Origin of the sequence: Streptomyces sp. SS1-1 (assembly GCF_008973465.1) — a bacterium.
Lineage (GTDB): Bacteria > Actinomycetota > Actinomycetes > Streptomycetales > Streptomycetaceae > Streptomyces.
The window spans coordinates 4,075,547-4,132,203 of sequence record NZ_WBXN01000004.1 but is presented as its reverse complement, the minus strand read 5'-3'; the positions used below and the strand labels follow the sequence as shown (position 1 = coordinate 4,132,203).

Sequence of the window (56,657 nt, the reverse complement as noted above, 5' to 3'; positions counted from 1 at the left end):
GGCCAGGTAGGGCCAGACGGCGGCCATCGGGCGGGGCAGACGCACCAGGAAGTGCAGGATGTGCGTGTTCCCGTGGGTCTGGCTGGTGCCCTGTTCGATCGAACCGGTCATGACACCAGCCTGACCCCGCGGGACCCGGCGCGCACCCGTGGGCGGCGCCGGCCCGCGGCGGCGGCTCAGACGCCGGCGTAGGAGTGCTTGCCGGAGACGAAGATGTTGACGCCGTAGTAGTTGAACAGCCAGCAGCCGAAGGCGACCAGCGCCAGGTAGGCGGCCTTGCGGCCCTTCCAGCCGGCCGTGGCACGGGCGTGCAGGTAGCAGGCGTAGGCGACCCAGGTGATGAAGGACCAGGTCTCCTTGGGGTCCCAGCCCCAGTAGCGGCCCCACGCGTCGCCCGCCCAGATGGCGCCCGCGATGATCGTGAACGTCCACAGCGGGAAGACGGCGGCGTTGACGCGGTACGAGAACTTGTCGAGGGACGCCGAGGACGGCAGCCGGTCCAGGACGGAGTTCGCGAAGCGGCCGGGCGTGCCGCCGTTCGCGAGCTTGGTCTCGTAGGTGTCCTTGAACAGGTACAGCAGCGTGGAGACCGCGCCGACGTAGAACACCGCGCCGCAGAAGATCGCCGTGGAGACGTGGATGTACAGCCAGTACGAGTGAAGGGCGGGAACCAACTGGTCACTGGCGGTGTACAAGACAGTGACGGCGAGTCCGAGGTCGAGGAGGACCGTGGTGATCAGGAAGAGCCCGAGCCAGCGCACGTTCTTCTTCAGCGCGAGCAGCCCGAGGTACACGCCGACGGCGACCGTGGAGAAGGTGATGTTGAACTCGTACATGTTGCCCCACGGCGCCCGCTCCACCGAGAGGGCCCGCGTGAGCACCCCGCCGAACTCGACGAGGAAGGCGAGGACGGTGAGAGAGATGGCGATACGCCCGTAGAGGTCGCCCTGCTCGTCCCCGCCGTGCGCGCCAGGCCCGTCCGGCACGTCCCGCTGTCCGGCGGCGGCCCGCACGACGACCTTCGGCCGCTCCAGTACGGCCGTGGAGCCGCCCTTGGTGACGGTCACGGCGGGCGCGGCGGCCTTGGCGGACGTGGCCGGGGTGAGCGCGGCGGCGGTGCGGCCGACCTTGCTGCGGCTGCCGAGGAGCCACTCGGCGATGTACGCGAAGAAGGCCAGGGTGTAGACGGCCATCGACGAGTAGATCAGCGTGTTGCTGATACTGGCCAGGTTCTCGTTGGTGGCGGCGGCCAGATCGGTTGCGGCGGCGAGAGTCACTTCTCAGCCCCTTCGGCAGGTACGGCTTGGGGGTCGGGGGTATCGGAGGGGTCGTCGGCGTCCTCGGGGGCGGCTGCCCCGGGTGCCTGGTCGTAGAGGATCCCGGCGAGGTCGCCCAGTTCCTCGGGCACCTTCGCGGACTCGCTGCGGCCGAGGCCGGCCATCTCGACGACGGTGAGGCCGTCGTCACCGGTGGTGGCCCGCACCCAGACCCGGCGGCGCTGGATGAACAGGGAGGCGGCGAGACCGAAGATCGCCGCGAGGGCGCCGGCGAGCGCCCAGCCGCTGCCGGGCTGGCGGGCGATCTGGAAGCCGGCCCACTCCTTGATCTCCTTCTCGAAGGTGATCGAGCCGGCGCCGTTCGGGAGGGTCAGGGTGTCGCCGGGCCGCAGGTTCTTCCTGAGCTGCGCGCCCTTGTCGTCCTTGAACCCCGTCAGGTTCTTCTTGTTCAGCTGGTACACGCTCTGCGGGAGGCCCGAGTTGACACCGAGATCACCGTGGTAGGCCTCGACGTTCATGACCGGGCTGAGCAGCGCGGGGAACTGGGAGGCGAGCTCGTTGCCCGGGACGTAGGTCGGCAGGAGGAACGCCTGGAAGCCGAGCTGGTCCCACTTGCCCTTGGCGTCGCGGTAGCCGTCCATGACCTTGATCGCGCCCGTGGAGGTGACGTTGCCGTCGAGCGGCAGAAGGGGCACCGCGTCGTGGAAGACCTCGTTGCCCTTGCCGTCGCGCACGGTGATGACGGGGGCGTAGCCGTGGCTGACGAGGTAGACCTTGGAGCCGCCGATCTCCAGCGGCTCGTTGACCTTGACGGTGGTCCTCTTCTCCTTGCCGTCGGCGCCCTCGCTGTAGACGAGGTCGGCCTCGTAGGTGCGGGGGGTGCCGCGGTTGGGGCCGGTCGCCTCGTAGGTGCCCGTGAACTCCTTCAGGGAGAAGCTGAACGGGTCCAGGTCGTCCTGGCCGAAGAGGCTGCCGGACTTGAAGTCGTCGTACTGGGTGAGCGTGTTGGAGAAGCCGTCGCCCTCGACGATCAGCTTGTTGCCCTCGGACTTGAACAGCTGGCCCCAGGCGAACGCGACCAGCATCACGATGAGCGCGATGTGGAAGGCGAGGTTGCCGACCTCACGCAGATAGCCCTTCTCGGCGGCGACGGCGTCACCGGCGAGGTGCGCGCGGAAGCGGCGCTTCCTCAGCAGGGCGAGCGCGGCCTCGCGGACCTGCTCGGGCTCGGCCTCGGTGCGCCAGGTGGTGTAGGCGGGCAGCCGGGTGAGCCGCTTGGGCGCGCCCGGCGGCCGGCCGCGCAGCTGCCCGACGAACTGCCAGGTGCGCGGCACGATGCAGCCGATGAGGGAGACGAACAGCAGGATGTAGATCGCCGAGAACCACACCGAGCTGTAGACGTGGAAGAGGCCCAGCTTGTCGTAGACGGGGGCGAGCGTCTTGTGCGCCTGCCGGAAGGCGGCGACCTTCGTCTCGTCGATGCCGGTCTGCGGGATGAGCGAGCCGGGGATCGCGCCGAGCGACAGCAGCAGGAGCAGCAGCAGCGCCACCCGCATCGAGGTGAGCTGCCGCCAGAACCAGCGGACCCAGCCGACCACGCCGAGCGACGGCAGGTTCGGGGCGTCCTCGGCGGGGGCGGTGGAGAGCTGGGAGCCGGCGGCGCCCAGGTCCTGGTCCTGGCCCTCGGGGGCGGCCGGGGCGGCCTTGTCGGTCGTGTCGCTCATGGATCAGATCCCCACAGTGAAGCCGTTGGACCAGACCTGCATCTCCTGCACGATGCGGTCCCAGGCGCCGGTCAGCAGCAGCACACCGGTCACGATCATCATCGTGCCGCCGACCCGCATGACCCAGACGTAGTGCCGCTTCACCCAGGCGAAGGCACCGAGCGCCTTGCGGAAGGCTACGGCAGCGAGGACGAAGGGGAGGCCGAGGCCGAGGCAGTAGGCGACGGTGAGCAGGGCGCCGCGGCCCGCGCTCGCCTCGTTGTACGACAGCGCGATCACGGACGTGAGGGTGGGGCCGATGCAGGGCGTCCAGCCGATGCCGAACAGGGCGCCGAGGAGGGGCGCGCCGATCAGCCCGGTCACGGGCCGCCGGTGGAAGCGGAACTCACGCTGGGTCATCCAGGGCATCAGGCCCATGAAGAAGACACCCATGGCGATCATGAGGACGCCGAGGACCTTCGACAGGACGTCCTTGTGCGCCTGGAGGTTCTCGCCGAAGTACCCGAAGAGCGCCCCGCTGGAGACGAACACGGCGGTGAAGCCGAGCACGAAGAGGGAGGCGCCGGCGACCATCCGGCCGCGCCGCGCCTCGGCGAGGTCGGTGCCGGTGACGCCGGTGACGTAGGAGAGGTAGCCGGGGACCAGCGGCAGGACGCAGGGCGAGAAGAAGGAGACGAGGCCGCCGAGCAGGGCGACGGGCAGCGCGATCAGCAGGGCGCCGCTCATCACCGTCTGGTTCGGGTCGGCGGCGAGTGGGGTGAGGGTGCTCACGTCACTTCTCCGCGAGGACGGGCTTGATCATGTCCCGCAGGGTGTCCTCGCCGAGGGGCATCAGCGCCCGGGCGGCGATCCTGCCGTCCCTGTCGATGACGAGCGTCGAGGGGATCGCCTGCGGGTTGAGCGTGCCCTTCCCGAAGCGGAGCATCTGCTTCCCGGTGGGGTCGTACAGGCTCGGGTACGTGACCCCGAACTCCTTCTCGAAGGCCTTCGCCGGGGTGGTGCTGGTGTCCCGGGTGTTGATGCCGACGAACTGGACGCCCCGGTCCTTGAGGTCGGAGTACACGGTCTGGAAGTTCTTCGCCTCGGCCCGGCAGGGCGGGCACCAGGACCCCCAGACGTTGACCACGAGGACCTTGCCCTTGTAGTCGGCCGTGGTGAGCTGCTTGCCGTCGATGGTGGCGCCGGACAGCTCGGGGGCGGCGGCGCGTTCGCCCCGCTTCACGGTGTCGACGCCGTTGCCGCCGGCGACGAAGTGCGTGTCCCCGCCACCGCCCGAGGTGCCGCCCGAGCTGCACGCGGACAGGACCAGCGCGGCAGCGGCGGCGCTGGTGACGGCGAGCGAAGCGGTACGGCTACGGGAGCGGCGGACGGCACTCATGTGAAAAGTTTCGCATGCCCGTACGGGGGATCTTGCGCACCCCCCTCTCGGGCGTAAAACCGCATATCAGGCAGCGTCCGCCGACCCCGCCGAAGAGGTGCCGGGCGACGTCCCGGTGCCGCTCGCGGAGCCACCCTTGGTGAAGGCGCTCCAGCCTCCTGCGGGCTTCTGCCCGACCTCCAGCGTGCGCAACTTGTCGAGAATGTCCGGCTTCTGGACGTCCAGCCAGTCCACGAACTGCCGGAACGAGACGAGCCGGATGTCGCCGCCCTTCTCCTTCTCCCGCGCCATGTGCTTCAGCGCCTCCTCGACGGCGTCCATGTAGATGCCGCCGTTCCACTGCTCGAAGTGGTTGCCTATGAAGAAGGGTGCACGGTTTGTCTCGTATGCCCGCTTGAATCCCTGGATGTACGCCTGCGTCGCCTGCTTGCGCCAGGCGGGGTGGTGGTAGCTGGGAGCGTTCGTCGAGTTCACCGACTGGTTGGCGAGCATGTTGTAGTCCATCGACAGGACCTCGAACGAACGGCCGGGGAAAGGTATCTGCTGGAGCGGCAGATCCCAGAGCCCCTTCCTCTTCACCGGCCACACCTGACGGCCGCCGGGCGAGGAGGCGTCGTAGCGCCAGCCCAGCTCACGGGCGGTGGGCAGCAGGTTGTCCTGGCCGAGCAGACAGGGCGTACGGCCGCCGACCAGCTCCTTGTCGTAGTCGAACGGCAGGGAGGGCAGATCGGTCCAGCCGGAGTTGGTGCGCCACTCCTTGACGAAGGACTTGGCCTGGTCGATCTCGCTGCGCCACTGCTGCGGGGTCCAGTTGCCGACGGTGCCGCTGCCGCCGCAGAAGTGCCCGTTGAAGTGGGTGCCTATCTCGTGCCCGTCGAGCCAGGCGCGCCGCACGTTCTTCAGCGTCTGCTTGATGTGGTCGTCGGTGAGGTAGCCGATGTCGGAGGCGCCGCGCGGGTTGTTCGGCGGTTCGTAGAGCCGCTTCTTCGACTCGGGGAGCAGATAGAGCCCCGAGAGGAAGAACGTCATGTGCGCGTCGTGCTCCTTGGCGAGGTCCAGGAAGCGCGGGAAGAGGCCGTTGCCGACCTCGCCGGCCCCGTCCCAGGAGAAGACGACGAACTGGGGCGGCTCCTGACCCGGCTCCAGCGGCACCGGCGCGTCCGGCTGGTGGGGCTGCTTGCCGGTGTAGGAGGTGGAGCCGTCGCCTATCGGGCGGTCGCGGTCGGCCTGCGAGCCGTGCCGGTTGTCCTTGGGAGTGCCGGAACCGCCGGAGCCCGGGCTGTCCTTCGACCCGCCGGACGAGGTGGACGCGCCGCATCCCGCGAGTGTGAGGGCCGCGGCGGCTCCCGCGCCGAGTCCGATGACTCCCCGTCGGCTGATGTCGCGCATGGCTGCCCCGTCCGTCGTGCTCTGAGCTGGTCACCCAGTCAGAGGGCACGACGAACGGGACGGTTCCCGTCCGGCCTGTGGAGGTATCGCGACCAATGTCACCCCTCTGTCACGGGGGTGGGGGACATCGGCCGCGGGTCAGGCGCCGAAGCCCTTGCTCTGCCCCTGCGCCGGCCTGGCCCCGGCCCGCAGGTGCTCGGGGACGAGGTCGATCGCCGGCTCGGAGTAGCCGACGGAGACGATCCGGTCGCCCTGGTAGGTGAAGGACGTCAGCGACGCGAGCGTGCACTGCCGCTTGCGCGGGTCGTGCCACAGCCGCCGCTTCTCGACATGGCTGCGCACGATCCAGATCGGCAGCTGGTGGCTCACCAGCACGGCCTCGTGCCCGCGCGCGGCGTCCTTGGCGGCGTCGAGGGCGCCCGTCATCCGCGCGACCTGCTCGGCGTACGGTTCGCCCCAGGACGGCTTGAACGGGTTGACCAGGTACTTCCAGTTCGCCGGCCGCTTCAGCGCCCCGTCGCCGACGCCGAACGTCTTGCCCTGGAAGACATTCTCGGCCTCGATGAGCCGGGCGTCGGTCGCGAGGTCGAGCCCGTGCGCCTTGGCGATCGGGGTGGCGGTCTCCTGGGCGCGCTCCAGCGGGGAGGCGCAGACGTACGTCACGTCCCGGTCGGCGAGGTGCTCGGCGACCCGGTCGGCCATCCGCCGGCCGAGCTCGGACAGGTGGTAGCCCGCCAGGCGCCCGTAGAGGACGCCGTCCGGGTTGTCCACCTCGCCGTGCCGCATGAGGTGGACGACGGTGATGTCGCTGTCGCTGCTGCTGTCGGTCATCGGTGTCCCGGAGTGCTCGGGGGTGGGCGTGTCGTCGCGGGGGGTGTCGTGGCGGGGGGTGTCGCTCATTCCGCCGTGGCCTCCGCCGCCGCTCGGGCCGCCGCCGGGAGGGCGTCGGCGATCCGCTGCACCGCCCGCTCGTCGTGGGCCGTGGACACGAACCAGGACTCGAACGACGAGGGCGGGAGGTAGACGCCCTGCGCCAGCATGGAGTGGAAGAACGCGGTGAAGCGGAACGACTCCTGGCGCTTGGCGTCCTCGTAGGTGCGGACCTCGCGGTCCGTGAAGAACACGGAGAACATGTTGGAGGCGTTCTGCAGCCGGTGCGCCACGCCCTCCTTGGTCAGGGCCTCGGTGACGAGCCCCTGGATGGTCGCCGACACCTGGTCGATCGTGTCGTACGCGGCCTCGTCGAGGAGCCGGAGCTGGGCGAGGCCGGCGGCCGTGGCGACCGGGTTCCCGGACAGCGTGCCGGCCTGGTAGACGGGCCCGGCGGGGGCCAGGTGCTCCATGACGTCGGCGCGGCCGCCGAACGCGGCGGCCGGGAAACCGCCGCCCATGACCTTGCCGAAGGTCATCAGGTCGGGCTTGACGCCGTCCACGCCGTACCAGCCGGCGCGGCTGGTACGGAAGCCGGTCATGACCTCGTCGGAGATGTACAGGGCGCCGTTCTTGCCGCAGGCGTCCTTCAGCCCCTGGTTGAAGCCGGGCTGCGGCGGGACGACGCCCATGTTGCCGGGGGACGCCTCGGTGATGACGCAGGCGATCTCGCCGGGGTAGCGGTGGAACGCCTCGTGCACCGACTCCAGGTCGTTGTACGGCAGGACGATCGTGTCGCCGGCCTGGGCGCCCGTGACGCCGGGGGTGTCCGGCAGGGCGAACGTGGCGACGCCCGATCCGGCGGCGGCGAGCAGCGAGTCGACGTGCCCGTGGTAGCAGCCGGCGAACTTGATGACCTTGGTGCGCCGGGTGAACCCGCGGGCGAGACGGATCGCCGACATGGTGGCCTCGGTGCCGCTGGAGACCAGCCGTACCTGCTCCAGCGGCTCGATCCGGGCGACCATCTCCTCGGCGAGCGCGACCTCGCCCTCACCGGGCGTGCCGAAGGAGGTGCCGCGGCCGACGGCCTCCTGCACGGCGGCGATCACCTCGGGGTGGGAGTGCCCGAGGATCATCGGCCCCCAGGAGCAGACGAGGTCGACGTACTCGCGTCCGTCGGCGTCGGTCAGGTACGGGCCGCTGCCGGACACCATGAACCGGGGCGTACCGCCCACCGCGCGGAAGGCGCGCACCGGGGAGTTCACACCGCCGGGCGTCACGGCGGCCGCACGGTCGAACAGCGCCTGCGAGGCGGGCGCATCGTATGGATAGGGCGTTCCTGAAGAGGGCGCTTCGCTCATGACCTGCGACTACTCCGACCTTTTCCGACTGTCTGAGAGGGTCCGGGACTCCGGTTGCCTGTGACCTCCTCAGGGTAGGCCAGGGCCCACCGGCGGCCGCGAGCCGCCACCGGCGCGCGGACGGCCCTCCCCGACCCCCGCGTCCCTCCGTACCCCCTCGTCACCGACGGACGATCTGCGAGACTGGGCGTGATACACACAGCTCATGCGGGCCGTGGTGATCGGGGACCGGGGACATCTCGCCGAGAGGTGTTTCGCCGCACGTTTCGGCGGGCGGCCGTGGGGGAGGTCACTGACACGATGATCGGGTTGCGCGGCGGGCGCCACGCGTCCTAGAACAGCAGTCGGGTGGAGATATGCATCGCGGTGGCGGACTGGGCGAGGGGACCGACGACCTGGGTCCTCGACGTGCCCGGCGGGGAAGGCACCGACGCGACGCGGAGGATTCGAACGAAGTACGCCAGGGACACGTTGTACCAGGTATGCCAGATGCGACGGGTGTACCGAGTGAGCACGAGCCGTTCGACCGGCGGATCGACAGCCGGGTCGACCGTCTGAGGGCGGGGAGCAGGAATGGTGGTCGGGTGGGGGTGACGTACAAGTACTTCGGCGCTCCGGACGGCGCGACCGCGGCCCGCGTCCCGATCTCGATGCGCCCCGAGGAACTCGGCGGCGACGAGCTGGGCATGAACGGCATGTTCACCAAGATCAAGCCGGAGACGATGGCGGCCATGGTGCTGACGGGCATCGAAGGCGTGCCCCTGCACAAGGTGCCGCCCCTGGAGCTGGTCGTCCTCCACCCCGACTACGCCGTGGTCAAGCTGCCGATGACGGTCGTCGACCCGCTGCGCGGGATAGGCGAGGAGGCGGTGGGAGCGGCGGCCTTCATCTGGTCCACGGTCCCGGACCGCGGCGGCCCCCGCGACGCGTTCAACGTCTACCAGCTGCTGCACGAGTGGCAGGACTTCAGCCACCGCCTCCACGAGGCGGGCCACCAGCCGTACTGCCTGGTCTGGCCCTGACCGGACACGCTCGACCAGCGGGCGGGGTTCCCGGACCCCGCCCTACGCGTACGGGTGCCTGACCAGCCGGTGCCCCCTCACGTCCCCTCCCGTCCCACCCCCGTCCGCCCCTCCCCCGCACGCCCCGCCGTGAAGCCGATCGCTGTGCCGCCGCCTTCCCGGTGGAAGGCGAAGGGGGCGCCGCCGTGGGCGAGGGCGACCTCGCGGACGATCGACAGGCCGAGGCCCGAGCCCGGCAGGGAGCGCGCGTCCGGGGCGCGGTAGAAGCGGTCGAAGACGCGGAGCAGGTCGTCGTCGGCGATGCCGGGGCCGCGGTCGAGGACCTCGACGCGGACCGTGCCGGGGCGGGCCGGGCCGGCGACGCCGATCTCGATGGGCGCGGTGCCGTCGCGGTCGAACTTCGCGGCGTTCTCGACGAGGTTGGTCAGGGCGCGCTGGAGCATGCCCGGCCGGCCGGTGAGGGTGGTGTCGCCGCAGGCCCGGACCTCGACCCGGCGTCCGGTGCGCCGCCGCGCGAGCACGGCGACGTCCTCGGCGATCTCCGCGAGGTCCACGCGCTGGGCCGGTTCGGTGTCGGACTGGCCGGCGGCCAGGTCGACCAGTTCGTTGACCAGGTCGGTGAGTTCGCGGGCCTCCTGGCCCAGGTCGGTCACCAGTTCCTCGCGGGCGCCGGGCGGCAGTTCGTCGATGCGGCGCAGCAGGGAGATGTTGGTGCGCAGCGAGGTGAGCGGGGTCCGCAGTTCGTGTCCGGCGTCCTGCACGAGGCGCCGCTGGTCCTCCTCCGACTGCGCGAGCCGGCCCAGCATGCGGTCGAAGGCGCGGCCCAGCCGGCCGACCTCGTCGTACCCGGTGACGGGGACCTGGATGCCGAGGCGGCGGGTGCGGGCGACGTCCTCGGCGGCGTCGGTGAGGACGGTGAGCCGGCGGGTGATGCGCCGGGCCAGCCACCAGCCGAACAGCCCGGCGAGGACGACGATGGCCGACATCAGCAGCAGGGTCCGCTGCTGGAGGGCCCGCAGCAGGTCCTCGGTGTCGCTGAACTCCTGCGCGATCTGCACGGCGCCCCGGCCGCCGCCGAGCGCGACGGTGGCGACGCGGTAGACGTCGCTGCCGACGTCGACGTCCCGGTGCTGGATCATCCGCCCGGCGGTCCGGGCGGCCGCGACGCGCCGGTCCGCGGCCTCGACCGGCAGGCCGGGGTTGCCGGGGTCGACGACGGCCCCGTCCGGCCCCAGCACCTGCACGTCGGTGCGGGCGGGCCGGACCAGGTCGTGGCCGGGCGCGGAGGAGGAGAAGTCGTCCGGTGTCATCGCCCGCTGCCGCACCTCGCCCCGCAGGTCCTGCACGACCTCGTCGAAGACGCTCTCCTGGTCCACCCGCACCAGGCGGGCGGCGGCCGTGTAGGAGAGCAGGCCGACCAGCAGGGTGACGACGGCGGTGACGGCGGCGAAGGACACCGCGAAGGTGCCGCGCAGCGAGAGCAGTCCGGTGCGCCGGCGTCCGGTCAGCAGCCGTGCGAGCCGGCGGCGGGCCCGTCCGCGCACTCAGTCCTCCCGCAGCACGTAGCCGACGCCGCGCACCGTGTGGATGAGCTGCGGGGCGCCGGGCTCGTCGAGCTTGCGGCGCAGATAGCCGACGTAGACGGCGAGGTTCTTGGAGCCGGGGCCGAAGTCGTAGCCCCAGATCTTGTCGTAGATGGTGGCGTGGTCCAGGACGATGCCGGCGTTGCGGACGAGCAGTTCCAGCAGCTCGAACTCGGTGCGGGTGAGTTCCAGCTCGCGCTCGCCCCGCCAGGCGCGCCGCGCCTGCGGGTCCATCCGCAGGCCGGCGGCCTCGATGAGCCGCCCGGTGGTGTCGGCGGGGGGCTGCCGGGGCGCGTCGGCGGGGGCCGCGGCGCCGTTGGTCTCGCCGCTGCGGCGCAGCAGGGCGCGCAGCCGGGCGAAGACCTCTTCGACATCGAAGGGCTTGACGACGTAGTCGTCGGCGCCCGCGTCGAGACCGGCGATGCGGTCCTGGGTCTCCACGAGCGCGGTGAGCATGAGGATCGGCGTGTTGTCGCCCTCGGCGCGCAGCACCCGGCAGACCTGAAGGCCGTCGATGCCGGGCATCATCACGTCGAGGACGAGGACGTCCGGCGGGGTGCGGTGGGCCTGGGCCAGTGCCTCGACGCCGTCGGCGACCGCGGTGACCCGGTATCCCTCCAGGGTCAGGGCGCGCTCCAGCGCGTTGCGGATGGCGCGGTCGTCTTCGGCGAGGAGCACAGTGTGGGCCACGCCTTCATAGTGCCAAGGCTTCGGGCCCCGGCGCGGTGAGGGGGCGCCTCCGGTCACCCTTCTTACTGGGATCTCACGGTACGGCGCCCCGTCCTCAGCTGCCGGACCCCTCGGCCACGGCCGCCAGCTGCTCGGCGAACGGCACGACCGTGAAGGTGTCCGGGGCCGCCCGCCGCGTCCCGGCCAGGCCCCGCATCAGCGCGGCCAGCTCGCCCGCCGCCCGCTCGATCCGTCCGTCCAGGCCCTCGGCGCCCCAGTCCTCGGAGGCGGCGTACACGCCGGTCGGGACGACGACGGCCTTGAGGTGGGCGAAGAGGGGGCGCAGCGCGTGGTCGAGGACGAGCGAGTGCCGGGCGGTGCCGCCGGTCGCGGCGATCAGCACCGGCATCCCGGTGAGCGCGTCCTTGTCGATGACGTCGAAGAACGACTTGAACAGGCCGCTGTACGACGCGGAGAACACCGGGGTGACGACGATCAGGCCGTCCGCCGAGGTCACCGCGTCGATCGCGGCGGCCAGCCGGCGGCCCGGGAAGCCGTTGGTGAAGTTCTGCGCGATCTCGACGGCGAGTTCGCGCAGCTCGACGACCTCGACGTCCGCCTCGGCCTGCCGGCCGGCCGCGGCGGCCAGCCGGTCGGCGAGGAGCCGGGTGGAGGAGGGGACGCTCAGTCCCGCGGACACGACGACGAGCCTCATGCGACGGTCACCTCCTCCGCCTCCGACGTCCGGCGGGCCAGCAGGGACGCGTGGGTGGGCGCGTCCGGCACCCCGGCCGGGCGCCGGGCGGCGAACTCCTTGCGCAGCACCGGCACGACCTCCTCGCCGAGCAGGTCGAGCTGCTCCAGGACGGTCTTCAGCGGCAGCCCGGCGTGGTCCATCAGGAACAGCTGGCGCTGGTAGTCGCCGGCGTAGTCGCGGAAGGCGAGCGTCTTCTCGATCACCTGCTGCGGGGAGCCGACGGTCAGCGGCGTCTGCTCGGTGAAGTCCTCCAGCGAGGGCCCGTGGCCGTACACCGGCGCGTTGTCGAAGTACGGGCGGAACTCGCGGACCGCGTCCTGGGAGTTCTTCCGCATGAACACCTGGCCGCCGAGGCCGACGATCGCCTGCTCGGGGGTGCCGTGCCCGTAGTGGGCGTACCGGGTCCGGTACAGCTCGACCATCCGCTTGGTGTGGTCGGCGGGCCAGAAGATGTTGTTGTGGAAGAAGCCGTCACCGTAGTAGGCGGCCTGCTCGGCGATCTCCGGGGAGCGGATGGAGCCGTGCCAGACGAACGGCGGCACGCCGTCCAGCGGGCGGGGCGTGGACGTGAAGCCCTGGAGCGGGGTACGGAACTTGCCCTCCCAGTTCACGACGTCCTCGCGCCACAGCCGGTGCAGCAGGGCGTAGTTCTCGATCGCGAGGTTGATGCCCTGGCGGATGTCCTGGCCGAACCAGGGGTAGACCGGGCCGGTGTTGCCGCGGCCCATCATGAGGTCCATCCGGCCGTCGGCCAGGTGCTGGAGCATCGCGAAGTCCTCGGCGATCTTCACCGGGTCGTTGGTGGTGATCAGCGTGGTGGACGTCGACAGCACCAGCCGCTCGGTGCGGGCCGCGATGTAGCCGAGCATCGTGGTCGGCGAGGACGGCACGAACGGCGGGTTGTGGTGCTCGCCGGTCGCGAAGACGTCGAGGCCGACCTCCTCCGCCTTCAGGGCGATGGCGACCATGGCCTTGATGCGGTCACGCTCGGTCGGCGTACGGCCGGTCGTGGGGTCCGGCGTGACATCGCCGACGCTGAAGATCCCGAACTGCATGGTCGCTCACCCTCCAGGTTGTTTATGGTTCAACTATACCCGGAGAACGGCGACCCTCCTCGGGCTATTCCCAGCGCGGATCCCGGCCCGTACGCGCCAGCAGCCGCTCGAACGCGGTGGCCCCCTCGGGCGCCGGCACCGGCTCCCCGAACACCCCCCGCGCCCGCGCGGTCGGCTCCAGCGTCGCCACCGCCCCGTCCAGCTCCGCCAGGACCGCCTCGTCGCAGTCCGGGAAGTCCTGGCCCGTCGCCCGCGCCAGATCCCAGGCGTGCACGGTGAGGTCCAGCAGCGCCATCGCACCGACCAGCCGGGCGGGGAACCCCATCCCGCCCGTCGTCCCCTCCTCCGCGCCCGGCGCCGACCAGACCGCCGCCGTCCGGCGGGCCTCCTCCGCCAGCCGCTCCCGCCACGCGGGCTCGGAGCCCACCAGATCGGGCGTCTCCCCGAAGTCGGCCGCCTCCCGCACGGCCAGCCGCTGGAACTGCACCACCACCTGGAAGAGATGGTTGACCAGCGCCTTCACGTCGTACTCGGCACACGGCGTGCGCGCGGCGAGCGCCCCGTCGGGCACGCCCCGCACCACCGGCACCGCCCGCTCGCATGCCCGGTCCAGCAGCTCACCGATGCCGTACGTCTCCACCGTGTCTTCCACCCTGTTCACGTCCATGCCCCGAACGTAGGGACAACGAGGGCCGCCCTTCTTGAACAAACGCGACGTACGATCCGCCCATGGAGGCACCCCGCCACGACACCCGGGGGATCGTCGACCCGTCCGGGCTGCTCAGCCGCGTGCGGTTCCGGCGCCACACGCCCGCCGAGCCGCTGCGCCGGTACGTCGAGTGGTACTGGCTGATCGACTGGGACCTGCCCGGCCCGTACGCCTCCCACGTCGTCCCGCACCCGGCCGTGAACCTCACCTTCCAGTGGGACGAGGACGAGGGCGCCCCCTACGCGGAGCTCACCGGCGTCGCGCTCGGCCTCTACACCCGCAAGCTGACCGGCCGGGGCCGGGTCTGCGGCGTGAAGTTCCGGCCCGGCGGCTTCCGGCCCCACGCCCCCGCGGCGCCGGTGTCCGCCTGGACGGGCCGGGTCCTCCCCGCCGCCGAGGTCTTCCCCGGCGCCACCGGCGACACCGCCCGCGCCATCGTCGGCGCCGCACGCGACGAGGACCGGGTGACCGCCCTCGACACCTTCCTCCTCGCCCTCCCCCGGGTCCCGGACCCCCGGGCCGACCTCGCCGTCGACCTGGTCGCCCGCATCCGCGCCGACCGCTCCATCCGCCGGGTCACCGATCTCGCGCGCGCCCACGGGCTGTCGGTGCGCGCCCTGCAACGGCTGTTCTCCACGTACGTCGGCGTCAGCCCCAAGTGGTGCATCCTGCGCTACCGCATCCACGACGCCCTCGACCACGCCGGCACCCGCCCCGGCGTCGACTGGGCCACGCTCGCCCACGAACTCGGCTACGCCGACCAGGCCCACCTGGTACGGGACTTCACGGCGACGGTGGGCGTCCCGCCGACGGCGTACGCCCACGCCGAACGCGGCGAGGACCAGGGCACCTGAGCCGCCCGAGCAGAGCCGAGCAGAGCTAGAAGGCGTAGGCGTCCCCGGTCTCCAGCACCAGCACCCGCTGCCCGGCACCCGCCCGGTCGCCGTCCGCCACGGTGGCGAACTCCAGCCGCACCTCGGGCGACGCCTGCCGCAGCCGTACCCGCAGCACGACCGGCTCCCCCACACCGTCCGCCTCCAGCGGCCCGACCCGGCACACGACCGCCCGCTCCTCGGACCGCGCACACGACGGCGGCAGGACCTGGCCGTCGGCCAGCGGCTCCGACCAGCGCACGCGCACCACCGACTCCGGTACGGCCGCCGGACCGTGGTTGTGCGGGGTGAACCGCACGCCGACCAGACCGCCGGAGAGCACGGCCGAGCCGTGATAGGCGACCTCCGCGCCGGCACCCCGCGGCGCGGCCGGCGCCGGAGCCGTCCCGCCGGCCGCCGCCAGGACCGCCGTCGCACCCACCACGACACCACGCGTCCACCACGTCATGTCCGCTCCTTCCACCGAGGTCGAAGCGATGTATCCCCCGCGGCACGGCGGACAGGCGCCGTCCAACAGGTGACATGAGGGGCCGCGCGGCGGCGTGCGAAGCTGGCGGCCATGCTGATCCTCCGCTCCGTCGCCCTGTTCGTGCTCGCCGCGCTGTTCGAGATCGGCGGCGCCTGGCTGGTGTGGCAGGGCGTCCGGGGACACCGGGGCTGGCTCTGGATCGGCGCGGGCGTCCTCGCCCTCGGCGCCTACGGCTTCGTCGCCACGCTCCAGCCCGACGCCCACTTCGGCCGCATCCTCGCCGCGTACGGCGGGATCTTCGTCGCCGGCTCGCTGGCCTGGGGCATGGTCGCGGACGGCTACCGCCCGGACCGCTGGGACGTCACGGGCGCCCTGATCTGCCTGGCCGGCATGGCCGTGATCATGTGGGCCCCGCGAAACCAGTAGGTGCCTGCGGTTCCGGCCCGCCTATCCTGGCCGGACAGTCGTCCGACGCCGGCACCCGTCCGCGTACGCCCGAGGAGCAGTCCATGGCCACCGCCGCACCGTCCGCCGCCTCCCGCATCGCCGTCGTCACCGGTGCGAGCAGCGGGATCGGAGCCGCCACGGCACGGCAGCTGGCCGCCGCCGGATACCGCGTGGTGCTCACCGCCCGCCGCAAGGACCGGATCGAGGCGCTGGCCGAGGAGATCACCGCGGCCGGCCACTCCGCCACCGCCTACCAGCTCGACGTCACGGACCGCGCGGCCGTCGACGAGTTCGCGTCCGCCTTCCGGACCGTCGGCGTCCTCGTCAACAACGCGGGCGGTGCCCTCGGCGCCGACCCGGTGGCCACCGGCGACCCGGACGACTGGCGCACGATGTACGAGACGAACGTCATCGGCACCCTGAACCTCACCCAGGCCCTGCTCCCCAAGCTGGAGGCGAGCGGCGACGGCACCGTGGTGGTCGTCTCCTCCACCGCCGGTCACGCCACCTACGAGGGCGGCGCCGGATACGTCGCGGCCAAGCACGGCGCGCACGTCCTGGCGGAGACCCTGCGCCTGGAGATCGTGGGCAGGCCGGTGCGGGTGATCGAGGTGGCCCCCGGCATGGTGCGGACCGAGGAGTTCGCGCTGACCCGCTTCGGCGGCGACACCGAGAAGGCCGCGAAGGTCTACGAGGGCGTCGCCGAGCCCCTGACCGCCGACGACGTCGCCGACACGATCACCTGGGCGGTCACCCGCCCCAGCCACGTGAACATCGACCTGCTGGTGGTCCGCCCCCGCGCCCAGGCCTCCAACACCAAGGTCCACCGGGAGACCCGGTGACCGGCAAGGACCCGCACAACGAACGCCAGATGTGGTGGTGGCTCGGCTACTTCCTCTTCGGCATCCACATCGTGGCCTTCGTCATGATCTACGCGGTGACCCACGCGCCGAAGTAGGCGGTGGGTCCCCGCGTCCGGTCAGCCCTTGACGCAGACGACCTGCTTGAGCTTCGCGACGACCTCCACGAGGTCCCGCTGCTGGTCGATGACCTGCTCGATGGGCTTGTAGGCGCCCGGGATCTCGTCCACGACACCTGAGTCCTTGCGGCACTCCACGCCCCGTGTCTGCTCCTCCAGGTCCTTCGTCGAGAACCGCTTCTTCGCGGCGGTACGGCTCATGCGCCGACCGGCCCCGTGCGAGGCGGAGTTGAAGGACAGCGGGTTCCCGAGGCCCTTCACGATGTACGAGCCCGTCCCCATGGAACCGGGGATGATGCCGTAGTCGCCGGAGCCGGCCCGGATCGCGCCCTTGCGGGTCACGAGCAGGTCCATGCCGTCGTAGCGCTCCTCGGCCACGTAGTTGTGGTGGGCGCTGATCTCGGGCTCGAAGGAAGGCTTGGCCTTCTTGAACTCCTTGCGGACGACGTCCTTGAACAGGGCCATCATGATCGTGCGGTTGTACTTGGCGTACTCCTGCGCCCAGAACAGGTCGTTGCGGTACGCCGCCATCTGCGGGGTGTCCGCGACGAAGACGGCGAGGTCGCGGTCGACCAGGCCCTGGTTGTGCGGGAGCCTCTGCGCGACGCCGATGTGGAACTCGGCGAGTTCCTTGCCGATGTTCCGCGAACCGGAGTGCAGCATCAGCCACACGGCTCCCTCGGTGTCGGTGCACACCTCGATGAAGTGGTTGCCCGATCCGAGCGTCCCCATCTGCTTCGTCGCCCGCTCCTCGCGGAACTTCACCGCGTCCGCGATGCCGCCGAAACGCCCCCAGAAGGCGTCCCACCCGGCCGTGCCGAAGCCGTGCAGCCGCGCCGGGTCGACGGGGCTGTCGTGCATGCCCCGGCCCACCGGGATCGCCTGCTCGATCTTCGAGCGCAGCCGCGACAGGTCGCCCGGCAGGTCGTTCACCGTCAGGGACGTCTTCACCGCCGACATCCCGCAGCCGATGTCCACGCCGACCGCCGCCGGGCACACGGCCCCGTGCATGGCGATGACGGAGCCGACCGTCGCGCCCTTGCCGTAGTGCACGTCCGGCATCACGGCGAGGCCCTTGATCCACGGCAGCGTCGCGACGTTCCGCAACTGCTGGAGCGCGGACTCCTCGACCGTCGCCGGGTCGGTCCACATACGGATGGGCACCTTCGCGCCCGGCATCTCCACGTACGACATAGCGTCCTCAATCCCCCGGAAAACACATACAAGTCTGAAATAGCAAAACTGGCGCCAAGGTCGACGAAATGGGACAGCGGACCGGCGTTCACAGCAGTGCGTGCGATACACATTGTCTGCAGGGGGCGCCCCCGCGCGGCAAGCGATTAACCAGCGGGGACACTGAGGGACCGGCGAACACACCGGCCACACCGCACCGTCGAGAGGAGCCTCACCGTGCAGCGGAAGGCGTACGTATCCGGCGTCGCCGCGCTCCTCGCGGTGCTGCTGGCCGGCTGCACCGGCGGCTCCGGCGAGGGCGGCACCACCGACGACTCCAACCCCGGCGACTCCGGCACCGCGAGCGCGGTGGCCGAGCCCGGCCGGTACCGCAATCTGCCCGAGCCCTGCGGCACGGTCGGCGAGGACACCCTCGACGAGCTGCTGCCCGGCATACGGGAGATGACCGACGAGAAGCGCCGCGAGAAGGCGTACGAGGGCACCCCGGCCCTCACCTTCGACACGGACCGCAAGGTCGGCTGCCGCTGGAAGGTCGAGTCGGCGCAGGCCACCGACCACCTCGTCGTCAACTTCGAGCGGGTCGTGGCGTACGACTCCGCGACCAGCGACGACAGCGAGGCGGAGCGGCTGTTCGCGCGGCAGCGGGACGCCGCCGACCTGCCCGAGCCGGTGAGCACCGTCACGCCGGGCGCCGAGGTGACCGGCTCCTCCACGCCGTCGCCGTCCGGTTCGCCCTCGGGCTCGTCCTCGGCGCCCTCCTCGCCGTCCTCCTCCACCTCCGCGTCCGGCGGCACCCCGCCCGAACTCCAGCCGCGCGTGCTGGAGGACCTCGGGGACGAGGCGTTCCTCGACGACGCGCTCGACACGTCCGGTTCGACGGCCCAGCAGCGCAAGGTGACTGTGGCGTTCCGCACGTCCAACGTGATCGTCACGATCGAGTACGAGGAGCAGCCGATGACCGTCGGCGCCGTGCCCGACAGCGAGGAAATGCAGGACAGGGCCCAGAAACTGGCCGCGCGACTGGCCGACGCACTGGGCGACTAGCGCCGCCCGCACACCACTTCACCCCCTTCCGCGACGTAACCGAAACGAGACCGCACACCTTCTTCACCGCGTACCGTGGCCCCTCGGACCCGATCCGACCGCAGGAACCACGAGTGGCAGTCATGAGTGAAGGAACCATGCAGCGAGCAGCGATGCGAGATCAGCTTGACCGGCGTGACCAGCGTGAGCAGCGGGCGAAGGGTCTGCGCCGTGCCCTTGTCTGCGCCGCGGCCGTCCCGGTGATGCTGGTGGCCGCGGGCTGCTCCTCGGACTCCGGTTCCGGTGACAAGGCGGCCGAGGGCGGGGACGGCGGGGCGAAGTCCTCGGCGTCGTCGCCGGCGGCGAGCGCGTCGCCGACCGTGCAGGCCGCCGCGTACAAGGCGCTGCCGGAGGCGTGCAAGGTGCTGTCCGGGAAGACGCTGGACGACCTGGTGCCGAAGGCCAAGTCCGGTAAGAAGGGCTCCTCCGACGACACGTCGACGCGGGGCTCCTGCTCCTGGAGCAGCCTCGACAACAACGGGGTGAAGGGCTCGCAGTTCCGCTGGCTCAACGTCTCCCTGCTGCGCTTCGAGTCGGACGCCTCGCGGGGCGCGGGCGACAAGCTGGCGCAGGAGTACTACCGGGCGCAGGCGCAGGACGCCCGGTCGGTGACCGGCGCGAAGAACACGAAGTCGGAGCCTGTGCAGGGCGTCGGCGACGAGGCGACGGCGGTGCGCTACGACCTGAAGAAGAAGGAAGGCTCCTTCAAGCAGGAGACGGTCGTCGCCCGTACCGAGAACGTCGTGGTCACCGTCGACTACAACGGCGCCGGTCTGGCCGGTGAGAAGACCCCGGACGGCGACAAGCTGAACAAGCTGGCGCAGAAGGCGCTGAAGGAGGCCGTGGCGGCGGTCGCGAAGGCCAACGGCGCAGGCGGTGACGCGGGCACGCCGAGCAGCGCGCCTTCGAAGCCGGCGTCGAAGTCTCCCTCGGCCGGCGCGTCGAAGGACGCGTCGGGCTCCCCTTCCCCGTCAGCGTCGAAGAAGAGCTGACTGTCACACCCCGCCCACCGCTGCGTCACAACACGCAGCTCAGCGGGGGAGGTTGACCGGGCCCGGTTCCCCTCGGGGACCGGGCTCGTGCCGGTCCGGGGGCACGGGCACCGTCCGGATGTGCCACTCTGTTGCGCGCAACAACACGCATGGGGAGGGGAGTACGAGTGGCCGGGCCACCGCAGCTGACTCGGATGCACCGCGTTCTCATCGGCGTGGTCGTCTTCGGCGCCCTGATCATCGCCGGTATCGGCTTCGCCGGTTCGTACGCGGCCGTCCGCGAGCTGGCCATCGAGAAGGGCTTCGGGAACTTCAGCTATGTGTTCCCGATCGGCATCGACGCGGGCATCTGCGTGCTGCTGGCCCTGGATCTGCTGCTGACGTGGATCCGCATCCCCTTCCCGCTGCTGCGTCAGACGGCCTGGCTGCTGACGGCCGCGACGATCGCCTTCAACGGCGCGGCGGCCTGGCCGGACCCGCTGGGCGTCGGCATGCACGGCGTCATCCCGATCCTGTTCGTGGTCTCGGTGGAGGCGGCGCGGCACGCGATCGGCCGGATAGCCGACATCACGGCCGACAAGCACATGGAGGGCGTCCGCCTCACCCGGTGGCTGCTGTCGCCGGTGCCGACGTTCCTGCTGTGGCGCCGTATGAAGCTGTGGGAGCTGCGCTCCTACGAGCAGGTGATCAAGCTGGAGCAGGAGCGGCTGGTCTACCAGGCGCGGCTGCGTTCGCGCTTCGGCCGTGCCTGGCGCCGCAAGGCCCCGGTGGAGTCCCTGATGCCGCTGCGGCTGGCGCGGTACGGCGTCCCGCTGGCGGAGACGGCCCCGGCGGGCCTGGCGGCGGCGGGCATCGAGCCGGCGCTGCTGCCCCCGGCGCCTCCGCGGGAGGCGGTGCACTCGGCGGCCGGCCCGGTGGCCCTGGGCGGCGCGGAACGTCCGGCGGTGGCCGCCTCGATCCCCCGGCAGGCGGGCCCGGCGGGGCCGCCGGAGCCGGAGCCCGAGCCGGAGTACGTGCAGGACTGGTTCAACACGCCCCGGCAGGTGGAGTACCACGGCGGTTATGACGCCCAGTACGACCCGCAGGGGCACCTGGAGGACTGGTACGCGGAGCAGCAGCAGGCCGAGCAGTACCGGGACCAGTACGAGGAGGAGCCCCCGCTTCAGGAGCCCTCCCCGGAGGACACCGGCACGTTCCCGATCCCGGTGACGTCGGCCCGTACCCGGCAGCTCGGCGAGGGCGGCGGCACGCCGGCCCCGGAGCCGTCGGAGGAGGACTACTACCAGGTCTTCCGTCAGTCGATAGACGGCAGCTACCCGACGCCGCGGGTGCTCGGCGACAACATCGAGGCGACGTACGGGACGTCGCTGAGCCCCAGCGACCTGAAGACCCTGGCCGAACGGTTCCAGCAGCGCCACTCGGCGGAGCTGGAGGAGGACCACATCGCCTAGACCGTTCCGCACACGCTGATGGGGGCGCCCGGTGTTCACCGGGCGCCCCCATCGCGTAGGTGCCGGCGTCAGTCCCCGAGCAGGGTCCTCACCCGCTCCTGACCGACCGCCAGCAGCAGCGTGGGCAGGCGCGGCCCGGTGTCCCGGCCCACCAGCAGGTGGTAGAGCAGGGCGAAGAACGACCGCTGGGCGGTCTTGATCTCCGGCGGCAGCTCCTTGGGCGTGGCGTCCGCGGAGAAGCCGGCCTGCACCTTGGGCACGCCGTACACGAGGTGGGTCAGGCCGTCGAGCGACCAGTGCTCGGCGAGCCCGTCGAGCAGGAGCCGCAGCGACTGCCGGGACGCGTCGTCGAGGGACTTCAGCAGCTCGGTGTCGGGTTCGTCGCGCACGATGGTCCGCTGGTCGGCGGGGACGTGCGTGTTGATCCAGGCCTCGGCCTTGTCGTAGCGCGGGCGGGCCTCGTCCAGGTCGGACAGCGGGTTCTCCGGGTCGAGCTCGGAGAGGATGCGCAGCGCCTGGTCCTGGTGCCCGGCGGTGATGTCCGCGACCGACGCGAGGGTGCGGTACGGCAGCGGGCGGGGCGTGCGGGGCAGCTCACCGGCGGCGGTGCCGACGGCGCGGGAGTGCGCCGCGACGTCGGCGGGCAGCGCGGTGCCGTCGGCGACCTTGGCGTCGAGCTTGTCCCACTCGTCGTAGAGCCGCTGGATCTCCTGGTCGAAGGCGATCTTGAACGACTGGTTGGGGCGGCGGCGGGCGTACAGCCAGCGCAGCAGCTGCGGCTCCATGATCTTCAGCGCGTCGGCCGGGGTGGGCACGCCGCCCTTGGACGACGACATCTTCGCCATGCCGCTGATGCCGACGAAGGCGTACATCGGGCCGATGGGCTGCTCGCCGCCGAAGATGCCGACGATCTGCCCGCCGACCTGGAACGACGAGCCCGGCGATGAGTGGTCGACGCCGCTCGGCTCGAAGATCACGCCCTCGTAGGCCCAGCGCATCGGCCAGTCGACCTTCCAGACCAGCTTGCCGCGGTTGAACTCCTCGAGCCGCACGGTCTCCGCGAAGCCGCACGCGTCGCACGTGTACGACAGCTCGGTGGTGTCGTCGTCGTACGAGGTGACGGTGGTGAGGTCCTTCTCGCAGTTGCCGCAGTACGGCTTGTACGGGAAGTAGCCGGCGGAGCCGGAGCTGCCGTCGTCCTCGGCGGCGGCGCCGGAGCCCTCGGCGGCCTCCAGCTCGGCCTCGTCGAGGGGCTTCTGCTGCTTCTTCGCCGGGGCCTTCTTGGTGCGGTACTGGGCGAGGATCGCGTCGATGTCGCCGCGGTGCTTCATGGCGTGCAGGATCTGCTCGCGGTAGACGCCCGAGGTGTACTGCTCCGTCTGGCTGATGCCGTCGAACTCCACGCCCAGCTCGGCCAGCGACTCGACCATCGCGGCCTTGAAGTGCTCGGCCCAGTTCGGGTACGGGGAGCCCTTCGGGGCGGGGACCGAGGTCAGCGGCTTGCCGATGTGCTCGGCCCACGACTCGTCCGTGCCGGGGACGCCGGCCGGGACCTTGCGGTAGCGGTCGTAGTCGTCCCAGGAGATCAGGTGCCGGACCTCGCGGCCCCGGCGGCGGATCTCGTCGGCGACCAGGTGCGGGGTCATGACCTCGCGCAGGTTGCCCAGGTGGATGGGGCCGGACGGGGAGAGACCGGACGCGACGACGACCGGTTTGCCCGGGGCCCGACGCTCCGACTCCTCGATGACCTCATCCGCGAAACGGGAGACCCAGTCAGTGGTCTCGGTGCTCTGAGCCACGATCGGCACGTCCTTCTTTCTCCACAGGGCAGCCGCACGTCCGCGGCCGACACGTCATTCTCCCAGACGGTCTCGCGCTCGAGAAAACGGCTTTACCACCCATGGGATACTGGCTGGGTCTATCCGTCCCACGAGGAGAACGGCATCCCATCCCATGGCCTCGGTCACGCCCCTCAGCGCTTCTGTCGAGCAGCAGCTCACGTCCGCCCTCTCGGCCACCCTGCCGGAGGCGACCGACGTCGACCCGCTGCTGCGACGCAGCGACCGGGCGGACTACCAGGCGAACGGCATCCTCGCCCTCGCCAAGAAGGCCAGGTCGAACCCTCGGGAGCTGGCCGGCCAGGTCGTCGCGGGCATCACCACCGGTGACGTGATCCAGGACGTCGAGGTCTCCGGGCCCGGCTTCCTCAACATCACGCTCGCGGACCGCGCCATCGTGGAGAACCTGGCCGCGCGGTACGCCGACGGCGACCGGCTCGGCGTGGCACCCAAGGCCGAGCCCGGTGTCACGGTCATCGACTACGCCCAGCCGAACGTGGCCAAGGAGATGCACGTCGGCCACCTGCGTTCCGCGGTGATCGGCGACGCCCTGCGGGGCATGCTCGACTTCACCGGCGAGAGGACGATCGGCCGGCACCACATCGGCGACTGGGGCACGCAGTTCGGCATGCTCATCCAGTACCTGATGGAGCACCCGGGCGAGCTGGCGCCGCCGTCGGAGGTCGACGGCCAGGAGGCCATGTCGAACCTGAACCGCGTCTACAAGGCCTCGCGGGCGCTCTTCGACGCCGACGACGACTTCAAGGAGCGGGCCCGCAAGCGGGTCGTCGCCCTGCAGTCCGGCGACAAGGAGACCCTGGAGCTGTGGCAGCAGTTCGTGGACGAGTCGAAGGTCTACTTCTACTCGGTCTTCGAGAAGCTCGACATGGAGATCCGCGACGACGAGATCGTCGGCGAGTCCGCGTACAACGACGGCATGCCGGAGACGGCCCGCCTCCTGGAGGAGATGGGTGTCGCGGTGCGCTCCGAGGGCGCGCTCGTCGTGTTCTTCGACGACATCCGGGGCAAGGACGACCAGCCGGTCCCGCTGATCGTGCAGAAGGCGGACGGCGGCTTCGGCTACGCGGCCTCCGACCTGACCGCGATCCGCAACCGGGTCCAGGACCTGCACGCGACGACGCTGCTGTACGTGGTGGACGTGCGTCAGTCGCTGCACTTCAAGATGGTCTTCGAGACCGCCCGCCGGGCCGGCTGGCTGGGCGACGACGTCACCGCGCACAACATGGGCTACGGCACCGTGCTCGGCGCGGACGGCAAGCCGTTCAAGACGCGTGAGGGCGAGACCGTACGGCTGGAGGACCTGCTGGACGAGGCGGTGCAGCGGGCCGCCGAGGTCGTCCGGGAGAAGGCGCAGGACCTCACCGAGGACGAGATCCAGGAGCGGGCCGCGCAGGTGGGCATCGGCGCGGTGAAGTACGCCGACCTGTCCACGTCCCCCAGCCGGGACTACAAGTTCGACCTGGACCAGATGGTCTCGCTGAACGGCGACACGTCCGTCTACCTCCAGTACGCCTACGCCCGGATCCAGTCGATCCTGCGCAAGGCCGGCGAGGTCCGGCCCGCCGCGCACCCCGAGCTGGAGCTCCACGCGGCGGAGCGGGCGCTGGGCCTGCACCTGGACGCGTTCGGGGACACGGTCTTCGAGGCGGCGGCGGAGTACGCCCCGCACAAGGTGGCCGCGTACCTGTACCAGCTGGCGTCGCTGTACACCACGTTCTACGACAAGTGCCCGGTGCTGAAGGCCGAGACGTCCGCGCAGGTGGAGAACCGCCTGTTCCTGTGCGACCTGACGGCCCGCACACTGACCAAGGGCATGTCCCTGCTGGGCATCCGGACGCCCGAGCGCCTCTGACCTCGCCCGAACACGCGGGCACGCGGCCCGTCCTCTCCGATACGGAAGAGGACGGGCCGCGTCCGTGAAAGGCCGGCGCGTGCTCAGGCGTTGGCGAAGCGCTTGAACGCCGCCTTGGTGCCGGACCCGGCGACCCCGTCGATGGCGCCGGTGTAGCCGTAGTTCCTGAGCAGCCGCTGGAGCGCCTTGATGGTGTTCGGCCCGACGACACCGTCGATCGAGTCGTTGTAGCCCCAGTACTGCTTGAGGCAGCGCTGGAACGCCTTCCAGCTGTTGGTGCCGAGCTGTCCGTCGATCGCCCCGGTGTAGCCCCAGTACTCCTTGAGCCAGCTCTGGACCTTCTTCGCCTCGGCCGTGCTCAGTCCGAGGTTGTTCACCGCGAGGACGCTGACGTCGGAGCTCACCGCCGGCTGCCTGTCCGGCGCCGCGAAGCTCGTCCCGGCGGTCGCGAGGCTGCCGGCGGCGAGGCCGGCGACGGCGGTGACGCCGACGAGGGTCCTGGTCCAGACATTCGGTCGCATACGTGTCCCTCTCGATCTCGGTCAGATGGCGGCCGGTGCCGCCTGGCTGGCGATACGAGCCTGGGGCCTGCCGCCGGCCGGGTGCCACGACCGCCGCGGAAGTGACGTCGTCGCGGGACGTCCCACGCCGCGACCTGCGGGAACGCGGCGCGCCGGGACGTCACGGCGGGACGCCCGCGGCCGGGCGGTGGCCGAATCGCCGTCACTGCCGGAACCGGCCTCCGGTGCGGGTCGTGGTTGCTGATGCAGAATGCGGCGGGGGGCGCGGGGGCCACTGACCACGGACCGCGGGCCCGCACCGTGAACGCGAATGGGGGGAACATGTCGCGTTGGGCAGCGCTGCCCGCGGAACTGGATCCGCGTGTACGCCGGTTCGTGGTGTGCACACGCCGTGTGAAGGACCACAGCGGGCTGAGTCTGCGGCAGCTCGCGGCACGCACCGGGTACAGCCAGAAGTCCTGGGAGCGGTATCTGGGCGGCCGTTCGCTGCCGCCCGGGGAGGCCGTCGAGGCGCTGGCGCGGGCCGTCGGGGAGGATCCGACGCGGCTGCTCGCGCTGCGCGAGGTGGCGGCGGAGGCGTGGCACACCGGACGCGCCGGACCCGACGGACCGCCTGCCCCAAAGCCGAACTCGGACCCGGAGCCGGAAGCGGGCCCGGACGTGGACCCGGACGTGGACCCGCTCGTGGCGCCGGACGGCCCCGACGAGCCGCGCCCACCCGGCCGTTCGCCGCGGATCGCCCTGGCCGCCGGGGCCGTGGCGCTGGTGCTGGCGCTCTCCACGGCCGTGCTCCTCGTCGTCCGGCTGAGCGGCGGTGAGCAGGGCCGGCCGCCCGCCGCACTCGTGGCCACCGACGTACCGTCTCCGGCGCCCGCCTCGGCCACGGCACCGCTCTACACCTGCCGCCTGGAACGGGTCGACGGCCACTGGTACGCGGGCCTCAGCCGCACCCGGGACGCCATCCTCGCCCAGGGCCAGGCCGGACCGGACGTCGCCGAGGCGCAGTGCCTGCTGCGCCGGGCCGGTCTCGCGCCGGGCGCGGTCGATGGGATCTTCGGTCCGGTGACGCGGCGCGCGGTGAGGGAACTCCAGCGGCGGGACGGTCTCGTGGTGGATGGCATCGTCGGGCCGCACACCTGGAAGGCGCTGCGGGGATGACGTCACCGACGCCGCCGCCGTCGCCGGAGCGGGCCCGGCTCGCGGGCGCCCTGCGGGAGTTGAAGGACCGCACCGGGCTGAGCCTGGCCGGTCTCGCCGCCAAGACCACGTTCAGCAAGTCCTCCTGGGACCGCTACCTCAACGGCCGTACGCTCGCCCCGCGCGAGGCGGTGCGGGAGCTGTGCCGTCTCGCCGGGGAACCGGAGGGGCGCTGCCTGGCGCTGTGGGAGATCGCCGAGTCGGAGGGCAGCGGCCGGGCGGCGGAGCGCGTGGAACCGGTGTCGCGGCCGGCACCGCCCGCTCCGGAACAGCCCGCGCCCGCCGGAGCACGGCACCCGGTGCGGGACGGCTCCGCGTACCGCCGGGCGACGCTCGCCGCCGTGCTGGCCTCGGTGTCCGCCGTGGTCGTGGGCGCCCTGGCTGCGGTGGCCCTGCTCCTGCCGGGCCGGGGCGGCGGACCGGGAGCCGCGCTGTCACCGCCCCCGTCCGCGACGGGGCCGCGCTGCCGGGGCGCGGTCTGCGAGGGCAAGAGCCCGATGCGGATGAAGTGCGCGGGCGCGCCGCGGACCCTCGCCGCCTACCGGACGGCGACCGGCGCCTGGCTGGAGCTGCGCTACAGCCAGGAGTGCGGCACGAGTTGGGCCCGGATGTGGGGGACGCGGATCGGTGACCGGCTGGAGATGTCGGCGGCCCCGGGCGCCGGGACGGCGGAGGACCGGGTGCGCGGCGTGCGCATCGAGGACGGCGTCGACGCGGACTCGTACGTCTACACGCCGATGACGGCGGCCACGCCGGGCAGCGTCGTCCGGGCCTGCTTCGACCCGGCCGCCGGGGGCGGCGAGGAGTGCTTCGACAGCCGGATCGCGCGGTGAGTGTCAGTGCCGCCCCCTACAGTCACCGGCATGGCGACTCTTCCCAACCCGCTGCCGAAGCTCATGAGCGACCCCACCGGGGCCGCCCTCGGCCTCCGACTCCCGCCCGGGCGGCTCGTCGACACCACCCACCAGGGCGTCTGGCCCGAGCCGCTGCTGTGGCTCGCGGACGCGCCGGCCGCGCCCGGCGACTGGGCGGAGCTGGCCCCGGCCCGGCGGTCCGCCGGACTGCTGCCGGTCGTCGTCGACGCGGGCGGCGGGCAGGGCGGCCCGCAGGAGTGGGAGCTGGCGCCCGACGCGATGTCGTACCCGGGGGACCATGACGCCGACGAGGTCCTGGCCGACCTGTGGGAGGAGTACGCCGCCGGGGAGACCGGCCAGGACTGGCCCGGCCTGACCGAGGCCGGCGCCGCCGACCCCGGTCCCGACTCGCCGCAGGACCCGGACGCGGTGGCGATGACGCTCGTGGACGAACTGGTGGAGAGCGGCGGCCTGCTGGAGGACCCCCGGCTGGCCCTCGTCCCGGCCCGCCGCAGCGCGGACATCCCGGCGGCGATCGGCTGGTCGGGCCCGGTGAACCACGAGGGCGACACCGCGCGCCTGTGCGCGGTGCTCCGCTCCTGGGAGGACCGCTTCGGGATACGCGTGGTGGCGCTGGGCTTCGACCACCTGCTGGTCTCCGTCGCCGCGCCGCCGCTCACCCCGGCCGAGGCGGAGGCCGTCGCCGCCGAGCACTTCGCGTTCTGCCCGGACAACATCCTGCAGAGCGGCGACCCGAGCGTGCGCGCCTACGCCGGGACCCGGGTGCTCGGTCAGCCCGCCTGGTCCTTCTGGTGGGACTGAGCCCCGCCCGCCGGACTCAGGAGCGCAGCCCCTCCCCCAGCCGCCGCAGCCCCTCCGCGATCTCCTCGGGCGTCTGCGTCACGAAGCACAGCCGCAGCGTGGACCGGTCCGGCTCCCCGGCGTAGAAGGGCGCCCCGGGGACGTAGGCGACGTCGTGCCGCACCACCTGGGGCAGCAGCGCGGTGGTGTCGTACGAGGCGGGCAGCCGGACCCAGACGAACATGCCGCCCTCGGGCCGCTGCCAGACCGAGCCCTGCGGGAGCGTGTCCGGCAGCCCGGCCAGCAGGGCGTCGCGGCGGACGCGGTAGACCTCGCGGACCCCGGCGACATGGGGGTCGAGGCCGGGCAGGCAGCGCGCGGCGACGAGCTGGTTGACGGTCGGGGTGTGCAGGTCGGCGGCCTGCTTGGCGACCGCGCACGCCCTGCGCAGCGCGGCCGGGGCACGCAGCCAGCCCAGCCGCAGCCCCGGCGCCATCACCTTGGAGAAGGAGCCGAGCAGCGCGGTGCGGTCCTCGGCGCCCGGGTGGGAGGCGATCCAGGGCACGCGCTCGCCCTCGTACCGCAGTTCGCCGTACGGGTCGTCCTCGACGATCCACAGCCCGCGCTTCGCGGCGACCCGGGCGACGGCGGCCCGGCGGTCGGCGGGCAGGGTCCGGCCGGTCGGGTTCTGGAAGGTGGGAACGGTGTAGAAGAGCTTGGGCCGTTCCCGGGCGACGAGTTCGTCCAGCGCGTCGGGGTCCACGCCGTCCGCGTCACCGGGCACGGCCACGATCCGCGCCCCGGCGAGCCCGAACGCCTGAAGTGCCGCCAGATAGCAGGGCTCTTCGACGAGCACGGTGTCGCCGGGTTCCAGCAGCGCGGTCGCGAGGAGGGACAGGCCCTGCTGGGAGCCGGTCGTCACGAGGAGGTCGTCGGCGTCCGTGGCCAGGCCCTGGGCGGTCGTCCGGGCGGCGAGCCCGGCGCGCAGGGCGGGTTCGCCCTCGGTCGTGGAGTATTGGAGCGCCCGCTCGGGCACCTCGGTCAGCACGGACTGGAAGGCGGCGGCGACGGCCTGACGGTCGAACAGCTCGGGCGCGGGCAGGCCGCCCGCGAAGTTGATGACCTCGGGCCGGGCGGTGACGGCGAGGATGTCCCGGACGGGCGATCCGCCGACGGCGGTGGTCCGCGCCGCGAGCGGCGGTACGGCCGCCGGAGCCGCCGGAGTGCGGGGGGTTGCGGGCGCGGGCTCGGCGACGGTCATCGGACGGCTCCTTCGGCTGAGGCGACGGGTGCGCTTCCCTGCCCGGCAGCCTAGAGATCCATATGCCCTGTACAACGACCTTTCCGCGATACGGACGGAGCGGCCCGGGCGTCCCACGATCACGTCCCGGCCCCTCACATCCCCGCAGGTCAGAGACGTGCGGTCGCCTCAGGCGTCCCAGGTTTCCCGTACGGGGTAGCGAGCGCCCTCGCCGATCGAGCAGTGTGGGCACGATCCCAGCCCCTAGTCACGGAGGGCCTCGATGTCCGCACACCCCCCACGCTTCCGCGCCCGGCTCACCGCCGCCACGCTGGTGGCGGCCGCCACCCTCGCGCTCACCGCGTGCGAGGACGGCAAGGGCCTGCGCGACGAGGGCCCGTCGAAGGCGGCGGCCGACAACGGCCCGTCGCTCGGCGCCGCTACTGACGGCCGAGCTTCTGCGCGACCTCCGTCGCCCAGTAGGTGAGGATGTTCCGCGCGCCCGCGCGCCGGATGCCGGTCAGCGACTCCATGATGGCCCGGTCGCGGTCGATCCAGCCCTTCTCGGCGGCGGCCTCGATCATCGAGTACTCGCCGGAGATCTGGTAGGCGGCCACCGGCACGTCCACCGCGTCGGCGACCCGCGCCAGGATGTCGAGGTAGGGCCCGGCCGGCTTGACCATCACCATGTCGGCGCCCTCCTCCAGGTCGAGCGCCAGCTCGCGCAGGGACTCCCGGGCGTTCGCCGGGTCCTGCTGGTAGGTCTTGCGGTCGCCTTTGAGGGACGAGCCGACGGCCTCCCGGAAGGGGCCGTAGAACGCGGACGCGTACTTGGCGGTGTAGGCGAGGATGGCGACGTCCTCGCGCCCGATCTGGTCGAGCGCGTCCCGGATGACGCCGATCTGCCCGTCCATCATGCCGCTGGGCCCGACGACATGGGCGCCCGCGTCGGCCTGCACCTGGGCCATCTCGGCGTACCGCTCCAGGGTGGCGTCGTTGTCGACGCGCCCGTGCTCGTCGAGGACCCCGCAGTGCCCGTGGTCGGTGGTCTCGTCCAGGCACAGGTCGGACATGACGAGCAGGTCGTCGCCGACCTCGGCCCGCACGTCCCGCAGGGCGACCTGGAGGATGCCGTCCGGATCGGTGCCCGCCGTGCCGACGGCGTCCTTCTTGCTCTCCTCCGGCACCCCGAACAGCATGATCCCGGAGACACCGGCCGCGACGGCCTCCGCGGCGGCCTTCTTCAGGCTGTCCCGCGTGTGCTGGACGACGCCGGGCATCGCCTCGATCGGCACCGGCTCACTGACACCCTCCCGCACGAAGGCCGGGAGGATGAGGTCGGCGGGGTGCAGCCGGGTCTCGGCGACCATGCGCCGCATGGCGGGGGTGGTCCGCAGACGCCGCGGCCGAGTACCGGGGAAGGATCCGTACGTCGTCATACCTCTACGCTACGCCCGCCCCACCCGTGCCTTTGCCGACGCACAGTCGGCCCGGCGGACCCCGTTGTCAGTCCCGCCCCCTACCGTGCATGCGTGGACCGGACGACGACAGAAGACGACCGCACCCTCCCCGCGCCCCTCGCGGAACTGGCGTGCACGGAGATCGACTACGCCGACGGCGAGGGCATCGACTTCGAGCCCTACGACGCCTTCGAACCGGCCGAGGAGACCACCGGCTGGCTGCGCCAGTGGACGGGGAACGGTGAACTCGACGGCACCGCCTACCGCGTGTTCGGGCAGGACGGGACGGGCGGCCTCGCGGCCCTGTGGCTCGTGCGCCCGGGCCGCCCCCTCGTCGAGCAGCCCGTGGTGTTCATGGGCTCGGAGGGCGAGGTCGGCGTGGTCGCGGGGAACCTCTCGGACTTCCTGTGGATGCTGGCCGACGGCTGCGGCCCCATGGAGGCCGTGCAGTTCGGGGTCGGGGAGCCCCGCCCGGATGCGGCCCTCACCGCCCTCGCGGAGCGCCACGCCACGACGCCCCGCCGCCCGGCCCAGGTCGTCGTGGACGAGGCCCGCGCCGAGTTCCCGACCTTCGCCGAGGACATCGAGGCCCTCTGCCGCTGACCCCGCTCACGCCACCTGCGGTGGTGCGGGCACGGCGACGGAACGGCAGTCCCGGCACCGACCAGGCTGGGCGGCACGGAAGGCCCGTTCGCAGCCGTCGCAGGTCTGGAGGGGCAGGGGGCGCTCCCTCCTGCCGTCCGCGAGCGGCGGCGACGGCGCGGGACGGGGTGGCAGCGCCACCGGCAGCAGGGCGTCGAGCCGGTAACCGATCAGCCGCGCCGGGTTCCTCAACTCGATCGGCAGGTTGTCGGTCAGCGCGTGCTGGATCATGACGGCCGAGACCCCGTTGTCGAGCCACGCGGTGACGGCCGGCGTCAGCCGGTCGACATCCCGGCGCGAGAGGATCAGGCGGTCGTCCGCGCGGCGCAGGCCCGCCAGCAGGGCGGCAGCCCTGTCGTGCCGGGGGTCACGGGGTGCCGTCGGCTGCGCGGGGGGCGCTTCAGCCGGGGGCGTCGGAGGGGGAGGCGCTTGGTCGCCCTCCTCGGGAGCGGCCCGCACGTCCCCGCGTGCCACCGGCTGCCGCTCGACGGCCCGGCGCCGGGCCGGGGGACGCTCCGCCACGCGCAGCGGCGTGACGGCCGCCGCCGTCACCGGGGCGTGGTGGGCGTACGTGCGGGTGACCAGGCGACCGGACTCGGTGTGCTCGCGGACCCGGCGCAGATAGCCGTGCGCCTCCAACTCGCGCAGGGCGGAAGCGATCCGGTCCCGGCCCTCGGGGAAGCGGTCGGTGAGGCTGCGGATGTCGACCGGCGTGCCCTCGGGCACCGAGAAGATGTGGGTCGCGAGCCCGATGGCGGTCAGCGAGAGCTGACGGTGCTGGGCGAGGTGATTGCCGACGACGACGTACTGCCCGGACTGGTACGTGCGTACGTGGGTGACCCCGGAGGGGGTGGTGGTGCGCCGAAGCTCCTGCTTCGGGGGCACGGCAGCGATAGGCTTGTGCTCAGCCATGGGGAAGCCTCATTCTTCCTCGATGGTCAGGCCCTCGCATCGGGATTGCAGTCCCGGCGGGGGCCGTTGCATGTGTGCGGTTGTCGAGTGCGGCCGTCCGGCGCATATGCCGCGACCACCTCGGGCTGAGCCTGCACGCTCGACGGGCCGTTACGCCAGCCGGACCGACCACATTCACCCAGCCGAGTGACGGATGCCGGGTTTGGTTTGGTTGGTTGGTTTTTTCCCTGGGTTCTTTGGTCTTTTTACCGCCCGCAGCCCCGCTCCGCGCACCGCCGCACGACGTGTTTCCAGGCTCCGGCACGAGCGGATCTGTCCGGCCTCTGTCCGGGCCGTCCGGGGTGACCCCGCGCACCGGCACCGAGTTGGTCCGGGGAAGGGGTGATGGCATGAGCGGCTGGGAGACGGAACTGGACGACGAGGAGGCGGGGGCCGTGATGCGCACGGTCGCCCGGCAGTTGAAGGTGTGGCGGGAGACGTCCGGGCTCACCCAGGCGGAGCTGGCGGCGGCCATGGGGTACGGCGAGGAACTGGTCTCCGCGGTGGAGCGGGGCCGGCGCATTCCCCGTCCGGAGTACCTGGACGCGGCGGACCGGGCGCTGCGCGCGGGCGGGAAGATCGCCGCGATGAAGCGGGACGTGGCGGAGGTCCGGTACCCGAAGAAGGTACGGGACCTGAAGCGGCTGGAGGCGGAGGCGGTGGAGCTGGGCGCCTACAACAACTCCGTCATCCATGGGCTGTTGCAGACGGAGGCGTACGCACGGGCGGTGCTCGGTGCCCGGCGACCGCCCTTCACCGCCGACCAGTTGGAGCAGCAGGTCGCGGCGCGCGTGGCACGGCAGGAGATCGTCGACGACCGGGCGGGCCGGGCCGCCTTCAGTTTCGTCCAGTGCGAGTCGACGCTTCGTCGGCCCATCGGAGGCAGGATGGTGATGCGTGGACAACTCGAACGGCTGCTGGAAGTCGCCGCGTTCCGCAACGTCGACCTCCAGGTACTGCCCCTGGGCCGCGAGGAGAACTCGGGACTCGACGGCTCATTCAGGTTGCTGAGGCTCCGGGACGGCACCGCGGCCGGTCATGTCGAGGTGGCGCACATCAGCCGTGTGATCACGGAGCCGAAAGAGGTGCAGCTCCTGGAGATCCAGTATGGAATCATCCGGGCGCAGGCTCTCAGCCCACGGGAGTCGGTGGCCCTCATCGAGATAGTGCTGGGAGAGACATGAAGCTGGAGTGGATAAAGAGCAGTTACAGCACGTCCAGCGGCCCCGACTGCGTCGAGGTCGCCGCCGCCCCCGGCACGATCCTGGTCCGTGACTCCAAGGACCCGGACGGCCCCCGCCTCGCCCTCACCCCCACCACCTGGACGGCCTTCCTCCCGTACGCCACCGCCTCCCGGCGCTGACGGAACGGAGGGGACGCGAACGGCCCGCACCCGAATACACGGGTGCGGGCCGTCTCTCACGGTCAGGTCGTCGACCGGCGTCTCCGCGCCCCCGGCCGCCGCTCGCTCGGCCGCGTCACCGGGTCGCCCGCGTCGAGCGCCGCCGCACGGCGCCGCGCACCGAAGTCGGCCAGGGCCTCCGCCAGCTTGTGCACGGACGGCTCGGGAGCCATCACGTCCACCCGCAGGCCGTGCTCCTCGGCGGTCTTGGCCGTGGCCGGGCCGATACACGCGATCACCGTCACGTTGTGCGGCTTGCCCGCGATACCGACCAGGTTGCGGACGGTGGACGACGACGTGAAGAGCACGGCGTCGAAGCCGCCGCCCTTGATCGCCTCGCGGGTCTCCGCCGGCGGCGGCGAGGCCCGTACGGTCCGGTAGGCCGTGACGTCGTCGACCTCCCAGCCCAGCTCGATCAGCCCGGCGACCAGGGTCTCCGTGGCGATGTCGGCGCGCGGCAGGAAGACGCGGTCGATCGGGTCGAAGACCGGGTCGTAGGGCGGCCAGTCCTCCAGCAGGCCGGCGGCCGACTGCTCGCCGCTCGGCACGAGGTCCGGCTTCACGCCGAAGGCGATCAGGGCCTTCGCGGTCTGCTCGCCCACCGCCGCGACCTTGATCCCGGCGAAGGCACGGGCGTCGAGCCCGTACTCCTCGAACTTCTCGCGGACCGCCTTGACCGCGTTGACCGAGGTGAACGCGATCCACTCGTAGCGGCCGGTGACGAGGCCCTTGACGGCCCGTTCCATCTGCTGGGGCGTGCGCGGCGGCTCGACGGCGATCGTCGGCACCTCGTGCGGCACGGCCCCGTAGGAGCGCAGCTGGTCGGAGAGCGAGGCCGCCTGCTCCTTCGTCCGCGGCACGAGCACCCGCCAGCCGAACAGCGGCTTGGACTCGAACCAGGACAACTGGTCGCGCTGGGCGGCCGCGGAACGCTCGCCGACCACGGCTATCACCGGCCGGCCGCCCTCGGGCGAGGGCAGCACCTTGGCCTGCTTCAGCGTCTGGGCGATCGTCCCGAGCGTCGCGGTCCACGTCCGCTGCCGGGTGGTGGTGCCGGCGACGGTCACCGTGAGCGGGGTGTCGGGCTTGCGCCCGGCGGACACCAGCTCGCCGGCCGCGGCGGCCACGCTGTCGAGGGTCGTCGACACGACGACGGTCCCGTCCGACGCGCCCACCTCGGTCCAGCACCGGTCGGTCGCGGTGCGCGCGTCGACGAACCGGACGTCCGTGCCCTGCGCGTCCCGCAGCGGCACACCGGCGTACGCGGGCACGCCGACGGCCGTCGCGATACCGGGCACGACCTCGAACGGCACACCGGCCGCGGCGCAGGCCAGCATCTCGTCGGCGGCGTACGTGTCGAGCCCGGGGTCCCCGGACACCGCACGCACGACCCGCCTGCCGCCCCGCGCGGCCTCCATGACAAGATGTGCGGCATCCCGCACCGCGGGTAGCGCAGCGGTCGTTGACGCGCCGTCAACCACCGCCAGCTGGGGCGTGCCTGTGCCCGGGACGGTGTCCCCGTCGGGGCCCGTGTCCGTGTGCACTTCGGCGACGCCCTGCCTGGCGTGCTGACGTACGACGTCGAGCACCTCGTGCTCGGCGACGAGGACGTCCGCGTGTGCCAGCGCCTCTACGGCGCGCAGAGTCAGCAGCCCCGGATCCCCGGGTCCGGCACCCAGGAAGGTGACGTGCCCGTGATCGAGGCCGGCGGGAAGGGTGGTGGGGCTCACTGTGCTCGCTCCCCCATCAGACCGGCCGCGCCCTGGGCAAGCATCTCGGTGGCGAGTTCGCGACCGAGCGCAAGCGCTTGGTCGTGCGTCTCGGGCACGGGACCGGTGGTGGACAGCTGCACCGTGCGCGTGCCGTCGGAGGTTCCGACGACGCCACGCAGGCGCATTTCCTTGACAATCTGCCGTTCGGCCTGGGGGTTCCCGCGCTCCAGCGGAGCCGTGAGCGGGGGAAGGTCGGCCAGCGCGCCCACAGGGGCGGAGCAACCGGCCTCCAGGGCGGCGAGCAGGGACCGCTCGGCGGTGACGGCGACCCGGGTGAAGGGGTCGTCGAGCTCGCCGAGCGCGGCGATGAGGTCCGCGTCGGCCGCGGTGCACTCGATCGCCAGGGCCCCCTGGCCGGGGGCGGGCAAAACCGTGTCGACCGACAGGAAGTCGGTCACCTCGTCGAGGCGGCCGATGCGGCTCAGGCCGGCGGCGGCCAGGACGACCGCGTCCAGCTCGCCGTCGTGCACGTACCGGATGCGGGTGTCGACGTTGCCGCGGATCGGGACCGTCTCGATGTCCAGTCCGTGGGCGCGGGCGTACGCGTTCAGCTGGGCGGCCCGGCGGGCCGAGCCCGTGCCGATGCGGGCGCCGCGCGGCAGGTCGGTGAGCTTGAGGTCGTGCCGGGCGACGAGCACGTCGCGCGGGTCCTCGCGCTGGGGGACCGCCGCCAGGACCAGCTCCTCGGGCTGGGCGGTCGGCAGGTCCTTCAGGGAGTGCACCGCGAAGTCCACCTCCCCGCGCAGCAGGGCGTCGCGCAGCGCGGTGACGAACACACCCGTGCCGCCGATCTGCGACAGCGCCTCGCGCGAGACGTCACCGTACGTGGTGATCTCGACGAGTTCGACGGGGCGTCCGGTCACCTGGCGCACGGTGTCCGCGACCTGCCCGGACTGGGCCATGGCGAGCCTGCTGCGCCGGGTGCCGAGCCGTAGTGGCTGCTGAGTCATCGTGGGCCTCGGTTCTTCTCGGTGCTGTCCTCGGCCCGGGAGACGGAGGCCACCGTCTCCTGGTCGAGGTCGAACAGGGTCCGCAGGGCGTCCGCGTACCCGGCGCCGCCGGGCTCCGCGGCGAGCTGCTTGACCCGTACGGTCGGGGCGTGCAGCAGCTTGTCGACCACGCGCCGCACGGTCTGCGTGATCTCGCTGCGGTGCTTGTCGTCCAGACCGGGCAGTCGGCCCTCCAGGCGGGCGATCTCGCCGGCCACGACGTCGGCGGCCATCGTGCGCAGGGCGACGACGGTCGGCGTGATGTGCGCGGCCCGCTGCGCCGCCCCGAAGGCGGTGACCTCGTCGGCGACGATACGGCGGACCTGGTCGACGTCGGCCGCCATGGGGGCGTCGGCCGAGGCCTCCGCCAGCGACTCGATGTCCACCAGCCGTACTCCGGTGAGCCGGTGCACGGCGGCGTCGACGTCCCGCGGCATGGCGAGGTCGAGGAGTGCGAGGACGGGGGCCCGGCGGGGCGTCTCGGCGACCGGTTCGGGCCTGCGGCGCTCGGGGATGCGGCCGACGGTGGCCGCGGTCGCGGCGAGCGCGGTGATCAGCTCGGCGTCGGCCTCGGGGCTGCGGCGGGTCGCCTCGCGGCGGTCCACGGCGCCTCCGGCCGCCCAGGCCGCGTGCTGCTCCAGGGTGGCCGCGTCCATGCCGGCGACGGCGGCCTCGCCGTGCACGGAGAAACCTCCCTGCACGGCGGCGAGGTCGAGCGGGCACTCCTCGTCGGTGCCGACCCCGGAGGGCGGCAGCGGGGTCCGCGGCGCGTCGGTGCCGTCGGCCTCCGTGCGGGGCGCGGGTGCCGTACGCCCGGTGCCGTCGAAGGCGGCCGGCCGGCCGGTGCGGCCCTCGACCGCGCCGACGACGTCCTCGGCGGTCAGGACGAGGCCGGTGGCACCGGTGCAGGACACGACGACGTCGGCACGTGTCAGCTCGACCGGCACCGAGTCCATCGGTACCGCGCGGGCCGGCACGTGGGTGCCGTCGGTGAGGATCTCGGCGAGCCGCTCGGCGCGCTCCCGGGTGCGGTTGGCGACGACGATCTCGCCGACGCCGGCCCGCGCGAGGGTGGCCGCGGCCAGGGAGGACATCGAGCCGGCCCCGATGACCAGGGCCTTCTTGCCGCGCGCCCAGGCGGAGACGTCCGCGCCGTCGGCGAGCTGCTCCAGGCCGAAGGTGACCAGGGACTGCCCGGCGCGGTCGATGCCGGTCTCGGAGTGGGCGCGCTTGCCGACCCGCAGGGCCTGCTGGAACAGGTCGTTCAGCAGCCGTCCGGCGCTGTGCAGGTCCTGCGCCTTGGCCAGGGAGTCCTTGATCTGGCCGAGGATCTGGCCCTCGCCGACGACCATGGAGTCCAGCCCGCAGGCCACCGAGAACAGGTGGTGGACGGCCCGGTCCTCGTAGTGGACGTACAGGTACGGCGTGAGCTCCTCGAGGCCCACCCCGCTGTGCTGGGCGAGCAGCGTGGACAGCTCGGCGACACCGGCGTGGAACTTGTCCACGTCGGCGTACAGCTCGATGCGGTTGCAGGTGGCGAGCACCGCGGCCTCGGTGGCCGGCTCGGCGGCGACCGTGTCCTGGACCAGCTTGACCTGGGCGTCCGCGCTCAGCGCGGCGCGCTCCAGGACGCTGACGGGGGCGCTGCGGTGGCTCAGCCCGACGACGAGCAGACTCATGCCGGCATCACGGCGGGTACGTCCCCGTCGGGTCCCTGGTCGGCGGAGTCGCCGCGCGCGGCGGTGGTCCGGACACCGCCGTCGGAGGCGGCCTCCTCGCCGGCCTTGCGCTGCTCGTGGAAGGCGAGGATCTGCAGCTCGATGGAGAGGTCGACCTTGCGCACGTCGACGCCGTCCGGCACGGACAGCACGGTCGGCGCGAAGTTCAGGATGGAGGTGACGCCGGCGGCCACGAGGCGGTCGCAGACGGCCTGGGCGGCACCGGCCGGGGTGGCGATCACGCCGATGGACACGCCGTTGTCCTGGATGATCCGCTCCAGGTCGTCGGAGTGCTGCACGGGGATGCCGGCGACGGGCTTGCCCGCCATCGCGGGGTCGGCGTCGATGAGCGCGGCGACCCGGAAGCCGCGGGAGGCGAACCCGCCGTAGTTGGCGAGCGCGGCACCCAGGTTTCCGATGCCGACGATCACTACCGGCCAGTCCTGGGTGAGCCCGAGCTCACGGGAGATCTGGTACACGAGATACTCGACGTCGTACCCCACGCCACGGGTCCCGTAGGAGCCGAGGTAGGAGAAGTCCTTGCGCAGCTTCGCGGAGTTGACCCCCGCCGCGGCCGCGAGCTCCTCGGAGGAGACCGTGGGGACCGAGCGCTCCGACAGTGCGGTCAGGGCTCGGAGGTACAGCGGTAGCCGGGCGACGGTGGCCTCGGGAATCCCTCGGCTGCGGGTCGCCGGTCGGTGAGTTCGGCCAGTTGCCACGGTGCTCCTGCGGGTAGAGCGGGGCTGTAGGCGGTCACACGTCCCTACATGACCGCCCCGTCGAATAGAGGCTATGTCTTTGTGAACGCGTGCACAAAGATGGTGTCCGATTTGCCCGCCCAACGTGACCGGGCTCACGCACGCCCGGCGCACTGCCGTGGAACCGGCGCATACGCACCACCGTTCCTCTGCTCCTGGGGGCAAAACCGCACACTCTCCTCGATGATCCCCGCCCCCGAGACCACTTCGCCGTCGATCCTAAGCCGTTTCCGGAGAACTTTGGACTACCCGGTCAGTGCTTTGCGGAGGCGATCACCGTCCACACGCCAGAACGTGTGCTGCTCCCCGTCGACGAGGACCACGGGAATCTGCTCCCAGTACTGGTCGTGCAGCCGCGGGTCCTGGGTGATGTCCTTCCACTCCCACGGCACGCCCGCCTCGGCGCACACCCGCTCCACCACACTCTGTGCGTCATCACACAGATGGCAGTCGGGTTTGCCGATGAGGGTGACGAGCCGGTCCTGCGGAGGCTTGGCCTGAGTACGGCGGAAGAGCGGGCTCATGTCGGCCATTGTCCCGCGCCCCGGCACGGATGTCCGACCACGCCGTTTAACTGCGCGGTCGCGGAGAGTTCACAGCTTTTGAACGTCGCGGCTCCAGGGCCTCCGAACAGAATGGCTATGCTCACGGACATGGCCGCTCTTGGATGGCTCACTCCCCGTAGGCGCCCCGCCACGGCGCGGAGCGTGTTGGCTGGCGAGGCCTCGGCGGAGGCAGCGCGCAAGTCCTCGCAGGAGGTGGCGGAGGTCTCCGCCGCCGAACCGGAGTTCCCGGTGCTCGGCGACGAACGGGCCGCCGCGTTCTTCGACCTGGACAACACGGTGATGCAGGGCGCCGCCCTCTTCCACTTCGGGCGGGGCCTGTACAAGCGCAAGTTCTTCGAGACCCGCGAGCTCGCCCGGTTCGCCTGGCAGCAGGCGTGGTTCCGGCTGGCCGGCGTCGAGGACCCCGAGCACATGCAGGAGGCCCGCGACTCGGCGCTGTCGATCGTCAAGGGCCACCGCGTCGCCGAACTCCAGTCGATCGGCGAGGAGATCTACGACGAGTACATGGCCGAGCGCATCTGGCCCGGCACCCGCGCCCTCGCCCAGGCCCACCTCGACGCGGGCCAGAAGGTGTGGCTCGTCACGGCGGCACCGGTCGAGATCGCCACGGTCATCGCCCGCCGCCTCGGCCTGACCGGCGCCCTCGGCACGGTCGCGGAGTCGGTCGACGGCGTCTACACCGGCAAGCTCGTCGGCGAGCCCCTGCACGGCCCGGCGAAGGCGGAGGCCGTCCGCGCCCTCGCCCTCGCGGAGGGCCTGGACCTGTCCCGGTGCGCCGCGTACAGCGACTCGCACAACGACATCCCGATGCTCTCCCTGGTCGGGCACCCCTACGCGATCAACCCCGACGCCAAGCTGCGCAAGCACGCCCGCAAGCTCGACTGGCGGCTGCGCGACTACCGCACGGGCCGCAAGGCGGCCAAGGTCGGCATCCCCGCGGCGGCGGGCGTCGGCGCGGTGGCCGGGGGCACGGCGGCGGCGATCGCCCTGCACCGGCGCCGCCGGTAGGCACGCCCGGCCCGCGGGCCGATCCGTCTCTCTACCCAGGCACCCGTCTGTCCAGTCGCGTTGGCTGCACACGGCCACAAGACGCCCCGTTGTCAGCCGGAACACGGACGGACTCGATCAACAAACGGTCACTCTGTGGCACTTGATCGGGCGTCAATCGGTTACAGAAGAGACGCAATCGGTGATTTGAGCAACTGGGCGTAGCAGTGCCTGCACGAAGCGTTATTCTCCTCAGACGCATTCCGGTACCCCTCCGTCGCTACGACGGGTGAACGGTCCCGTACTGCACGTGATGGAAGCTCTGCCTCTGGGAGTCCCGTGTACCCACACGTCGGGGTTGACGCCTCGGGCCTGGCTACGCTCCGCGCGACGGTCCTCGACCTGTTGCGCGGTCTCGTCCCCACCGCGTACGCCGTCCCCGCCCTCGCCGTAACCGCCGCACCCGTAGGCCCGTGCTACGCGCTCGCCGAGGGGAGCGCCGCCGTCGGCAGACGGGGGCGCTCGACCGGCGCGACGACCGCCCGCCGGCCCGCCGCCGACAGCGACAGCGCGCGCATGATGGACCTGGTGGAACGCGCGCAGGCCGGCGAGGCCGACGCGTTCGGCCGGCTCTACGACCAGTACAGCGACACCGTGTACCGCTACATCTACTACCGCGTCGGAGGGAAGGCCACCGCCGAGGACCTCACCAGCGAGACCTTTCTGCGGGCCCTGCGCCGCATCGGCACCTTCACCTGGCAGGGCCGGGACTTCGGCGCCTGGCTCGTCACCATCGCCCGCAACCTGGTCGCCGACCACTTCAAGTCCAGCCGCTTCCGGCTGGAGGTCACCACCGGCGAGATGCTCGACGCCAACGAGGTCGAGCGCTCCCCCGAGGACTCCGTCCTCGAATCGCTCTCCAACGCCGCGCTGCTGGAGGCCGTCCGCCGACTCAACCCGCAGCAGCAGGAGTGCGTCACCCTCCGCTTCCTCCAGGGCCTCTCCGTCGCGGAGACCGCCCGCGTCATGGGCAAGAACGAGGGCGCCATCAAGACCCTCCAGTACCGGGCCGTCCGCACCCTCGCCCGGCTCCTCCCGGACGACGCGCGCTGACCGCGTCCCCCTTACCGCACCGACACTCTCCGCAATCCCCAACTCACCCACGGTGAAAGTCCGTTGACTTCGCGGCCCGTTCATTCTCCGTCCGTAACCCAAGTGCCGCGCCACTCGTTGTGCGGGATGCAGGCTCCCTGTGGTCACTCCCTGATCCACTTCGATCACCCGATCGTGTGGATTCGATCAGGGGGTGCAACCCTCAGGACCCCCTGGGGAGTCGACCGTCATGACGAGAGGAGGTGCCGCCAGTGATCGCGAACGTATCGGCGCACCGGCGGGCGAGCGCCTTCGCCCAGGCCCTGGAGGAGTCGACCGACCGGGGCACGGCGGCCGAGCAGGCCGAGCAGCCCGGGGCACCGGCACCGGCTGCTGCGGAACAGACCGAGCACGGGCGCCTGTTGGCCCTGGCCACGGGTCTCGGCGAGCTGCCCAAGCCCGTGCTCGACCCCGAGGTCAAGGTCGTGCAGCGAGCCCAGCTCGTGGCCGCGATGGAGGCCATGCTCCAAGAGGGCACCGCGGCGGGCGAGGCGGGCCCCACCCTGCCCGGGCAGCGGTCCGACCGCGCGCGCGGGGCCCACCGGGCGACCCCGATGAGCAGGCTCCGCCCGCGCTCCCGCCTCGCCAAGGGACTCACCGCCGGCGGACTCAGCGTCGGAGTGGCCGCCGGAGCCTTCGGCGGAGTGGCCGCCGCCAGCGGCGACGCCCTGCCCGGCGACTCCCTCTACGGCCTCAAGCGCGGCATCGAGGACTTCAAGCTCAACGTCCTGGCCGACGGCCAGGACGAACGCGGGCGCGTCTACCTCGACCAGGCCTCCACCCGGCTGAGCGAGGCCCGCCGCCTGATGGAGCGCGGCCGCGGCGGCCAGTACGACCACGAGTCGCTCGCCGAGATCCGCCGCGCCCTGTCCGGCATGCAGCACGACGCCTCCGAGGGCCACCGGCTGCTGCGCGAGGCGTACGAGCGCGACCCCGAGTCCCTGGGCCCCATCCAGGCCCTCTCCGCGTTCTCCCGCTCCCACCGCGCCACCTGGGGCAGCATGCGCGAGCGGCTCCCCCTCCAGCTCGGCGACGTCAGCCAGCGGGTGTCGTCCGTCTTCGACGCCATAGACCAAGAGGTCGCCCCGCTGCAGTCCCTGCTCCCGCCGCCCGCCCAGGACGGCGGCGACGGCAAGGGCCGTGGCGGCTCCGGCTCGTCCTCCCCCGGCACGTCCGGCGCCGACAAGTCGGCCCACCCCAGCGCCGGCGGCAGCGGCGCCACCGAGGGCGGCCACCGCACCAGCAGCCCCAGCAAGTCGGCCGAGGGCTCCGCCGGCGAGGACGAGGGCCTGCTCGGCGGGAACACGGGCGGCCTGCTCGACCCGCCCAAGGCCACCGGAGGCTCCGGCGCCTCCCCGTCCGCGTCCGCCCCTGCGGGCGGCCCGGCGGTCACCCTCCCGCCGCTGCTCCCCGGCCTCCTGCCCGGCCTGGGCATCGAGGGCGAGGACGCCGACTAGCGGCCCCACAAGCCGCCCGTACGCCGATGGGGCACCCCTTCCACCAGGGGCGCCCCATCGGCGCGTACGCGCCCGTCGGACGGTCGGCGGGAGAGCGTCAGAAGAACACCGACCGGCGCTGCACCAGCAGCTTGTAGAGCGTGTGCTGGATCTGCTCCCTGACCTGGTCGGTCAGGTTGAACATCAGCATCGGGTCCTCGGCCGCCTCCGGCGGATAGCCGTCGGTGTGGATCGGCTCCCCGAACTGGATCGTCCACTTCGTCGGCAGCGGGATCGCGCCCAGCGGACCCAGCCACGGGAAGGTCGGCGTCAGCGGGAAGTACGGGATGCCCAGGACCCGGGCCAGCGTCTTCGCGTTGCCGATCATCGGGTAGATCTCCTCGGCCCCGACGATCGAGCACGGGATGATCGGCGTACGGCGGCGCAGCGCCGTGGACACGAACCCGCCCCGGCCGAAGCGCTGCAGCTTGTACCGCTCCCCGAAGGGCTTGCCGATGCCCTTGAAGCCCTCCGGCATCACCCCGACCAACTCGCCCTGGCCGAGCAGCCGGTCTGCGTCCTCCGCGCAGGCCAGCGTGTGCCCGAGCTTGCGGGCGAGCTCGTTGACCACCGGCAGCATGAACACCAGATCGGCGGCGAGCAGCCGCAGATGACGTCCCGCGGGATGGTGGTCGTGCACGGCGACCTGCATCATCAGGCCGTCCAGCGGCAGCGTCCCGGAGTGGTTGGCGACGATCAGCGCGCCGCCGTCGGCCGGGATGTTCTCCACGCCCTTCACGTCGACCCGGAAGTACTTCTCGTACACCGGCCGCAGCAGGGACATCAGGACCTGGTCGGTCAGCTCCTCGTCGTACCCGAAGTCGTCGACCTCGTAGTCCCCGGTGAGGCGCCGGCGCAGGAAGGCCAGGCCGCTCGCGACGCGCCGCTCCAGACCGCCGTCGTGCGGGGTCTGCGGGGCCGGCTCTTCCTCAGGGGTCACAGGGACATCATCCTGCGCGAGAGACCGTCCCGGCAGGGGCTGGACCTCGCCGACCGGCCCGCCCTCACCGTTCTTGCGCCGGCTCGCCGTGCTCCGGCGCCGCGGCGGCCGCTGTACGGCGCCTCCGCGGGACCGGTCGTCGTCGAACGGAATGACCTTGGCGTCCGCCATCGTTGATGCGCTCCTCAGTTGGCGCTCTGCGTCGGGGGGTGACCGCCGTCCAGGACGGGCAGCGCGGCGATCCGGTCGACGGCCCCCGCGAGGGCCTCGGGCGGCAGCAGTCCCGGGCCGCGGCCGCGCGCGAAGTCCGCGAACGTCTGGGCCGTCGTGTACTTCGGCTGGAATCCGAGGGTCTCGCGCATCTGGTCCGTGGACACCACCCGGCCGTGGGTGAGCAACCGGATCTGCTCCGGCGAGAAGTCCGACATGCCCAGCGTACGCACCAGGGTGCCCGCCCACGTCACGGCGGGCAGCAGCAGCGGCACCGTGGGCCGGCCCAGCCGCCGCGCGCACTGGGAGAGCAGCAGGACGCCGTCCCCGGCGATGTTGAAGGTGCCGCTGTTCAGCGTGCCCCGGCGCGGCTCGTGCGAGGCGATGCGCAGCACCTCGATGACGTCGTCCTCGTGCACGAACTGCAGCCGCGGGTCGTACCCGAGGACGGTCGGCAGGACGGGCAGCGAGAAGTACGAGGCGAGCGGGGTGTCCGCGCTGGGGCCGAGGATGTTGGCGAACCGCAGCACGCACACGGCGACGTCCGGCCGCCGCCGGGCGAACCCGCGCACATAGCCCTCGACCTCGACGGTGTCCTTCGCGAAGCCGCCGCTGGGAAGGGACTTGGGCGGGGTGGTCTCGGTGAAGACGGCCGGGTCGCGGGGCGCCGACCCGTACACGTTCGTACTGGACTTCACCACCAGCCGCTTGACCAGAGGGGACTTCTGGCAGGCGCCGAGGAGCTGCATCGTCCCGATGACGTTGGTCTCCTTGACCGTGGTCCGGCTGCCGCTGGCCAGCGCGGTCCCGGTCACGTCCATGTGCACGACGGTGTCGGCGCCGCTCTCCGCGAGGACCCGCGCGATGGTGGGCTGCCGGATGTCGGCCTGGATGAAGTCCGCGCCGCCCAGGTGGTGCTCCGGTGGGACCGCGTCCACGGCGATCACCCGGTCCACCTGGGGGTCCCGCTGGATACGGCGTACGAAGCGGCCCCCGAGTTGACGGGCCACCCCGGTGACGAGCACGACCTTGCCCAAGATCAGCGCCTTCCTTCCAGCCCTCGTACCCCAGCCGAGTTCCCCGTGTGCCGCCAACTTAGCGGGTCGTTGTTGCGCTGTGATGACCACCCGATGCGTGACGTGACGGGATTTCCCCCGTCATACACCTGTGGCCCCCCACCGGATGCGGTGGGGGGCCACAGACACGCCGCTTCGCGCGGCGCCGCCTACTTCTTGTTGCGACGCTGGACGCGCGTGCGCTTGAGCAGCTTGCGGTGCTTCTTCTTGGCCATCCGCTTGCGCCGCTTCTTGATAACAGAGCCCACGACTACCCTCGCTCACTTCTCATCACTCGGTGTTTGGGCGCCATGGGCCCACACGACCTACGAGGGGCTAGCCTACCCGCCCGAGCGCTGAGGTCGTAATCGAGGGGGCGAGGGGGGTCACCGGCGGTCCCGGGCACCCCCCGGCCCACTGCCGTCAGGCGGTTTCCACCCCCACGTAACTCTCGCGAAGGTACTCGTGAACCGCTTGCTCCGGGACGCGGAACGACCGTCCCACCCGGATCGCGGGCAGATGACCGCTGTGCACCAGCCGGTACACGGTCATCTTCGACACTCGCATCACCGAGGCGACCTCCGCCACGGTAAGGAACTGAACCTCGTTCAGAGGCCTCTCGCCAGCTGCAGCCATGACACACCTGAACCTTCCGCACTCGACGGCCACCGGCTTCCCCTTCCGGTGACTCTTCGTCGTTGCGTGCTCACTCCCCAATGTAGGTGCGCATGATGCGAGTGGGGAAGAGGTGCAGCCATCGGCGACCTACTGTGACAGACACGCTCGATTGAGTACGTAGCGGGTAAGCGGCCGGTAGTAATCAGACCGCACACCGTCATCAAGTGGAACGGCGACGGACACGGACCCCTCGGCCTCCCCCACGAAGAGCGCGGGGTCATTGGTATCGGCGAGCCCAATGGCCTCGAACCCCAGCTGACCTGCCCCGCAGACCCAGCCATGGTCCCCGATCACCAGCTGCGGCAGCGGCCCGCCGGCCTCGGCGGCGGCGGCCAGCGCGAGCCGAACCGGGAGGGGGGAGTGCGTGTGCGCGCCGGGCTCACAACCGGAGCGGGACGCGTCGGGCGCCCGCACCAGCGCGACTCCCCGTACGTAGACGAGGTTGTGCGTACGTAGACCGAACCGGGTCGTTATGTCGACACGGCGACCATGCGCGGGGGTGAGGACGGCACACCCCGCCGCCGAGAGCGCGTCTGCCAGGGCACCGTAGAACCCGAGCAGCCGGTGCGGATGCCCGGTGCCGAGCAGCACCGGTCCGCCACGCTGGGCGACTGTGGCGAGCCGATCGGAAAAGGCGTCCAGAGCGGTCAGGGTCCGTTCCGGATCGATCGCATCGGGTCCCGAGACACAGCAGGGATCGGCTGAAACCCCACACTTCTCCGCCATGAGGGCGAGCAGCTCACGCTGCCCCCAGGCCCCCTCGGGATCCAGCCCGATGAGCACCCGGGGATCCCGGGCGGCGAACAGCCGGTAACTCCTGAGACTCGCCTCACGGGAGGTCGCCACGGTCCCGGCGAGCCCCACGGCCACGAGATGAGCGCGAAGCGCCGCGGTACTCAGCACCCCAGCGATGCTGGCGGACCGCACCCCCCGAGGACGCCCGAACCGGGCGAAGGCCCCTCGGTCGGGCTAATGGAACACGTCCCAGGCGGGCAGCCCGCTATGGGAACCCTCCTAGGCGAGCAGCCCCCGCAGCGGGAACACCGCCTTGCGCGTCGCCAGCACCGCCTGGTCCAGCCGGTCCGCCGGGTCGTACCCCGCCTCCCAGTCCGCCCAGGCCACCGGCCACCGCCCGTCGGTCATCCGCGCCGGCCCCAACTGCCGTGTCCGCGCGTACACTTCCTGCCGCCAGCTCTCCGGGATCAACGTCGTCGGCTCGATCGGCCGCCCCGCCGCGATCGCCACCAGATGCGTCCACGACCGCGGCACCACCTCGACCACGGCGTACCCGCCGCCGCCCAGCGCCAGCCACTTCCCGTCGGCGTACTCGTGCGCCAGGTCGTGGCAGGCCACCTGCACGGCCCGCTGCGCGTCCAGCGACACCGCAAGATGCGCCAGCGGGTCCTCGAAGTGCGTGTCGGCCCCGTGCTGCGTCACCAGCACCTGCGGGCGGAAGTCCGCCAGCAGCTCCGGCACCACGGCGTGGAACGCCCGCAACCAGCCCTCGTCCCCGGTGCCCGCCGGCAGCGCCACGTTCACCGCCGACCCCTCGGCGGCCCCGGTCTCCTGTGGCCATCCGGTCTGCGGGAACAGCGTCGCGGGGTGCTCGTGCAACGAGATCGTCAGCACCCGCGGGTCCTCCCAGAACGCCGCCTGCACCCCGTCCCCGTGGTGCACGTCGACATCCACGTACGCGACCCGCTCCGCACCCAGCTCCAGCAGCCGGGCGATGGCCAGCGCCGCGTCGTTGTAGACGCAGAACCCGGACGCGGCGGCCGGCATCGCGTGGTGCAGCCCGCCCGCGAAGTTCACCGCGTGCAGCGCGCTCCCCCGCCACACCGCCTCCGCCGCCCCCACCGACTGCCCGGCGATCAGCGCCGACACGTCGTGCATCCCGCCGAACGCCGGATCGTCCAGGGTGCCGAGCCCGTACGCCTGGTCCGCCGACCGCGGATCGGCCGACGCCGCCTTCACGGCCTCGATGTAGTCCTCCCGGTGCACCAGCCGCAGCGTCGACTCACCGGCCGGCTGGGCCGCGACGACGTCCATGTGCCGGTCGAGCTCGAAGGCTTCGACGAGTTTCCTGGTCAGACCGAGGCGCACCGGGTCCATCGGATGGTCCCGGCCGAAGTCATAGCCCGTTACTGCCTGGTCCCACATCAGCTGTGCGCGGCCGCTCATGCCCGCCACCGTATCGGTCCGGCCGCGCGGCGAACGAAGGGGCGTACACGAGCGTCACCAGCACCAACACCATCGGCACCAGCATCGCCCCCCGATAGCTCCACGCGTCGCCCAGCGCCCCCACGAGCGGGGAACCGATCAGGAAGCCCACGTAGTTGAAGACGTTGAGCCGCGCGACGGCCGCGTCCGACGCCCCCGGGAACAGCCTCCCGGCCGCCGCGAACGTCTGCGGCACCAGCACGCACAGCCCCAGCCCGAGCAGCGTGAACCCCAGCATCCCCACCCACGCGCCCGGCGCCGACGCCACCACCGCGAACCCGACGGCCGCCACCAGCGCCCCCAGCCGCACCACGGCCACCGCCCCCAGCCGCCGCACCCCGAAGTCCCCGATGGCCCGCCCCAGCAACGTGGTCACCATGTACACGTTGTACGGCACGGTCGCCAGCTGCTCGGAGCTGCCCAGCACGTCCTGGAGGTACTTCGCGCTCCAGTTGGAGACCGTCGAGTCCCCGATGTACGCGAAGGTCATCACCAGGCACAGCGGCAGCAGCAGCTTGAACACGACGGGCTGCTGTCCGGCGGCCTGCGCGTCGGGCGTCTCCGTCGCCCTCGTCGCGTCGACGTACCACCGGCTCCCCACCAGTGCCGCCGGCAACAGCACCACGACGACCGGCAGATACGACACCGCCAGCGGCAGCTCCCAGTGCGCCCCCGCCCACGCCAGCGAGGCCCCGACGATCCCGCCCAGGCTGTATGCCGCGTGAAAGCTGAGCATGATGCTGCGCCCGTACGCCCGCTGCAGGCTCACCCCGAGCATGTTCATCGTGGCGTCCAGCGCCCCCACGGCCAGCCCGAACGCCGCGAGCGAGACGGCCAGTTCGACCATCGTGTCCCCGGCCCCCACACCGAGCAGCGCCAGCAGCACCACGGGCTGCGACCAGCGCAGCAACCGGCTGGGACGGATGCGCCGCACCAGCCGCTCGGTCGTGACGCTGCCGACCCCGGCGAGGATCGGCACGGCCGCGAGGAACGCCGGCAGCAGCGCGTCGGACACCCCGTACCGGTCCTGGATGGCCGGGATCCGCGTCACCAACAGGGCGAACGCGACGCCCTGGGCGAAGAAACCGAACGCCAGCGAGGCCCTGCCGCGCCGCAGCACATCAGTCATGGCGGCGAGCGTAGGGCCCCGGGGTACCCGTGGGTAGATCCAGCCAAAGGTGAATTTCCCTCAGCTTCGGCCGGCGTCACCCTGCGGCGACAAGGGGCGCGGTGGACGGACCCCTCACCACGGTCTCGCCCTGGCGCGCGTCGCGTTCGGCCCACGCCTTCGTCTCGGCGACGACCATCGCGGCCATCGGCCCCGCGCCCAGCGCCCCTCCGACGAGGAAGCCGAGCACCATCGCGACGATCATGATCACGTTGCCGAGCCACACCATGGTGTCCACCGGCAGGCTGTACGCCCCCACGACCCGCACCACACACTCGGCGAGCAGGACCACACCCCACACCAGCGAGAACATCCGCTCGGCCCGCCGGAACCGCGCCGAACCCCGGTGCAGTCGCGCCCAGGCGGCCTCCCGGCCCGCGTCCCCCTTCACCACCCACGGCTTCATCCCGGCCGTCATCATCGGCTTGCCCAGCACCACCGAGACGATGATGCCGATCCCGATCGTGCTGCTGATCGCGCTGTCCTTGGCCATCATCAGCCGCGGGTCCCCCGCCACGAAGCTCAGCAGCAGCGAGACGACGTTCACGACCAGGATGAGCGTGGCCATCCCGTTGACCTCCCGCGCCCTGCACACGCTCCACCCGGTCCGCACGGCCGGCACGACGCTGCTGAGCGCGAGCGCCATGAGGGTGCTCATCCCGAAGCCGTTCTTCAGCAGGTAGTACGCACCGAGCGGCACCGCCACATCGATGATCAGCGGCAGGAAGTTCCGCAGCCGCCTGTTGCGCCCACCGCTCGCGCTCTTCTTGGTCGTGCTTCCCTCGGTCGTCCCCGTGTTCGTCGTCATGCCCTCAGCTTCGCGGCCGGGCGGGGGTCGCCGGTAGAAACGATCGTCCGGCCCTCGGCATGACAAATGTCAGTCCAGCAATGCGATCAACTCGCCCATGTCGGCGAAGAGTTCGTTCGCCCCGGACAGCCGCTCGGCCGGCGTCATGGCGGTGAACCCGAGGACGTCCATCCCCGCGGCCACGGCCGCCTTCACCCCCAGCGGGCTGTCCTCGACGACGACACACCGCTCGGGCGCGACCCCCATCCGCCGGGCGGCATGGAGGAAGAGGTCCGGCGCGGGCTTCCCACGCCCCACATCCTGTGAACTGAAGATCCGGTCGTCGTCGAAGAACCGGTCCAGGCCGGTCGTCCGGTGCCCCACCCTGATCCGCTCATGACTCCCCGAGGACGCCACGCAGTACAGCACTCCGCGCCCCGCGAGCGCCTCCAGGACGTCCACGGCACCGGCCACGGGCTTCAGCTCCCGCTCGAACGCCGCGAACACCCGGGCATGGAAGACATCGTCGAAGTCCCCTGGAAGCCGCTCCCCCGTGCGCTCGAGCACCAGGTCGTGCACCCGGTGCATCGCCGACCCCATGTAGTCCCGGATGGAGTCCTCGTACGACGTCGGGTGCCCGAGCTCGGTCAGGTACGCGGCGAGCAGCCGATTGGAAATGGGCTCGCTGTCGACGAGAACACCGTCGTTGTCGAAAATCACGAGGTCGTAGCGCATAAACCGAGCTTAAACGCAGAAAGGGCCCACACCGTAAGGTGTGAGCCCTTTCCCAAAAATTGTTCGGCGGTGTCCTACTCTCCCACAGGGTCCCCCCTGCAGTACCATCGGCGCTGTAAGGCTTAGCTTCCGGGTTCGGAATGTAACCGGGCGTTTCCCTCACGCTATGACCACCGAAACACTATGAAACAATCAACCGCACCATGTGTGGCACATGGGGTTGTTCGTGGTTTCAGAACCAACACAGTGGACGCGAGCAACTGAGGACAAGCCCTCGGCCTATTAGTACCGGTCACCTCCACACATTACTGTGCTTCCAGATCCGGCCTATCAACCCAGTCGTCTACTGGGAGCCTTACCCCATCAAGTGGGTGGGAGTCCTCATCTCGAAGCAGGCTTCCCGCTTAGATGCTTTCAGCGGTTATCCCTCCCGAACGTAGCCAACCAGCCATGCCCTTGGCAGAACAACTGGCACACCAGAGGTTCGTCCGTCCCGGTCCTCTCGTACTAGGGACAGCCCTTCTCAAGACTCCTACGCGCACAGCGGATAGGGACCGAACTGTCTCACGACGTTCTAAACCCAGCTCGCGTACCGCTTTAATGGGCGAACAGCCCAACCCTTGGGACCGACTCCAGCCCCAGGATGCGACGAGCCGACATCGAGGTGCCAAACCATCCCGTCGATATGGACTCTTGGGGAAGATCAGCCTGTTATCCCCGGGGTACCTTTTATCCGTTGAGCGACGGCGCTTCCACAAGCCACCGCCGGATCACTAGTCCCGACTTTCGTCCCTGCTCGACCCGTCGGTCTCACAGTCAAGCTCCCTTGTGCACTTACACTCAACACCTGATTGCCAACCAGGCTGAGGGAACCTTTGGGCGCCTCCGTTACCCTTTAGGAGGCAACCGCCCCAGTTAAACTACCCATCAGACACTGTCCCTGATCCGGATCACGGACCCAGGTTAGACATCCAGCACGACCAGACTGGTATTTCAACGACGACTCCACCCGAACTGGCGTCCGAGCTTCACAGTCTCCCAGCTATCCTACACAAGCCGAACCGAACACCAATATCAAACTGTAGTAAAGGTCCCGGGGTCTTTCCGTCCTGCTGCGCGAAACGAGCATCTTTACTCGTAGTGCAATTTCACCGGGCCTATGGTTGAGACAGTCGAGAAGTCGTTACGCCATTCGTGCAGGTCGGAACTTACCCGACAAGGAATTTCGCTACCTTAGGATGGTTATAGTTACCACCGCCGTTTACTGGCGCTTAAGTTCTCAGCTTCGCCGAGACGAATCTCGACTAACCGGTCCCCTTAACGTTCCAGCACCGGGCAGGCGTCAGTCCGTATACATCGCCTTACGGCTTCGCACGGACCTGTGTTTTTAGTAAACAGTCGCTTCTCGCTGGTCTCTGCGGCCACCCCCAGCTCACCAAGTAAATTGGATCACCAGTGATGGCCCCCCTTCTCCCGAAGTTACGGGGGCATTTTGCCGAGTTCCTTAACCATAGTTCACCCGAACGCCTCGGTATTCTCTACCTGACCACCTGAGTCGGTTTAGGGTACGGGCCGCCATGAAACTCGCTAGAGGCTTTTCTCGACAGCATAGGATCATCCACTTCACCACAATCGGCTCGGCATCAGGTCTCAGACACATGGTGTGCGGATTTGCCTACACACCGTCCTACACCCTTACCCTGGGCAGATCAGCTTGACCCAGGAACCCTTAGTCAATCGGCGCACACGTTTCTCACGTGTGAATCGCTACTCATGCCTGCATTCTCACTCGTCAACCGTCCACAACTCGCTTCCGCGGCTGCTTCACCCGGCAGACGACGCTCCCCTACCCATCCCAGCCTCCGTTGGGAGTACATGCTGGAATGACACGACTTCGGCGGTACGCTTGAGCCCCGCTACATTGTCGGCGCGGAATCACTAGACCAGTGAGCTATTACGCACTCTTTCAAGGGTGGCTGCTTCTAAGCCAACCTCCTGGTTGTCTCTGCGACTCCACATCCTTTCCCACTTAGCGTACGCTTAGGGGCCTTAGTCGATGCTCTGGGCTGTTTCCCTCTCGACCATGGAGCTTATCCCCCACAGTCTCACTGCCGCGCTCTCACTTACCGGCATTCGGAGTTTGGCTAAGGTCAGTAACCCGGTAGGGCCCATCGCCTATCCAGTGCTCTACCTCCGGCAAGAAACACACGACGCTGCACCTAAATGCATTTCGGGGAGAACCAGCTATCACGGAGTTTGATTGGCCTTTCACCCCTAACCACAGGTCATCCCCCAGGTTTTCAACCCTGGTGGGTTCGGTCCTCCACGAAGTCTTACCTCCGCTTCAACCTGCCCATGGCTAGATCACTCCGCTTCGGGTCTTGAGCGCGCTACTGAATCGCCCTATTCGGACTCGCTTTCGCTACGGCTTCCCCACACGGGTTAACCTCGCAACACACCGCAAACTCGCAGGCTCATTCTTCAAAAGGCACGCAGTCACGAGGCAAGCACAAGTGCTTGCCCGACGCTCCCACGGCTTGTAGGCACACGGTTTCAGGTACTATTTCACTCCGCTCCCGCGGTACTTTTCACCATTCCCTCACGGTACTATCCGCTATCGGTCACCAGGGAATATTTAGGCTTAGCGGGTGGTCCCGCCAGATTCACACGGGATTTCTCGGGCCCCGTGCTACTTGGGTGTCTCTCAAACGAGCCGCTGACGTTTCGACTACGGGGGTCTTACCCTCTACGCCGGACCTTTCGCATGTCCTTCGCCTACATCAACGGTTTCTGACTCGTCGACCAGCCGGCAGACTGATCAAGAGAGATCCCACAACCCCGAATGCGCAACCCCTGCCGGGTCTCACACGCATACGGTTTGGCCTCATCCGGTTTCGCTCGCCACTACTCCCGGAATCACGGTTGTTTTCTCTTCCTGCGGGTACTGAGATGTTTCACTTCCCCGCGTTCCCTCCACACTGCCTATGTGTTCAGCAGCGGGTGACAGCCCATGACGACTGCCGGGTTTCCCCATTCGGAAACCCCCGGATCAAAGCCTGGTTGACGACTCCCCGGGGACTATCGTGGCCTCCCACGTCCTTCATCGGTTCCTGGTGCCAAGGCATCCACCGTGCGCCCTTAAAAACTTGGCCACAGATGCTCGCGTCCACTGTGCAGTTCTCAAACAACGACCAACCACCCATCACCCCGAACCGAAGCTCGAGTGCACTGGGGCCGGCACTGAAGGCGACCTCGCGGCCGTGCCCTCAGACACCCAACAGCGTGCCCGACACAGTCAGTCGACCAGATCAGCGTTCCACGCTCCGAAGAGCAGTACTAGCGCCTGGCCCGTCCTGGACCGTGCCGAGTAGTCAACGTTCCACCCATGAGCAACCAGCATCAGACATTCGCTGATGTACTGGCCTCTGACCAACCGAAGTTGGTGAGAAGTGCTCCTTAGAAAGGAGGTGATCCAGCCGCACCTTCCGGTACGGCTACCTTGTTACGACTTCGTCCCAATCGCCAGTCCCACCTTCGACAGCTCCCTCCCACAAGGGGTTGGGCCACCGGCTTCGGGTGTTACCGACTTTCGTGACGTGACGGGCGGTGTGTACAAGGCCCGGGAACGTATTCACCGCAGCAATGCTGATCTGCGATTACTAGCGACTCCGACTTCATGGGGTCGAGTTGCAGACCCCAATCCGAACTGAGACCGGCTTTTTGAGATTCGCTCCACCTCGCGGTATCGCAGCTCATTGTACCGGCCATTGTAGCACGTGTGCAGCCCAAGACATAAGGGGCATGATGACTTGACGTCGTCCCCACCTTCCTCCGAGTTGACCCCGGCGGTCTCCCGTGAGTCCCCAGCACCACAAGGGCCTGCTGGCAACACGGGACAAGGGTTGCGCTCGTTGCGGGACTTAACCCAACATCTCACGACACGAGCTGACGACAGCCATGCACCACCTGTACACCGACCACAAGGGGGCGCCCATCTCTGGACGTTTCCGGTGTATGTCAAGCCTTGGTAAGGTTCTTCGCGTTGCGTCGAATTAAGCCACATGCTCCGCCGCTTGTGCGGGCCCCCGTCAATTCCTTTGAGTTTTAGCCTTGCGGCCGTACTCCCCAGGCGGGGCACTTAATGCGTTAGCTGCGGCACGGACAACGTGGAATGTTGCCCACACCTAGTGCCCACCGTTTACGGCGTGGACTACCAGGGTATCTAATCCTGTTCGCTCCCCACGCTTTCGCTCCTCAGCGTCAGTATCGGCCCAGAGATCCGCCTTCGCCACCGGTGTTCCTCCTGATATCTGCGCATTTCACCGCTACACCAGGAATTCCGATCTCCCCTACCGAACTCTAGCCTGCCCGTATCGACTGCAGACCCGGGGTTAAGCCCCGGGCTTTCACAACCGACGTGACAAGCCGCCTACGAGCTCTTTACGCCCAATAATTCCGGACAACGCTTGCGCCCTACGTATTACCGCGGCTGCTGGCACGTAGTTAGCCGGCGCTTCTTCTGCAGGTACCGTCACTCTCGCTTCTTCCCTGCTGAAAGAGGTTTACAACCCGAAGGCCGTCATCCCTCACGCGGCGTCGCTGCATCAGGCTTTCGCCCATTGTGCAATATTCCCCACTGCTGCCTCCCGTAGGAGTCTGGGCCGTGTCTCAGTCCCAGTGTGGCCGGTCGCCCTCTCAGGCCGGCTACCCGTCGTCGCCTTGGTGAGCCGTTACCTCACCAACAAGCTGATAGGCCGCGGGCTCATCCTGCACCGCCGGAGCTTTCGAACCACTTGGATGCCCAAGTAGATCAGTATCCGGTATTAGACCCCGTTTCCAGGGCTTGTCCCAGAGTGCAGGGCAGATTGCCCACGTGTTACTCACCCGTTCGCCACTAATCCCCACCGAAGTGGTTCATCGTTCGACTTGCATGTGTTAAGCACGCCGCCAGCGTTCGTCCTGAGCCAGGATCAAACTCTCCGTGAATGTTTACCCGTAATCGGGTGCACACATCACGAGAGCGGAACATCGGGAGGAATGATCCCGACGTTCACAGCGTCCTCGCTGTGTTTATTTCAAAGGAACCTCGCCCCAGCAGATGCTGGAGACGGGGTATCAACATATCTGGCGTTGACTTTTGGCACGCTGTTGAGTTCTCAAGGAACGGACGCTTCCTTTGTACTCACCCTCTCGGGCTTTCCTCCGGGCGCTTCCCTTCGGTCTTGCGTTTCGACTCTATCAGATCTTTCCGATCCGATTTCCTCGGCGCTTTCCAGGTTTCCGCTTCCGCGTTTCCCTTTCCGGCGGTTCCGACTTTACCAGATCCTTTCGGCCCTGATCCCCAG

52 protein-coding genes and 3 rRNA genes (1 of these 55 cut by a window edge) are annotated in these 56,657 nt (G+C 70.6%); 18 read left to right on the top strand and 37 right to left on the bottom strand.

Annotation, left to right across the window (positions count from 1 at the left end; translation table 11 throughout):
* From F8R89_RS20350 to hemL, 8 genes are all read right to left on the bottom strand, one after another.
* Window positions 1–111 carry the beginning of an SRPBCC family protein gene (locus F8R89_RS20350; protein ID WP_151785304.1) on the bottom strand. 288 nt of this gene lie to the left of the window's left edge, so 111 of the gene's 399 nt are visible here — the first part of the coding sequence; its start codon is at window positions 109–111; the stop codon falls past the left edge of the window.
* 65 nt (window positions 112–176) lie between these two features.
* Entirely contained in the window at window positions 177–1,277 is a 1,101-nt protein-coding gene (ccsB, locus tag F8R89_RS20345; RefSeq protein ID WP_151785303.1) for a c-type cytochrome biogenesis protein CcsB, read from the bottom strand.
* Window positions 1,274–3,001 (bottom strand): cytochrome c biogenesis protein ResB, encoded by a 1,728-nt coding sequence (locus F8R89_RS20340; protein WP_151785302.1) that lies wholly within the window; start codon window positions 2,999–3,001, stop codon window positions 1,274–1,276. The genes ccsB and F8R89_RS20340 overlap by 4 nt, the downstream gene beginning before the upstream one ends.
* Window positions 3,002–3,004: 3 nt before the next feature.
* Window positions 3,005–3,727 carry a cytochrome c biogenesis CcdA family protein gene (locus tag F8R89_RS20335; protein WP_151788216.1) on the bottom strand — a complete coding sequence of 241 codons (723 nt, stop codon included), beginning with the start codon at window positions 3,725–3,727 and terminating at the stop codon, window positions 3,005–3,007.
* 46 nt (window positions 3,728–3,773) lie between these two features.
* A complete protein-coding gene (locus F8R89_RS20330) occupies window positions 3,774–4,379 on the bottom strand; it encodes a TlpA family protein disulfide reductase (RefSeq protein ID WP_151785301.1) in 606 nt (201 codons plus the stop codon).
* A gap of 66 nt (window positions 4,380–4,445) precedes the next feature.
* Window positions 4,446–5,768: a hypothetical protein gene (locus tag F8R89_RS20325; RefSeq protein WP_151785300.1), complete on the bottom strand. Its 1,323-nt coding sequence runs from the start codon at window positions 5,766–5,768 to the stop codon at window positions 4,446–4,448.
* 138 nt (window positions 5,769–5,906) lie between these two features.
* The gene (locus tag F8R89_RS20320; RefSeq protein WP_151788215.1) at window positions 5,907–6,599 is read right to left on the bottom strand and encodes a histidine phosphatase family protein; all 693 of its coding nucleotides are present in this window, start codon (window positions 6,597–6,599) and stop codon (window positions 5,907–5,909) included.
* Between the two features lie 65 nt (window positions 6,600–6,664).
* Window positions 6,665–7,999 (bottom strand): glutamate-1-semialdehyde 2,1-aminomutase, encoded by a 1,335-nt coding sequence (gene hemL, locus F8R89_RS20315; protein WP_151785299.1) that lies wholly within the window; start codon window positions 7,997–7,999, stop codon window positions 6,665–6,667.
* A gap of 584 nt (window positions 8,000–8,583) precedes the next feature.
* On the opposite strand from hemL, the gene F8R89_RS20305 reads away from it, so the two are divergent.
* Complete coding sequence (locus tag F8R89_RS20305) at window positions 8,584–9,021, top strand: hypothetical protein (protein WP_003974483.1); 438 nt, start codon at window positions 8,584–8,586, stop codon at window positions 9,019–9,021.
* Window positions 9,022–9,098: 77 nt separating this feature from the next.
* On the opposite strand, the gene F8R89_RS20300 is transcribed toward F8R89_RS20305, so the two are convergent.
* The 5 genes from F8R89_RS20300 to F8R89_RS20280 form a co-directional block, all read right to left on the bottom strand.
* Window positions 9,099–10,565 (bottom strand): sensor histidine kinase, encoded by a 1,467-nt coding sequence (locus tag F8R89_RS20300; RefSeq protein WP_151785298.1) that lies wholly within the window; start codon window positions 10,563–10,565, stop codon window positions 9,099–9,101.
* Complete coding sequence (locus F8R89_RS20295) at window positions 10,566–11,294, bottom strand: response regulator transcription factor (protein ID WP_151785297.1); 729 nt, start codon at window positions 11,292–11,294, stop codon at window positions 10,566–10,568.
* Between the two features lie 94 nt (window positions 11,295–11,388).
* Window positions 11,389–11,988: an FMN reductase gene (locus tag F8R89_RS20290; RefSeq protein WP_151785296.1), complete on the bottom strand. Its 600-nt coding sequence runs from the start codon at window positions 11,986–11,988 to the stop codon at window positions 11,389–11,391.
* Window positions 11,985–13,085, bottom strand: a complete 1,101-nt coding sequence (locus F8R89_RS20285; protein WP_151785295.1) for an LLM class flavin-dependent oxidoreductase — start codon at window positions 13,083–13,085, stop codon at window positions 11,985–11,987. The genes F8R89_RS20290 and F8R89_RS20285 overlap by 4 nt, the downstream gene beginning before the upstream one ends.
* Before the next feature lie 64 nt (window positions 13,086–13,149).
* Window positions 13,150–13,752 (bottom strand): TIGR03086 family metal-binding protein, encoded by a 603-nt coding sequence (locus tag F8R89_RS20280; protein ID WP_151785294.1) that lies wholly within the window; start codon window positions 13,750–13,752, stop codon window positions 13,150–13,152.
* Between the two features lie 62 nt (window positions 13,753–13,814).
* On the opposite strand from F8R89_RS20280, the gene F8R89_RS20275 reads away from it, so the two are divergent.
* Window positions 13,815–14,648: a helix-turn-helix domain-containing protein gene (locus F8R89_RS20275; protein ID WP_151785293.1), complete on the top strand. Its 834-nt coding sequence runs from the start codon at window positions 13,815–13,817 to the stop codon at window positions 14,646–14,648.
* A gap of 25 nt (window positions 14,649–14,673) precedes the next feature.
* Here F8R89_RS20275 and F8R89_RS20270 read toward each other — a convergent pair whose 3' ends face one another.
* A complete protein-coding gene (locus F8R89_RS20270; RefSeq protein ID WP_151785292.1) occupies window positions 14,674–15,135 on the bottom strand; it encodes a hypothetical protein in 462 nt (153 codons plus the stop codon).
* A gap of 111 nt (window positions 15,136–15,246) precedes the next feature.
* Between F8R89_RS20270 and F8R89_RS20265 the strand changes: the two genes are divergently transcribed.
* Window positions 15,247–15,582, top strand: a complete 336-nt coding sequence (locus F8R89_RS20265) for a YnfA family protein (protein ID WP_151785291.1) — start codon at window positions 15,247–15,249, stop codon at window positions 15,580–15,582.
* 83 nt (window positions 15,583–15,665) lie between these two features.
* The gene (locus F8R89_RS20260; protein WP_151785290.1) at window positions 15,666–16,445 is read left to right on the top strand and encodes an SDR family NAD(P)-dependent oxidoreductase; all 780 of its coding nucleotides are present in this window, start codon (window positions 15,666–15,668) and stop codon (window positions 16,443–16,445) included.
* Window positions 16,446–16,582: 137 nt separating this feature from the next.
* Here F8R89_RS20260 and F8R89_RS20255 read toward each other — a convergent pair whose 3' ends face one another.
* Entirely contained in the window at window positions 16,583–17,776 is a 1,194-nt protein-coding gene (locus tag F8R89_RS20255) for an RtcB family protein (protein ID WP_151785289.1), read from the bottom strand.
* A gap of 216 nt (window positions 17,777–17,992) precedes the next feature.
* On the opposite strand from F8R89_RS20255, the gene F8R89_RS20250 reads away from it, so the two are divergent.
* From F8R89_RS20250 to F8R89_RS20240, 3 genes are all read left to right on the top strand, one after another.
* Window positions 17,993–18,820 (top strand): DUF3558 domain-containing protein, encoded by an 828-nt coding sequence (locus tag F8R89_RS20250; protein WP_151785288.1) that lies wholly within the window; start codon window positions 17,993–17,995, stop codon window positions 18,818–18,820.
* Window positions 18,821–18,957: 137 nt separating this feature from the next.
* Window positions 18,958–19,851, top strand: coding sequence for a DUF3558 family protein (locus tag F8R89_RS20245; RefSeq protein ID WP_151785287.1), 894 nt, complete (start codon window positions 18,958–18,960; stop codon window positions 19,849–19,851).
* Window positions 19,852–20,045: 194 nt separating this feature from the next.
* Window positions 20,046–21,302 (top strand): DUF2637 domain-containing protein, encoded by a 1,257-nt coding sequence (locus tag F8R89_RS20240; protein WP_151785286.1) that lies wholly within the window; start codon window positions 20,046–20,048, stop codon window positions 21,300–21,302.
* Window positions 21,303–21,370: 68 nt separating this feature from the next.
* On the opposite strand, the gene lysS is transcribed toward F8R89_RS20240, so the two are convergent.
* A complete protein-coding gene (gene lysS / locus F8R89_RS20235; protein ID WP_151785285.1) occupies window positions 21,371–23,110 on the bottom strand; it encodes a lysine--tRNA ligase in 1,740 nt (579 codons plus the stop codon).
* 145 nt (window positions 23,111–23,255) lie between these two features.
* Here lysS and argS point away from each other — a divergent pair, with 145 nt between their 5' ends.
* On the top strand, window positions 23,256–25,013 hold the full coding sequence (argS, locus tag F8R89_RS20230) for an arginine--tRNA ligase (protein WP_151785284.1): 1,758 nt from the start codon (window positions 23,256–23,258) through the stop codon (window positions 25,011–25,013).
* Window positions 25,014–25,096: 83 nt separating this feature from the next.
* Here argS and F8R89_RS20225 read toward each other — a convergent pair whose 3' ends face one another.
* A complete protein-coding gene (locus F8R89_RS20225; protein ID WP_151785283.1) occupies window positions 25,097–25,534 on the bottom strand; it encodes a peptidoglycan-binding domain-containing protein in 438 nt (145 codons plus the stop codon).
* Between the two features lie 321 nt (window positions 25,535–25,855).
* On the opposite strand from F8R89_RS20225, the gene F8R89_RS20220 reads away from it, so the two are divergent.
* The 3 genes from F8R89_RS20220 to F8R89_RS20210 are packed head-to-tail and all read left to right on the top strand — an operon-like array spanning window position 25,856 to window position 28,407.
* Complete coding sequence (locus F8R89_RS20220) at window positions 25,856–26,692, top strand: peptidoglycan-binding protein (protein WP_151785282.1); 837 nt, start codon at window positions 25,856–25,858, stop codon at window positions 26,690–26,692.
* A complete protein-coding gene (locus F8R89_RS20215; protein WP_151785281.1) occupies window positions 26,689–27,564 on the top strand; it encodes a helix-turn-helix domain-containing protein in 876 nt (291 codons plus the stop codon). Before F8R89_RS20220 ends, F8R89_RS20215 begins: the two co-directional genes overlap by 4 nt.
* A gap of 30 nt (window positions 27,565–27,594) precedes the next feature.
* Window positions 27,595–28,407 carry a DUF4253 domain-containing protein gene (locus F8R89_RS20210; protein ID WP_151785280.1) on the top strand — a complete coding sequence of 271 codons (813 nt, stop codon included), beginning with the start codon at window positions 27,595–27,597 and terminating at the stop codon, window positions 28,405–28,407.
* A 16-nt stretch (window positions 28,408–28,423) separates the two neighbouring features.
* On the opposite strand, the gene F8R89_RS20205 is transcribed toward F8R89_RS20210, so the two are convergent.
* Window positions 28,424–29,647 carry a PLP-dependent aminotransferase family protein gene (locus F8R89_RS20205; RefSeq protein ID WP_151785279.1) on the bottom strand — a complete coding sequence of 408 codons (1,224 nt, stop codon included), beginning with the start codon at window positions 29,645–29,647 and terminating at the stop codon, window positions 28,424–28,426.
* Window positions 29,648–29,909: 262 nt separating this feature from the next.
* Between F8R89_RS20205 and F8R89_RS20200 the strand changes: the two genes are divergently transcribed.
* Window positions 29,910–30,113, top strand: coding sequence for a hypothetical protein (locus tag F8R89_RS20200; protein ID WP_151785278.1), 204 nt, complete (start codon window positions 29,910–29,912; stop codon window positions 30,111–30,113).
* On the opposite strand, the gene hemB is transcribed toward F8R89_RS20200, so the two are convergent.
* Window positions 30,067–31,065 (bottom strand): porphobilinogen synthase, encoded by a 999-nt coding sequence (hemB, locus tag F8R89_RS20195; protein ID WP_151785277.1) that lies wholly within the window; start codon window positions 31,063–31,065, stop codon window positions 30,067–30,069. The genes F8R89_RS20200 and hemB overlap by 47 nt on opposite strands.
* A gap of 93 nt (window positions 31,066–31,158) precedes the next feature.
* Here hemB and F8R89_RS20190 point away from each other — a divergent pair, with 93 nt between their 5' ends.
* The gene (locus F8R89_RS20190) at window positions 31,159–31,689 is read left to right on the top strand and encodes an SMI1/KNR4 family protein (protein WP_151785276.1); all 531 of its coding nucleotides are present in this window, start codon (window positions 31,159–31,161) and stop codon (window positions 31,687–31,689) included.
* 6 nt (window positions 31,690–31,695) lie between these two features.
* Here the strand turns inward: F8R89_RS20190 and F8R89_RS20185 are convergent, their stop codons facing one another.
* A complete protein-coding gene (locus F8R89_RS20185) occupies window positions 31,696–32,640 on the bottom strand; it encodes a helix-turn-helix domain-containing protein (RefSeq protein ID WP_151785275.1) in 945 nt (314 codons plus the stop codon).
* A 389-nt stretch (window positions 32,641–33,029) separates the two neighbouring features.
* On the opposite strand from F8R89_RS20185, the gene F8R89_RS20180 reads away from it, so the two are divergent.
* Window positions 33,030–33,863 carry a helix-turn-helix domain-containing protein gene (locus tag F8R89_RS20180; RefSeq protein ID WP_151785274.1) on the top strand — a complete coding sequence of 278 codons (834 nt, stop codon included), beginning with the start codon at window positions 33,030–33,032 and terminating at the stop codon, window positions 33,861–33,863.
* Window positions 33,860–34,042, top strand: coding sequence for a DUF397 domain-containing protein (locus tag F8R89_RS20175; RefSeq protein WP_151785273.1), 183 nt, complete (start codon window positions 33,860–33,862; stop codon window positions 34,040–34,042). The genes F8R89_RS20180 and F8R89_RS20175 overlap by 4 nt, the downstream gene beginning before the upstream one ends.
* A gap of 62 nt (window positions 34,043–34,104) precedes the next feature.
* On the opposite strand, the gene F8R89_RS20170 is transcribed toward F8R89_RS20175, so the two are convergent.
* The 5 genes from F8R89_RS20170 to F8R89_RS20150 all read right to left on the bottom strand — a co-directional run bounded on the left by F8R89_RS20170 (window position 34,105) and on the right by F8R89_RS20150 (window position 39,851).
* Window positions 34,105–35,811, bottom strand: a complete 1,707-nt coding sequence (locus tag F8R89_RS20170) for a uroporphyrinogen-III synthase (RefSeq protein WP_151785272.1) — start codon at window positions 35,809–35,811, stop codon at window positions 34,105–34,107.
* On the bottom strand, window positions 35,808–36,803 hold the full coding sequence (hemC, locus tag F8R89_RS20165) for a hydroxymethylbilane synthase (RefSeq protein ID WP_151785271.1): 996 nt from the start codon (window positions 36,801–36,803) through the stop codon (window positions 35,808–35,810). The genes F8R89_RS20170 and hemC overlap by 4 nt, the downstream gene beginning before the upstream one ends.
* Window positions 36,800–38,521, bottom strand: coding sequence for a glutamyl-tRNA reductase (locus F8R89_RS20160; RefSeq protein ID WP_151785270.1), 1,722 nt, complete (start codon window positions 38,519–38,521; stop codon window positions 36,800–36,802). Before F8R89_RS20160 ends, hemC begins: the two co-directional genes overlap by 4 nt.
* Entirely contained in the window at window positions 38,518–39,279 is a 762-nt protein-coding gene (locus tag F8R89_RS20155; RefSeq protein ID WP_151785269.1) for a redox-sensing transcriptional repressor Rex, read from the bottom strand. Before F8R89_RS20155 ends, F8R89_RS20160 begins: the two co-directional genes overlap by 4 nt.
* Window positions 39,280–39,563: 284 nt before the next feature.
* On the bottom strand, window positions 39,564–39,851 hold the full coding sequence (locus tag F8R89_RS20150) for a glutaredoxin family protein (RefSeq protein WP_151785268.1): 288 nt from the start codon (window positions 39,849–39,851) through the stop codon (window positions 39,564–39,566).
* 120 nt (window positions 39,852–39,971) lie between these two features.
* Between F8R89_RS20150 and F8R89_RS20145 the strand changes: the two genes are divergently transcribed.
* The 3 genes from F8R89_RS20145 (at window position 39,972) to F8R89_RS20135 (ending at window position 43,480) form a co-directional block, all read left to right on the top strand.
* Entirely contained in the window at window positions 39,972–40,892 is a 921-nt protein-coding gene (locus F8R89_RS20145; RefSeq protein WP_151785267.1) for an HAD family hydrolase, read from the top strand.
* A gap of 318 nt (window positions 40,893–41,210) precedes the next feature.
* Window positions 41,211–41,984 (top strand): ECF subfamily RNA polymerase sigma factor, BldN family, encoded by a 774-nt coding sequence (locus F8R89_RS20140; RefSeq protein WP_151785266.1) that lies wholly within the window; start codon window positions 41,211–41,213, stop codon window positions 41,982–41,984.
* 251 nt (window positions 41,985–42,235) lie between these two features.
* Complete coding sequence (locus F8R89_RS20135; protein ID WP_151785265.1) at window positions 42,236–43,480, top strand: DUF5667 domain-containing protein; 1,245 nt, start codon at window positions 42,236–42,238, stop codon at window positions 43,478–43,480.
* Window positions 43,481–43,577: 97 nt separating this feature from the next.
* Here the strand turns inward: F8R89_RS20135 and F8R89_RS20130 are convergent, their stop codons facing one another.
* The 12 genes from F8R89_RS20130 to F8R89_RS20075 form a co-directional block, all read right to left on the bottom strand.
* Window positions 43,578–44,630, bottom strand: a complete 1,053-nt coding sequence (locus F8R89_RS20130; protein ID WP_151785264.1) for a lysophospholipid acyltransferase family protein — start codon at window positions 44,628–44,630, stop codon at window positions 43,578–43,580.
* A gap of 14 nt (window positions 44,631–44,644) precedes the next feature.
* A complete protein-coding gene (locus F8R89_RS20125; RefSeq protein ID WP_151785263.1) occupies window positions 44,645–45,706 on the bottom strand; it encodes an NAD-dependent epimerase/dehydratase family protein in 1,062 nt (353 codons plus the stop codon).
* 188 nt (window positions 45,707–45,894) lie between these two features.
* Window positions 45,895–45,993, bottom strand: coding sequence for a 30S ribosomal protein bS22 (locus tag F8R89_RS20120; protein WP_003948845.1), 99 nt, complete (start codon window positions 45,991–45,993; stop codon window positions 45,895–45,897).
* 154 nt (window positions 45,994–46,147) lie between these two features.
* Window positions 46,148–46,360: a helix-turn-helix domain-containing protein gene (locus F8R89_RS20115; protein ID WP_004984898.1), complete on the bottom strand. Its 213-nt coding sequence runs from the start codon at window positions 46,358–46,360 to the stop codon at window positions 46,148–46,150.
* A gap of 129 nt (window positions 46,361–46,489) precedes the next feature.
* A complete protein-coding gene (locus tag F8R89_RS20110; protein ID WP_151785262.1) occupies window positions 46,490–47,305 on the bottom strand; it encodes a phosphatase in 816 nt (271 codons plus the stop codon).
* A gap of 111 nt (window positions 47,306–47,416) precedes the next feature.
* Complete coding sequence (locus F8R89_RS20105) at window positions 47,417–48,583, bottom strand: acetoin utilization protein AcuC (protein WP_151785261.1); 1,167 nt, start codon at window positions 48,581–48,583, stop codon at window positions 47,417–47,419.
* The gene (locus F8R89_RS20100) at window positions 48,534–49,751 is read right to left on the bottom strand and encodes an MFS transporter (protein ID WP_151785260.1); all 1,218 of its coding nucleotides are present in this window, start codon (window positions 49,749–49,751) and stop codon (window positions 48,534–48,536) included. Before F8R89_RS20100 ends, F8R89_RS20105 begins: the two co-directional genes overlap by 50 nt.
* 76 nt (window positions 49,752–49,827) lie before the next feature.
* The gene (locus F8R89_RS20095) at window positions 49,828–50,598 is read right to left on the bottom strand and encodes a VC0807 family protein (RefSeq protein ID WP_225994446.1); all 771 of its coding nucleotides are present in this window, start codon (window positions 50,596–50,598) and stop codon (window positions 49,828–49,830) included.
* 69 nt (window positions 50,599–50,667) lie between these two features.
* A complete protein-coding gene (locus tag F8R89_RS20090) occupies window positions 50,668–51,312 on the bottom strand; it encodes an HAD family hydrolase (protein WP_151785259.1) in 645 nt (214 codons plus the stop codon).
* 61 nt (window positions 51,313–51,373) lie between these two features.
* Window positions 51,374–51,490: ribosomal RNA gene (rrf, locus tag F8R89_RS20085) — 5S ribosomal RNA — on the bottom strand.
* A gap of 84 nt (window positions 51,491–51,574) precedes the next feature.
* A 23S ribosomal RNA gene (locus F8R89_RS20080) occupies window positions 51,575–54,464 on the bottom strand.
* A gap of 308 nt (window positions 54,465–54,772) precedes the next feature.
* Window positions 54,773–56,298, bottom strand: a 16S ribosomal RNA gene (locus F8R89_RS20075).
* The 16S, 23S and 5S rRNA genes sit together here, the layout of an rRNA operon.
* Window positions 56,299–56,657: the final 359 nt, after the last annotated feature.

Coding starts and splice junctions, on each gene's coding strand:
- hemL (WP_151785299.1), bottom strand. CDS start 7,999: ATGAGCGAAGCGCCCTCTTCAGGAACGCCCTATCCATACGATGCGCCC.
- F8R89_RS20275 (WP_151785293.1), top strand. CDS start 13,815: ATGGAGGCACCCCGCCACGACACCCGGGGGATCGTCGACCCGTCCGGG.
- F8R89_RS20100 (WP_151785260.1), bottom strand. CDS start 49,751: ATGACTGATGTGCTGCGGCGCGGCAGGGCCTCGCTGGCGTTCGGTTTC.
- F8R89_RS20090 (WP_151785259.1), bottom strand. CDS start 51,312: ATGCGCTACGACCTCGTGATTTTCGACAACGACGGTGTTCTCGTCGAC.
- F8R89_RS20245 (WP_151785287.1), top strand. CDS start 18,958: ATGCAGCGAGCAGCGATGCGAGATCAGCTTGACCGGCGTGACCAGCGT.
- F8R89_RS20225 (WP_151785283.1), bottom strand. CDS start 25,534: ATGCGACCGAATGTCTGGACCAGGACCCTCGTCGGCGTCACCGCCGTC.
- F8R89_RS20215 (WP_151785281.1), top strand. CDS start 26,689: ATGACGTCACCGACGCCGCCGCCGTCGCCGGAGCGGGCCCGGCTCGCG.
- F8R89_RS20255 (WP_151785289.1), bottom strand. CDS start 17,776: ATGTCGTACGTGGAGATGCCGGGCGCGAAGGTGCCCATCCGTATGTGG.
- argS (WP_151785284.1), top strand. CDS start 23,256: ATGGCCTCGGTCACGCCCCTCAGCGCTTCTGTCGAGCAGCAGCTCACG.
- F8R89_RS20185 (WP_151785275.1), bottom strand. CDS start 32,640: ATGGCTGAGCACAAGCCTATCGCTGCCGTGCCCCCGAAGCAGGAGCTT.
- F8R89_RS20270 (WP_151785292.1), bottom strand. CDS start 15,135: ATGACGTGGTGGACGCGTGGTGTCGTGGTGGGTGCGACGGCGGTCCTG.
- F8R89_RS20285 (WP_151785295.1), bottom strand. CDS start 13,085: ATGCAGTTCGGGATCTTCAGCGTCGGCGATGTCACGCCGGACCCCACG.
- F8R89_RS20325 (WP_151785300.1), bottom strand. CDS start 5,768: ATGCGCGACATCAGCCGACGGGGAGTCATCGGACTCGGCGCGGGAGCC.
- F8R89_RS20280 (WP_151785294.1), bottom strand. CDS start 13,752: ATGGACGTGAACAGGGTGGAAGACACGGTGGAGACGTACGGCATCGGT.
- F8R89_RS20335 (WP_151788216.1), bottom strand. CDS start 3,727: ATGAGCGGCGCCCTGCTGATCGCGCTGCCCGTCGCCCTGCTCGGCGGC.
- F8R89_RS20340 (WP_151785302.1), bottom strand. CDS start 3,001: ATGAGCGACACGACCGACAAGGCCGCCCCGGCCGCCCCCGAGGGCCAG.
- F8R89_RS20265 (WP_151785291.1), top strand. CDS start 15,247: ATGCTGATCCTCCGCTCCGTCGCCCTGTTCGTGCTCGCCGCGCTGTTC.
- F8R89_RS20145 (WP_151785267.1), top strand. CDS start 39,972: ATGGCCGCTCTTGGATGGCTCACTCCCCGTAGGCGCCCCGCCACGGCG.
- F8R89_RS20175 (WP_151785273.1), top strand. CDS start 33,860: ATGAAGCTGGAGTGGATAAAGAGCAGTTACAGCACGTCCAGCGGCCCC.
- F8R89_RS20095 (WP_225994446.1), bottom strand. CDS start 50,598: ATGACGACGAACACGGGGACGACCGAGGGAAGCACGACCAAGAAGAGC.
- F8R89_RS20180 (WP_151785274.1), top strand. CDS start 33,030: ATGAGCGGCTGGGAGACGGAACTGGACGACGAGGAGGCGGGGGCCGTG.
- F8R89_RS20200 (WP_151785278.1), top strand. CDS start 29,910: ATGTCCGCACACCCCCCACGCTTCCGCGCCCGGCTCACCGCCGCCACG.
- F8R89_RS20210 (WP_151785280.1), top strand. CDS start 27,595: ATGGCGACTCTTCCCAACCCGCTGCCGAAGCTCATGAGCGACCCCACC.
- F8R89_RS20220 (WP_151785282.1), top strand. CDS start 25,856: ATGTCGCGTTGGGCAGCGCTGCCCGCGGAACTGGATCCGCGTGTACGC.
- F8R89_RS20330 (WP_151785301.1), bottom strand. CDS start 4,379: ATGAGTGCCGTCCGCCGCTCCCGTAGCCGTACCGCTTCGCTCGCCGTC.
- F8R89_RS20240 (WP_151785286.1), top strand. CDS start 20,046: ATGCACCGCGTTCTCATCGGCGTGGTCGTCTTCGGCGCCCTGATCATC.
- hemC (WP_151785271.1), bottom strand. CDS start 36,803: ATGACTCAGCAGCCACTACGGCTCGGCACCCGGCGCAGCAGGCTCGCC.
- F8R89_RS20205 (WP_151785279.1), bottom strand. CDS start 29,647: ATGACCGTCGCCGAGCCCGCGCCCGCAACCCCCCGCACTCCGGCGGCT.
- F8R89_RS20150 (WP_151785268.1), bottom strand. CDS start 39,851: ATGGCCGACATGAGCCCGCTCTTCCGCCGTACTCAGGCCAAGCCTCCG.
- F8R89_RS20160 (WP_151785270.1), bottom strand. CDS start 38,521: ATGAGTCTGCTCGTCGTCGGGCTGAGCCACCGCAGCGCCCCCGTCAGC.
- F8R89_RS20320 (WP_151788215.1), bottom strand. CDS start 6,599: ATGACCGACAGCAGCAGCGACAGCGACATCACCGTCGTCCACCTCATG.
- F8R89_RS20105 (WP_151785261.1), bottom strand. CDS start 48,583: ATGAGCGGCCGCGCACAGCTGATGTGGGACCAGGCAGTAACGGGCTAT.
- hemB (WP_151785277.1), bottom strand. CDS start 31,065: ATGACGACGTACGGATCCTTCCCCGGTACTCGGCCGCGGCGTCTGCGG.
- F8R89_RS20290 (WP_151785296.1), bottom strand. CDS start 11,988: ATGAGGCTCGTCGTCGTGTCCGCGGGACTGAGCGTCCCCTCCTCCACC.
- F8R89_RS20260 (WP_151785290.1), top strand. CDS start 15,666: ATGGCCACCGCCGCACCGTCCGCCGCCTCCCGCATCGCCGTCGTCACC.
- F8R89_RS20115 (WP_004984898.1), bottom strand. CDS start 46,360: ATGGCTGCAGCTGGCGAGAGGCCTCTGAACGAGGTTCAGTTCCTTACC.
- F8R89_RS20130 (WP_151785264.1), bottom strand. CDS start 44,630: ATGGCGGACGCCAAGGTCATTCCGTTCGACGACGACCGGTCCCGCGGA.